The 57,671-nt window shown below is 46.9% G+C and carries 41 protein-coding genes (1 of these 41 running past the window's edge); 30 read left to right on the forward strand and 11 right to left on the reverse strand.

Translation table 11 applies throughout. From position 1 onward, the window contains the following. Positions 1–214: 214 nt before the first annotated feature. Positions 215–1,552, reverse strand: a complete 1,338-nt coding sequence (gdhA, locus tag H8S52_RS06500) for an NADP-specific glutamate dehydrogenase (RefSeq protein ID WP_117955618.1) — start codon at positions 1,550–1,552, stop codon at positions 215–217. A 291-nt stretch (positions 1,553–1,843) separates the two neighbouring features. Between gdhA and H8S52_RS06505 the strand changes: the two genes are divergently transcribed. The 9 genes from H8S52_RS06505 (at position 1,844) to H8S52_RS06545 (ending at position 16,704) form a co-directional block, all read left to right on the forward strand. Then, positions 1,844–4,813, forward strand: a complete 2,970-nt coding sequence (locus H8S52_RS06505; RefSeq protein ID WP_186909503.1) for a PEP/pyruvate-binding domain-containing protein — start codon at positions 1,844–1,846, stop codon at positions 4,811–4,813. A 198-nt stretch (positions 4,814–5,011) separates the two neighbouring features. Beyond that, positions 5,012–7,483, forward strand: coding sequence for a DUF4493 domain-containing protein (locus H8S52_RS06510; protein WP_186909504.1), 2,472 nt, complete (start codon positions 5,012–5,014; stop codon positions 7,481–7,483). A gap of 6 nt (positions 7,484–7,489) precedes the next feature. Then, a complete protein-coding gene (locus H8S52_RS06515) occupies positions 7,490–8,758 on the forward strand; it encodes a DUF4493 domain-containing protein (RefSeq protein WP_117955624.1) in 1,269 nt (422 codons plus the stop codon). 10 nt (positions 8,759–8,768) lie between these two features. After that, complete coding sequence (locus H8S52_RS06520) at positions 8,769–10,937, forward strand: DUF4493 domain-containing protein (protein WP_117955626.1); 2,169 nt, start codon at positions 8,769–8,771, stop codon at positions 10,935–10,937. 13 nt (positions 10,938–10,950) lie between these two features. Beyond that, entirely contained in the window at positions 10,951–11,685 is a 735-nt protein-coding gene (locus H8S52_RS06525) for a hypothetical protein (protein ID WP_117955640.1), read from the forward strand. Between the two features lie 6 nt (positions 11,686–11,691). Further along, a complete protein-coding gene (locus H8S52_RS06530; RefSeq protein WP_186909505.1) occupies positions 11,692–12,570 on the forward strand; it encodes a hypothetical protein in 879 nt (292 codons plus the stop codon). Positions 12,571–12,575: 5 nt separating this feature from the next. Continuing rightward, the gene (locus H8S52_RS06535; protein WP_117955630.1) at positions 12,576–14,165 is read left to right on the forward strand and encodes a PCMD domain-containing protein; all 1,590 of its coding nucleotides are present in this window, start codon (positions 12,576–12,578) and stop codon (positions 14,163–14,165) included. A gap of 15 nt (positions 14,166–14,180) precedes the next feature. After that, positions 14,181–15,896, forward strand: coding sequence for a DUF4493 domain-containing protein (locus H8S52_RS06540; RefSeq protein ID WP_186909506.1), 1,716 nt, complete (start codon positions 14,181–14,183; stop codon positions 15,894–15,896). Positions 15,897–15,915: 19 nt separating this feature from the next. Continuing rightward, entirely contained in the window at positions 15,916–16,704 is a 789-nt protein-coding gene (locus H8S52_RS06545; RefSeq protein ID WP_117902746.1) for a DUF4493 domain-containing protein, read from the forward strand. Between the two features lie 185 nt (positions 16,705–16,889). Here the strand turns inward: H8S52_RS06545 and H8S52_RS06550 are convergent, their stop codons facing one another. After that, positions 16,890–17,792 (reverse strand): metallophosphoesterase, encoded by a 903-nt coding sequence (locus H8S52_RS06550; RefSeq protein WP_117906858.1) that lies wholly within the window; start codon positions 17,790–17,792, stop codon positions 16,890–16,892. 107 nt (positions 17,793–17,899) lie between these two features. On the opposite strand from H8S52_RS06550, the gene menA reads away from it, so the two are divergent. Further along, positions 17,900–18,811 (forward strand): 1,4-dihydroxy-2-naphthoate octaprenyltransferase, encoded by a 912-nt coding sequence (menA, locus tag H8S52_RS06555; RefSeq protein ID WP_186909507.1) that lies wholly within the window; start codon positions 17,900–17,902, stop codon positions 18,809–18,811. A gap of 3 nt (positions 18,812–18,814) precedes the next feature. Here menA and rfbB read toward each other — a convergent pair whose 3' ends face one another. The 3 genes from rfbB to H8S52_RS06570 form a co-directional block, all read right to left on the reverse strand. Next, positions 18,815–19,954, reverse strand: coding sequence for a dTDP-glucose 4,6-dehydratase (rfbB, locus tag H8S52_RS06560; RefSeq protein ID WP_186909508.1), 1,140 nt, complete (start codon positions 19,952–19,954; stop codon positions 18,815–18,817). 54 nt (positions 19,955–20,008) lie between these two features. Further along, the gene (gene rfbA, locus H8S52_RS06565) at positions 20,009–20,881 is read right to left on the reverse strand and encodes a glucose-1-phosphate thymidylyltransferase RfbA (protein WP_005657113.1); all 873 of its coding nucleotides are present in this window, start codon (positions 20,879–20,881) and stop codon (positions 20,009–20,011) included. Positions 20,882–21,015: 134 nt separating this feature from the next. After that, a complete protein-coding gene (locus H8S52_RS06570; protein ID WP_186909509.1) occupies positions 21,016–21,507 on the reverse strand; it encodes a metallophosphoesterase in 492 nt (163 codons plus the stop codon). A 60-nt stretch (positions 21,508–21,567) separates the two neighbouring features. Here H8S52_RS06570 and H8S52_RS06575 point away from each other — a divergent pair, with 60 nt between their 5' ends. Both H8S52_RS06575 and H8S52_RS06580 read left to right on the forward strand, forming a co-directional pair. Then, positions 21,568–23,658 (forward strand): RNA degradosome polyphosphate kinase, encoded by a 2,091-nt coding sequence (locus H8S52_RS06575; protein ID WP_005657118.1) that lies wholly within the window; start codon positions 21,568–21,570, stop codon positions 23,656–23,658. 90 nt (positions 23,659–23,748) lie between these two features. Next, positions 23,749–25,992 carry an inorganic phosphate transporter gene (locus H8S52_RS06580; RefSeq protein WP_117906855.1) on the forward strand — a complete coding sequence of 748 codons (2,244 nt, stop codon included), beginning with the start codon at positions 23,749–23,751 and terminating at the stop codon, positions 25,990–25,992. 248 nt (positions 25,993–26,240) lie between these two features. Here the strand turns inward: H8S52_RS06580 and H8S52_RS06585 are convergent, their stop codons facing one another. Continuing rightward, positions 26,241–27,665 carry a CCA tRNA nucleotidyltransferase gene (locus H8S52_RS06585; RefSeq protein WP_005657121.1) on the reverse strand — a complete coding sequence of 475 codons (1,425 nt, stop codon included), beginning with the start codon at positions 27,663–27,665 and terminating at the stop codon, positions 26,241–26,243. 82 nt (positions 27,666–27,747) lie between these two features. Here H8S52_RS06585 and H8S52_RS06590 point away from each other — a divergent pair, with 82 nt between their 5' ends. Next, positions 27,748–28,578 (forward strand): hypothetical protein, encoded by an 831-nt coding sequence (locus H8S52_RS06590; protein WP_181989557.1) that lies wholly within the window; start codon positions 27,748–27,750, stop codon positions 28,576–28,578. 155 nt (positions 28,579–28,733) lie between these two features. Here the strand turns inward: H8S52_RS06590 and H8S52_RS06595 are convergent, their stop codons facing one another. From H8S52_RS06595 to H8S52_RS06605, 3 genes are all read right to left on the reverse strand, one after another. Beyond that, positions 28,734–30,224 (reverse strand): RagB/SusD family nutrient uptake outer membrane protein, encoded by a 1,491-nt coding sequence (locus H8S52_RS06595; protein WP_117917606.1) that lies wholly within the window; start codon positions 30,222–30,224, stop codon positions 28,734–28,736. A gap of 13 nt (positions 30,225–30,237) precedes the next feature. Then, positions 30,238–33,366 carry a TonB-dependent receptor gene (locus H8S52_RS06600; RefSeq protein ID WP_016661772.1) on the reverse strand — a complete coding sequence of 1,043 codons (3,129 nt, stop codon included), beginning with the start codon at positions 33,364–33,366 and terminating at the stop codon, positions 30,238–30,240. A gap of 151 nt (positions 33,367–33,517) precedes the next feature. Next, a complete protein-coding gene (locus tag H8S52_RS06605) occupies positions 33,518–33,919 on the reverse strand; it encodes a response regulator (protein ID WP_117906882.1) in 402 nt (133 codons plus the stop codon). A gap of 86 nt (positions 33,920–34,005) precedes the next feature. On the opposite strand from H8S52_RS06605, the gene H8S52_RS06610 reads away from it, so the two are divergent. From H8S52_RS06610 to H8S52_RS06635, 6 genes are all read left to right on the forward strand, one after another. Continuing rightward, a complete protein-coding gene (locus H8S52_RS06610; protein ID WP_060385443.1) occupies positions 34,006–35,640 on the forward strand; it encodes an ABC-F family ATP-binding cassette domain-containing protein in 1,635 nt (544 codons plus the stop codon). A gap of 78 nt (positions 35,641–35,718) precedes the next feature. Further along, on the forward strand, positions 35,719–37,098 hold the full coding sequence (locus H8S52_RS06615; RefSeq protein WP_186909510.1) for an FAD-dependent oxidoreductase: 1,380 nt from the start codon (positions 35,719–35,721) through the stop codon (positions 37,096–37,098). Between the two features lie 62 nt (positions 37,099–37,160). Beyond that, complete coding sequence (locus H8S52_RS06620; RefSeq protein ID WP_016661773.1) at positions 37,161–37,568, forward strand: DUF6769 family protein; 408 nt, start codon at positions 37,161–37,163, stop codon at positions 37,566–37,568. Positions 37,569–37,681: 113 nt separating this feature from the next. Then, entirely contained in the window at positions 37,682–38,908 is a 1,227-nt protein-coding gene (locus H8S52_RS06625) for an efflux RND transporter periplasmic adaptor subunit (RefSeq protein WP_186909511.1), read from the forward strand. Between the two features lie 11 nt (positions 38,909–38,919). After that, a complete protein-coding gene (locus H8S52_RS06630; protein WP_186909512.1) occupies positions 38,920–42,066 on the forward strand; it encodes an efflux RND transporter permease subunit in 3,147 nt (1,048 codons plus the stop codon). A gap of 55 nt (positions 42,067–42,121) precedes the next feature. Continuing rightward, positions 42,122–43,351: a TolC family protein gene (locus tag H8S52_RS06635; protein WP_186909513.1), complete on the forward strand. Its 1,230-nt coding sequence runs from the start codon at positions 42,122–42,124 to the stop codon at positions 43,349–43,351. 16 nt (positions 43,352–43,367) lie between these two features. Here the strand turns inward: H8S52_RS06635 and H8S52_RS06640 are convergent, their stop codons facing one another. Continuing rightward, the gene (locus H8S52_RS06640) at positions 43,368–44,846 is read right to left on the reverse strand and encodes an rRNA cytosine-C5-methyltransferase (RefSeq protein WP_186909514.1); all 1,479 of its coding nucleotides are present in this window, start codon (positions 44,844–44,846) and stop codon (positions 43,368–43,370) included. A 146-nt stretch (positions 44,847–44,992) separates the two neighbouring features. On the opposite strand from H8S52_RS06640, the gene H8S52_RS06645 reads away from it, so the two are divergent. The 6 genes from H8S52_RS06645 (at position 44,993) to H8S52_RS06670 (ending at position 49,354) form a co-directional block, all read left to right on the forward strand. Further along, on the forward strand, positions 44,993–45,676 hold the full coding sequence (locus H8S52_RS06645; protein WP_186909515.1) for a DUF6249 domain-containing protein: 684 nt from the start codon (positions 44,993–44,995) through the stop codon (positions 45,674–45,676). Beyond that, positions 45,673–46,221, forward strand: a complete 549-nt coding sequence (locus tag H8S52_RS06650) for an RNA polymerase sigma factor (RefSeq protein ID WP_186909516.1) — start codon at positions 45,673–45,675, stop codon at positions 46,219–46,221. The genes H8S52_RS06645 and H8S52_RS06650 overlap by 4 nt, the downstream gene beginning before the upstream one ends. Continuing rightward, positions 46,205–46,531 carry a DUF5056 domain-containing protein gene (locus H8S52_RS06655; RefSeq protein ID WP_060385434.1) on the forward strand — a complete coding sequence of 109 codons (327 nt, stop codon included), beginning with the start codon at positions 46,205–46,207 and terminating at the stop codon, positions 46,529–46,531. Before H8S52_RS06650 ends, H8S52_RS06655 begins: the two co-directional genes overlap by 17 nt. A gap of 223 nt (positions 46,532–46,754) precedes the next feature. Continuing rightward, a complete protein-coding gene (cls, locus tag H8S52_RS06660) occupies positions 46,755–47,945 on the forward strand; it encodes a cardiolipin synthase (RefSeq protein WP_259301204.1) in 1,191 nt (396 codons plus the stop codon). Between the two features lie 74 nt (positions 47,946–48,019). Then, a complete protein-coding gene (locus tag H8S52_RS06665; protein ID WP_186909517.1) occupies positions 48,020–48,814 on the forward strand; it encodes a thymidylate synthase in 795 nt (264 codons plus the stop codon). A gap of 51 nt (positions 48,815–48,865) precedes the next feature. Further along, positions 48,866–49,354: a dihydrofolate reductase gene (locus H8S52_RS06670; protein ID WP_186909518.1), complete on the forward strand. Its 489-nt coding sequence runs from the start codon at positions 48,866–48,868 to the stop codon at positions 49,352–49,354. Positions 49,355–49,363: 9 nt separating this feature from the next. On the opposite strand, the gene H8S52_RS06675 is transcribed toward H8S52_RS06670, so the two are convergent. After that, a complete protein-coding gene (locus H8S52_RS06675; protein ID WP_016661794.1) occupies positions 49,364–49,840 on the reverse strand; it encodes an Lrp/AsnC family transcriptional regulator in 477 nt (158 codons plus the stop codon). A 371-nt stretch (positions 49,841–50,211) separates the two neighbouring features. Here H8S52_RS06675 and H8S52_RS06680 point away from each other — a divergent pair, with 371 nt between their 5' ends. The 5 genes from H8S52_RS06680 to H8S52_RS06700 all read left to right on the forward strand — a co-directional run. Beyond that, the gene (locus H8S52_RS06680; RefSeq protein WP_255469999.1) at positions 50,212–51,558 is read left to right on the forward strand and encodes a glycoside hydrolase family 43 protein; all 1,347 of its coding nucleotides are present in this window, start codon (positions 50,212–50,214) and stop codon (positions 51,556–51,558) included. A gap of 50 nt (positions 51,559–51,608) precedes the next feature. Continuing rightward, positions 51,609–54,191 (forward strand): TIM-barrel domain-containing protein, encoded by a 2,583-nt coding sequence (locus H8S52_RS06685; RefSeq protein WP_255470000.1) that lies wholly within the window; start codon positions 51,609–51,611, stop codon positions 54,189–54,191. A 56-nt stretch (positions 54,192–54,247) separates the two neighbouring features. Then, positions 54,248–56,140, forward strand: a complete 1,893-nt coding sequence (locus tag H8S52_RS06690) for a glycoside hydrolase family 97 protein (protein WP_186909519.1) — start codon at positions 54,248–54,250, stop codon at positions 56,138–56,140. A 161-nt stretch (positions 56,141–56,301) separates the two neighbouring features. After that, positions 56,302–57,579, forward strand: coding sequence for an IgA Peptidase M64 (locus tag H8S52_RS06695; RefSeq protein WP_186909520.1), 1,278 nt, complete (start codon positions 56,302–56,304; stop codon positions 57,577–57,579). Between the two features lie 28 nt (positions 57,580–57,607). Then, on the forward strand, positions 57,608–57,671 hold the 5' portion of the coding sequence (locus tag H8S52_RS06700; protein ID WP_040316198.1) for a GNAT family N-acetyltransferase. Its footprint extends 470 nt past the window's final position; the window shows 64 of its 534 coding nt (coding positions 1–64); its start codon is at positions 57,608–57,610; its stop codon lies beyond the right edge, outside the window.

Raw genomic sequence — 57,671 nt, forward strand, 5'->3', positions numbered from 1 at the left:
TTGTGGAAAAAGAACGGTTTGGTTGGGAATGTAAGGACGAAAATGTAACTTTGCCATAACGAAAAACTTTATGCCTAAAGATACGAAAACTTTGGGTAATAACAAAGCCCGGGCTTGAGAAAGTCTGGGCTTTGCGCATAAAAAAAGGCTGTGTCAGCATTTTGACACAACCTCACAAACCACAAATACAAATACAACTAAACAAAGTTTTTCCTTAGATAATTCCCTGACCCATCATGGCGTGAGCTACCTTCATGAAGCCGGCGATATTAGCACCCTTCACGTAGTTGATGTAGCCGTCGGGTTCTGTTCCGTATTTCACGCACTGAGCATGGATACCGTGCATAATGGCATGAAGTTTCTCGTCTACCTCAGCCGCACTCCAACTGAGATGCATTGCATTCTGTGACATTTCCAATCCGCTGGTAGCCACACCGCCTGCATTCACAGCCTTACCCGGTGCATACATAATCTTGTTTTCAATAAAGAGGTCGATAGCTTCGGGGGTACATCCCATATTGGAGATTTCACCCACACAAGTCACCTTATTATCAATCAGATGCTGTGCATCTTCCCCATTCAACTCATTCTGCGTTGCACAAGGCAAAGCAATATCGGCTTTCACCTCCCACGGACGTTTGCCAGGAACGAAAGTAGAGCCGGGGAATTCATCGGCATACGGAGCTACGATATCATTGCCCGATGCACGGAGTTCCAACATATAATCTATCTTCTTGCCACTAATGCCGTTCGGGTCATAGATATAACCGTCGGGACCGGAAATCGTAATAACCTTAGCACCCAACTGGGTAGCCTTGGTAGCTGCACCCCAAGCCACATTTCCGAAACCGGAGATAGCAACCGTCTTACCCTTGATATCTATACCTTTGGTTTCCAGCATTTGGTTTACAAAATACAATCCACCGAAACCGGTTGCTTCGGGACGTATCAATGAACCGCCGAATTCCAGACCTTTACCTGTGAAAGTTCCTGTAAATTCGCGTGTCAGTTTCTTATACATACCGAACATATAGCCCACTTCACGACCACCTACACCAATATCACCGGCGGGTACGTCCATATCCGGACCGAGGTGACGCCACAATTCCAACATGAAAGCCTGACAGAAACGCATCACTTCCGCATCGCTCTTACCGCGCGGAGAGAAATCGGAACCGCCTTTACCGCCACCCATAGGCAGAGTGGTCAAAGCATTCTTGAAAGTCTGTTCAAACCCCAAGAACTTCAAGATAGAGAGGTTTACTGAAGCGTGGAAACGAATACCGCCTTTGTACGGACCGATAGCATTATTGAACTGTACGCGATAACCGAGATTAGTCCGCACCTCGCCTTTATCATCCACCCACGTAACACGGAAAGTAAAAATACGATCGGGTTCAACCAACCGTTCTATGATTTTTGCCTTCTCGAACTCAGGATGCTGATTGTAGATATCTTCGATAGAAAGAAGTACTTCCTTTACGGCTTGAAGATATTCAGACTCGCCGGGATGCTTTGCCTCCAAAGAGGACATGATACGTTCGATATTCATAATATTACGTTTTAAAGGTTATTACCTTGTTAACTATTTATTGCCTGAACAAAATGTCAACAAACAACACTGCAAATATAGGAAAACTTTTCAAAACACCTAAACACTGCAGTAATATTTTGATTAAATAATGATAAAACGTCAAATCACATAGAATATAAAAGAACAACAAACAAAAAAGCAGGGGACAACTGTATAAACTGCTTGCAAAGGTAATTCTTTATCCTTCATTCCTCATTCTTCATTTAAATTGCTACTTTTGTCCTCCGAACTAATAAACCATGAGAAAACATGCTCAGTAAGTTTAAATTAAACCAGCTCTATTTCAAAGATACGCAGTTTGCCAACCTCATGACGCGACGTATCTTCAATGTGCTTTTAATCGCCAATCCTTATGATGCTTTCATGCTGGAAGACGACGGCCGTATCGACGAAAAAATCTTTAATGAATATACTTCACTCTCCCTGCGCTATCCGCCGCGCTTTACACAGGTATCTACTTGCGAGGAAGCATTGTCCCAACTATCGTCCATGCCATACGACCTTATTATATGTATGCCGGGAACGGGAGATAATGAGGGATTTGACGTAGCGCGAACCATCAAGGGACAATACGAACACATCCCTATGGTAATTCTGACCCCGTTCAGCCACGGCATCACCAAACGCATTGCCAACGAGGATCTCAGTTCGTTCGATTATATCTTCTGCTGGCTGGGGAACACCGACTTGCTGGTTTCCATCATCAAGCTGATAGAGGACAAGATGAATCTGGAACACGACGTCAGTGAAGTGGGCGTACAGATTATTCTTCTGGTAGAAGACGGTATCCGTTTCTACTCCTCTATCCTGCCCAATCTTTATAAATTCGTATTGAAACAGAGCCAGGAGTTTTCCACTGAAGCATTGAATGCCCACCAACGTACGCTACGTATGAGAGGGCGCCCTAAAATCGTCCTTGCACGTACCTACAACGAAGCAATCGGCATATACGAAAAATACAAGAACAACATACTGGGAGTTATCACCGACGTCCGCTTCCCTCGCGTTGAACGCGGTGAGAAAGACGCACTCGCTGGTATCAAGCTGTGTGCCGCCATACGGAAAGAAGACCCGTTTGTTCCATTGATTATACAATCGTCCGAATCGGAGAACGTGTCGTACGCAGCCAAATACGATGCGGCTTTTATCGATAAGAATTCAAAGAAAATGGACGTAGACCTGCGCCGTATCGTATCGGACAATTTCGGTTTCGGCGACTTTATCTTCCGCAACCCCGACACACTGGAAGAGATTGCCCGCGTCAAGAATCTGAAAGAACTTCAGAATATCCTCTTTGCCGTACCGGCAGAATCGTTCCTCTATCATATCAGCCGCAACCATGTGAGCCGCTGGCTCTATTCACGCGCCATGTTTCCCATTGGCGAGTTCTTGAAACCTATTACGTGGAACAGTCTTCAGGATGTGGATGCCCACCGCAAAATCATCTTTGAAGCAATTGTAAAGTACCGCAAGATGAAAAACCAGGGTGTGGTAGCTGTTTTCAAACGCGACCGTTTCGACCGTTACTCGAACTTTGCCCGTATCGGCGACGGTTCACTGGGCGGCAAAGGCCGTGGTCTGGCATTCATTGACAACATGGTGAAACATCATCCGGAATTCGACGAATTTGAAAATGCCCGCGTTGCCATACCCAAAACGGTAGTACTATGTACGGATGTGTTCGATGAGTTCATGGACACCAACAATCTGTATCAGATAGCCCTGTCCGATGACGATGACGATGTGATTCTCCGCTACTTTCTGAAAGCCAAACTGCCCGACCGTCTGGTTGAGGACTTTTTCACTTTCTTCGATGTGGTAAAATCACCTATTGCCATCCGCTCTTCCTCACTATTGGAAGACTCCCATTACCAACCTTTCGCCGGTATATACAATACTTATATGATTCCTTATCTGGACGATAAGTATGAAATGCTCCGTATGCTCAGCGATGCAATCAAGGGAGTTTACGCTTCTGTATATTTCCGCGATTCAAAGGCTTATATGCAAGCCACAAGCAATGTCATCGACCAGGAGAAAATGGCCGTAATCCTGCAGGAAGTGGTCGGCAACCAGTATGGCGACCGTTATTACCCGTCCATGTCGGGCGTGGCGCGTTCGCTCAACTATTATCCTATCGGAGACGAAAAAGCTGAAGAGGGTATTGTCAATCTGGCACTCGGGCTGGGCAAATACATCGTGGACGGCGGTATGACTCTCCGGTTCTCTCCCTATCACCCCAACCAGGTTCTGCAAACCAGCGAAATGGAGATTGCGCTCAAAGAAACCCAAACACGTTTTTATGCACTCGACCTGCGTAACGCCGGACATGACTTCTCCATTGACGATGGTTTCAACCTATTGAAATTACACGTAAAAGAGGCCGAGAAAGACGGTGCTCTCAAATATATAGCTTCCACCTACGACCCTTACGACCAGATAATCCGTGACGGTTTATATCCGGGCGGGCGCAAGGTTATCACCTTCGCCAATATCTTGCAGCATGATGTATTTCCTCTGCCCCGCATTTTGCAATTGGCATTAAAATACGGACAGCAGGAAATGCGCCGTCCTGTAGAAATCGAATTTGCAGCTACCATGAACCGTGAAAAGGACAAGACCGGAACGTTCTATCTGTTGCAAATACGCCCGATTGTCGACAGCAAGGAAATGCTTGACGAGGACCTCACAGCCATCCCCGATGAAAAACTGCTGCTCCGTTCCAATAATTCGTTAGGGCATGGCATAATGAATGAATTACAGGATGTAATTTATGTAAAGACCGACAACTACAGCGCTTCCCACAATCAGGAAATAGCCTGGGAGATAGAAAAATTGAACCAGCAATTTTTGGACGAGGGCAAGAACTATGTACTGATAGGACCGGGACGTTGGGGCAGCAGTGATACCTGGCTCGGTATTCCCGTTAAATGGCCCCACATCAGTGCAGCGCGTATCATTGTAGAAGCAGGACTGACGAACTATCGTGTCGATCCTAGTCAGGGAACACACTTTTTTCAGAACCTGACTTCATTCGGAGTAGGCTATTTCACAATCAATGCTTTCATGAATGACGGCGTGTATAATCAAGACTTTCTGAATGCACAACCTGCTGTATATGAGTCCAAATACCTGCGTCACGTGCACTTTGAACATCCTATAACCGCCAAAATGGACGGAAAGAAGAAACAGGGAGTAGTATTGCTACCCTCACGATAAGATTTTATGTCTAAAACAAGATTAAAACCAGATTAATCAACTATTCTTTTTTTGAGAAAAATGGGACAAATGATGTCCCATTTTTCATTTATAACCGCAAAATAAGGCGATAAGCGCTAATTATCTCATCTAAAAAACATATTTTTGTACCCGACTTCAAGAATTAGCAGGTAAAAAGATAACCAAACACTGTTGTTAATGGGTAAAAAATATATAACTTTTCTAACCCTGTTTACAGTAATATGTATTACATTGACCGGATGTGAGCGGGAGAATGAACAAACTGCAAACCAGGGCAGACTTAATCTGAGATTAGCAGTTGATACAAATGTAGAAAACATGGTAACACGTGCTATCGCTGATGAAGAGACATTACCCGACATCAACGACTTCTCAATTACCGTTCTTCAAAATAATAATGTACAACTTAGCTGGAACAAGTATGCCGACTTTACAGACGGAACGGAAATTGCAGCCGGCAACTATACACTAAAGGCCACTTATGGAAACATAGAAACCCAAGGTTTTGGAGCCCCGTACTACGAAGGAGTAAAAGAGTTCTCCATAAAAAAGAACGAAAGTACAAGCATATCGGTCATATGCTATCTTGCCAATGTAAAAGTTACGACAGAATACACGGAACTTTTCAAAAAATATTTTACAGACTACACCGTAAACATACGCCCTGCCGGCAGTACGGACATTTCATTCGGCAAGAATGAAACAAGGGCTGCATACGTAAAGCCTGGCAAGATAAGCATTTACCTATCAGGAAGCAAACAACAAGGAAACAAAGTCACATTTGAAGCCGCTACCATAGAGAATGCAAAGGCACGCCAGCATTACCGTCTGAAATTTGATGTACAAGCAGGGGGTACGGAATTGGATGTATCATTCACGGACGAAACGGAAAGAGTGCCGATAACCATAGATATTTCGGACGATGCCTTGAACACACAGCCACCGTTCTTTACGCCAACGGGATTTGAATCGGGAGTTGCCCGGGAGTTAACGGAATGGACAGAACCCGAATCCCCTTTATCAGCCTTGCTGACGGCGCGTGGCGGAATATCCAAATGTGTCTTGACAACCCGCTCTCCTTCTCTGTTGAGCAAGGGATGGCCCGCCGAGATTGATCTGGTAAATCCGGAACCAGGCATGCTTACCACATTACAAGATCTGGGACTGGAGTTAAAAGGATTAAGTACCAATGTCGATAAAATGGCAATGTTGGACTTCACAAAAGTACTGGTCAATATATCTCATTCGGAAACAGACGAAGAAAATACATTTACCTTGACCGCAACAGACAAATTGAGTAAAGTAAACAAAGAGCCATTGGTACTCAAAATCAAATCTCTGCCTAATGGTTTTGACGTAGCCAAGCCTATGAATGCCGAACGTGGAAGCACTACCATACTGCTGACCGTCATTTTGAAAGGGGACATATCCAAAGTCAGCTATCAATATCAGGCATACGGCTATTGGCAACCTTTATTTCCTACGACCATAGAGAGTGACAAAGATACGCACCAAGTAACCATCACGTTCAAAGACGGGTTGCAGGAACCACAACAGATAAAAGTAATTGCGGGAGATAAAGAAAAGACCGTGACAGTAGGAATCGGTGAATCATCCTGTTCCCTGACTGCTCCCGAAGGGGATGTATGGGCTAAAAAAACCACTCTCTATTTGGTTGGAGACACGGAGGGAACAACCGAATATCTGAAGACGGTTAAGGATGTTACCGTAAAATGCAGAAAAGCGTCAGGAGACTGGTTTTCTCCATCACAAGAAAAAATAAAAAATGCGGTTGAGGTTAGCGGATTAGAGCCTGGCACCGATTACATATTTAAAGCCGTAATAGGTGGAACCAATACAATTACCGTCAAGAATGAAGTATCCGTAAAAACCGAGGAAGCACTACAGATACCCAATTCCGGTTTTGAAGACTGGCATACAGATTCCGATACACGGTGGTCTGCAGGGACTTTTGGAAATTTCACCCACTATTTTTATTACCCTTATACTAAAGGTGCTACTGATATATGGTGGGATACAAACAACAAATATTCCCAAGCATGGGTTGTGGCACCGGTACAGACAACAACCTGTCCGGCCGTTATTTATGTAAAAGACGCAAAAAGCGGTGCTAAAGCAGCAGAGATTCACACAGCCGGTTCCGGCGGAGGATATTCGAGTACCCCTGTCACGATGTACCCCGAGGGAGCAAAAGCAGGACGCTTATTCATAGGGACCTATAATTGGAGTGACAAGAAAGAAACCGTAACAACAGGACATTCTTTCGCTTCCCGACCCTACGGAATGAAATTCTGGTATAAATACACTCCCTATCAGACAGACAACTTTAAAGTTGACATTGAGATACGCAGCGGAAATAAAGTCATAGCAGGCGGCTCGTACATATCAGAAGCCGCAAGTTCTGCAGACAGCGAATATCAGGAAGCATATATCAACCTCGACTACCAAGAAAATATGGAAAAAGCAACTGACATATATGTCAATATCCTATCAACAACCAAAACCTCTTTCGGCAGTGACGATTTACAGAAAGCCGGAACAATTGATTTGACAGATTGTGCAACAGGCTGGACCACCCATTTAGGCAGCCGCCTCAAAATAGACGATTTAGAACTTATATACGAATAACAAAATATGAAGAAATCAACCACTCTGTTTACTCTGGCACTCTTTGCCATCCTGGCATTCTCTTCATGCGAACGCGAGCAATGGGGAAACGCCCAAAAAGGCTCTGACGACATAGACAATCGTGCCGAAGGTCAAATAGGACTGTCTGCATTAAAAGTCTCCGTAGACGAGAAAACAACTTCCACCGTTACCCGTACAGGAATCAATACCGACAATTTCATCATCCGCATTTACGATATGGATAAAGAAGGAAAAATGGTGCAAGAGTGGAAATACAGCGAGATGCCCGAAATATTCACGCTAAAGGTAAGCCATTACAGTATCACAGCCATGTCTCATGAAGTACAACCGGCAGAATTCGAAAAGCCCTATTACTTCTCCAAACTGGATTTTGAAATTACCGAAAATACGGTAACGGATCTTAAAGAACTGGTTTGTACTTTGAATAATATAAAAGTGAGAATAGCCTATGACGACGAGCTTCAAAAGCTGTTGGATGAAGACTCCAAAGTCAAGGTTTCCATCGGCGAAGGACGTTTGGAGTATGCAAAGGACGAAACACGTGCAGGATATTTCAAATCCATCGGTGAAACCAACATTCTGATTGCCGACCTCAACGCTACTGTTCAAGGAGAGAAAGTTACGATGTCCAAAGCCTTCATCGACGTCCTTCCCGGTGAAGAACGTATCATTAAATATTCGATGAAGCAAAACAGTGGTGGTGACGGCGACAATGGAGAGATTGGAAAGGTCGACATCCAGATAGATGCAACATGTGAGGTTGTAGAGAAAGACATAACCATAGCCCCGGGAGAAGAAGAACCGTTACCCGAACCCGAACCGAATCCCGAACCGGATCCCGAAACCAAACCGGCAATCACCGGCAAAGGTTTCGATATTACCCAAAGCATAACCATACCACCCGGTGTCTCAACGGACAATCCCTATCCCGTAATTGTAAAAATAGCGGTACCGGAAGGTATCCGGAATTTAGAAATAGGAATTACTTCCAGCAGTAGTGATTTTGCAGGTGCCATTTCCGACTTGGGACTCACCGACTTTGACCTGGCAAATCCGGGAGCGTTAATCGGAATACTTCAGAACTTAGGTCTACCCTATGGGGATAAAGTTGTCGGTAAAACCGATATTGACTTTGATATCAGTGGGTTTACAGGATTATTAATGGGCTTTCCCGGAACCCACAGATTCAATCTAAAGGTTACGGATGACAAAGGAAACACGGCATCCGCAATATTAGCCCTTATCGTAAATTAAGCAAAGCACAATGCCAAAGAAATACTTCAAATATTATCTGACAGCCATAACAGCGATTTTATTTATCGCCTGTTCGGAAAAGGACACCTTGAACGGAGAGGGAATGCTTCATTTGAAAGTAGATGTAACCGACCAGGTGAAAGTTACAACCCGTTCTATGACCGATGAATTGCAGGATTCTTTACAACGCCACTGTACAATCGGCATCCTTAATGAAAAGGGAACCGTCCGCCGATACAAAGGAGTAAACGAACTTCCGGAAGCGCTTTACCTCTCTGCCGGCAGCTACACAGCCCTCGTTACGGCAGGCGACTCAGTACCCGCTTCTTTCGAAACTGTATACTATAAAGAAGAACGCCCCTTCCACATTAACAGCGGCGAAGTTACCAACCTGGAGCTGACTTGCGGCATCGCCAATACGGTAGTTGCCGTAAAATATGATGAAGCATTAAGCTCCGTATTTCAAACCTATAAGGTTACGGTATCCACTGCAGACGGCACTTTAGATTATCTTCCCGAAACCAAAGACTCCATCGGCTACTACATGCTGCCGGCGGACAACACTAAGCTGCAATGGCATCTGGAAGCAACCATGCCCAACGGAAAAAGCTATACAAAAGAAGGAAACATTCCGGATGCGCAATCCGCCTATCGCTACGACTTGTCCTTCAACTTCATACCGACAGACTATGCAGACGGTGGCGGTACGGTAAAAGTCAGTATCAACGCCAATCCGATAAGAGAAATAACCGATGAAGTACAGATTTATCAACGACCTATCTTCCGCGGCGAAAACTTCGATATAACCTCTTCCGCATTCTATGAAGTAGGCATGGGAACGGAATTATCGTATACCGTAACAAGTACATCCGTACTCAATGAACTGTCCATGTACTGCGAACAATTCGCACAATGCGGACTTCCCGTCCGGATGAACCTCATGAGACTGACGGAAATGGAAAGGGGGCGTTTGGAAGCTTCCGGTCTGTCATACAAATCCAAATACAATACCGGTAGCGATGTCGGTACGATGCGTGTAACGTTTTCAGACGGTTTAATGAAACATATCACTGCAAAAGAAGGGACTTATAACATAATATTACATGCTACCGATGTCCGCAACCGCACCAATGAGGGGGTATTATCCATATCTGCTTCCGATGCAGTGGTGCTGACTAAAGAGGTTGCAGAAGGTGACATATGGACATCGAAAGCAGTCTTGCGGGGCGGTCTGATGAAAGAAACATCCGATCCCTTGATATTCCGTTACCGGATAACCGGCTCATCCGACTGGAAGGAAGTGGAAGCTGTGTTGAACGGTAAAGAAATGACAGCTGCCATTACCGGTCTGAAAGTGGCTACCACCTATGAATATGTAGCAGTTGCCGGAGAAAAGGCATCTTCCGTGATTTGCAGATTCACTACGGAGAAAGCCACCCAACTCCCCAATGCCGGGTTTGAAAACTGGCATGGTTCCAAGCCGACCTATGTATACGAATCCGGCGGAACGATGTTTTGGGATACCGGCAACCATGGTTCACAAAAGGCCGGAACGGATATAACCACCGCAGACGGTTCTGTGAAGCATGGCGGTAGCTACTCAGCCAAACTGGAGTCCAAATATGCCAGCATGTTAGGTATCGGGCAGTTTGCGGCCGGCAATGTATTTTCCGGCAAATACCTGGCTACCAATATGGATGGTGTCGTAGGTAATGGTGTACTGGGTTGGGGACGTCCGTTCGAATCCCGTCCTACAGCATTGCGCGGATATGTCCGCTACCAATCCAATACTGTGAATTACGACAACAGTTGCGAATTTATCGACAAGGGCGATCCGGATATAGGAAGCATCTTTATCGTATTGGGCAACTGGCCCGGCGAAACATATGGCGGAGAAACATGGCCTGTAATAGTCAGAACCAACTATAAGACTCCGGGCAGCGCACAACTGTTCGATGTCAACAGTGAGTATATCATAGGTTATGGTGAAAAGGACTTCACATCTTCAACAGAAGGAGAAGGAATGATTGAATTCAACATTCCGGTAGAGTACCGTTATACCAACCGGAAGCCGACAGCTATCATCATCGTAGCCTCATCCAGCAAGTACGGCGATTATTTCAGTGGCGGAACAGGAAGTACGATGTGGCTCGACGACTTCGAATTAGTTTATGAATAAAAACATCTGTGAAGTGAGACAAAAAGCAATCATCATAACATTAGCCCTGGCAGCTATCGCAGGAGGTAAAGTCCAAGCGCAAGAATTCAAACGCCAAATCGAACAAAGCACATTTGTTCCCAAAGGCCAGTGGATAGCAGGCAGTTCGATATCTTACTCCGAACATACCGAGGATAACTACCAGTTCCTGATTATCGACGGATTCAAATCCGACGGCTATACATTCAAAGTCAGCCCCCTGGTATGCTATGCGTTTAAAGACAATATAGCGGCCGGAGGCCGGTTCGCCTACAGCCGTTCATTGATAAAGATAGATGGCCTAACGCTGAATATCGATGATGACAACCAGTTTGACATCAACGACCTGTATCAGTTGAGACACACATATTCAGGTATGCTGATACTGCGCAACTACATCAGTTTGGGCAAAAGCAAGCGGTTTGCACTCTTTAACGAAACCCAGCTGGAATGGTCGGGCAGCCAATCCAGAGTAATAAACGGAAAGGACGAGTCGGTCACCGGAACTTTCGCCACAACCACCGGCATGAGCATCGGAGCAGCACCGGGCATTGTGGCATTCATCAACAACTATACTGCCGTAGAAGTCAGTATCGGTGTGCTTGGATTGAACTTCAGCAAAACCAAACAGACAACCAACCAGGTGTATCAAGGCGAACATTCGTCAAGTAGCGCCAATTTCAAGATAAACCTGTTTTCCATAGGTCTGGGACTGGCCTTTTATTTATAATCAAGGATGAAGAAGTTACTTATATATATGGTGTGCATCATGGTGGGTATGGGAACAGTCCGGGCACAAGAAACGCAGGAAGCGTTATCCCAAACGCACGACTCGTTACGGATACGGACAGTTTATGTACACGACACGATATACATTGAACGGCCGGCTGTTGAAGCGGCTCAACCGGACAGTTCGGAAATTATCTATACCAAACCGGTCGGACGCTTCGACCGGGGAATTATCAATTACCGTTTTATACCCAAAAAGAAATGGGTAGGCGGACTTACGTTCTCCTATATCAATTATGACGGCGAGGACAGCCGGATGCTGTTCTCATTGATAAAAGACTTTGATTGCAACTTCCGTACAATATCCGTCAGACCATTTGTAGGTTATGCATTCAAGGACAATGTCATAGTCGGACTCAAAGCCGGGTACAACCACACCGTAGCCGACCTGGGCAACATATCGCTAAACATTGACGACGATTTGAGTTTCGACCTCAAAGACATACGCTACTCGGAAGACTCGTATAGCATCGCGCTGTTCCACCGTTCGTATGTGGGACTGGACAGAGGCAAGCGCTTCGGATTCTTCAATGAGAGTTCGCTTTCCTACAACAATGGCAGCAGCACTTTCACCCGTGGCAAGGACGAAGCATTGAAACGCACGGAAACCACCATACACGAGATACATCTGGGATTGAATCCCGGTGTTGCCGTATTCATCATGGAGAATGTATGCGCCGAGATGTCATTCGGCGTTGTCGGCTTCAAGTACAGAATAGAAAAACAGAAGAACAATGAAGGTGAAACAGGCAAACGCACTGCCAGCGGCGCCGACTTCAAAATAAACTTGTTCAACATAAATATAGGAATTACACTTTGCCTGTAAGATACATGAAGAAAATAAAAACATATGCAACCGGACTGTTCCTGATATTGGCAGGGCTGCTGAGCTCCTGCATAGAGAACAATGTACCCTATCCTATTATAAAGCTCGACATTACCGCGCTCGAAGTAGAGGGGGAAACCACAGGAGCGGTTATCAGTACGGAGAACCGTACAGTGACAGTGACCCTTGCCGATACCGTAAATATGAAGAAAGTATATATCAGGAAAGTGGAAATGACGGAAGGTGCAAGAAGCATCTTACGCCCGGACACGACTTTCGACCTGACCAATCCTCAAACGGTTATCCTGTCCCTCTATCAGGATTACCCGTGGAAAATCATAGCCAAACAGCCGATTGACCGCCGTTTTGTTGTAGAAGGCCAAATCGGTGAGGCTGTTTTCTATGTAAACGAAAAAGAGAGAAGAGCCATTGCCTATGTAAGCAAAGAGCAGGATTTGTCCAAGATTAAAATCAAAGAACTAAAGTTAGGACCTACCGGCTCCACCATACACGGATACGACGGCAACTCCACGGTAATGAACTTTACAGGCGGACAACCGCAAATCGTAATCGTCACTTACCGGGATATACTGGAAGACTGGACACTCAATGTGTTCGAAACAGATGCTGTCAAGATAACATCGGCAGACGGTTGGGTCAATGTAGCCTGGCTATATGGAGAAGGGCTTGAAAGCGAAGACAACGGCTTCGAAATACGTGAGGCAACCTCTGAAGAGTGGCAGAAAGTGGATGCTTCCTATATGATAACGACCGGTGGCAGTTTCTCGGCCCGTATTCCTCACCTGAAAGCATCGACCGCCTATGTCTGTCGTGCATATTCGGGAACTTCCATAAGTACGGAAAAGACCTTCACCACTACAGCGGCAATAGAATTGCCCAATGCTTCTTTCGATTATTGGAGCATGGATGGCAAAGTGGCAAATCCCTGGGAAGAAAATAGTACGCCATTTTGGGATACCGGCAATATAGGCGTTACCACAGCCAGTCAGAGCAATTCCACCCCCACCGATGACACCGCTACCGGAAGCGGCAAAGCAGCCAGGCTGGAATCGAAGAACGTAATCGTGAAATTTGCCGCCGGCAACCTGTTTACGGGAAAATTCATCAAGGTGGACGGTACAAACGGTATTTTGAACTTCGGCCAGCCATTTACAGGCCGCCCGACAAAATTGAAAGGATACTACAAATATACCACCGCACCTATTACAGACTTGCCAGCCGAAGGCAGTCAGGACTATACGCGTTTCCAAAATTACAAGGGAAAGCCCGATACATGTGCCATATACATCGCTTTGGGCGATTGGACGGAACCGATAGAGATACGCACCCGCCCTACCAACAGAAAGCTGTTTGACAAAAACGACGAACATATCATCGCCTATGCCGAAATGTACAGCGGAACAACGGTAACGGAATACAAAAAGTTTGAATTGAATCTGGACTACCGTGCTACTAACCGTGTACCGACCTACATTGTCATCGTATGCTCGGCAAGTAAATATGGCGACTACTTCGTAGGGGGCAGAGGAAGCACACTTTACGTAGATGAGTTTAGTTTGGATTATGACTATTGAAAAGAATAAGAAGATATGAGAAACGCAATGCGATACATATTCATACTCTGCCTGTTTCTTGGGTTTGCAAGCTGCCAGGAAGACGTTTTGCAACCCTCGTACAAAGGCAAAGGACGGCTCGTGCTGAAAGATGTGGATATTTCGGCAGAAGCCTCAGCAGAGACAGTCACCCGTGCCACAAGCACTTTTACCGCACCGACAGCATCTGAACTGACATACAAAGTAACCGATACGCAAACCGGAGAAGTGGTGTACAACCAAACAGGAGAGTTCACGTCTTTAGTATTGGATGAAGGCTTTTACAGGTTAGAAGCATCTTATGGAACGGAAAACATGGGAACCGCCCCTTATTTATATGCCGCAACAGAGGAATTCCGTATTACAACAGCCACGGAAACAGCAAAGAGCCTTTCCGTAAAGCTATCCTGCGCAATCGTCCATCCTGCAATAGCCGATAATTTGCTTGAGCACTACGACACCTACAAAATCGAGATTTCCGATGGGACAAGCATACGAGAAATCCCTAATAATGCTGACTTTTTTGTACCGGCAGGCAAGGATTATACATTAACATTATCCGGTACGAATACTTTAAATGAAGCAAAATCGAACTCTTGGGAACTAAAAGACGTGCTTGTCGCTAATCGCTATACACTGAATTGCAATCCCGATTTGCCTTCTTTTACACTACCGGAGCAAATGGAAGGAGATGTATGGAGTACATTTATATATATTACTCCTATGACGGCAGCGAATATGAGCTCCAAACCGGAAATGACGGAAAAAGTATTGGCCAATATCGTGTACGAAGCTTCAGCGGACGGAATTAACTGGATACAAGCTATAAATGATAATGGAAAGACTGTTATAAAGGGGCTCGTTGCCAACAACCAATATACCATCCGTTCCCGCTTTGGAAGCATCATCTGTACTAATTCACAGCAAGTAACAATGGAAAGTGCAGAACAATTGGAGAATGGCAATTTTGAATCAGTCTGGAATAAAAAAGAGATAAATGGAGGTAACGGCAGTTGGAGCCGTCCATTATATTGTTATTACCTTCCAGGTTGGAACACGAGAAATGAAAGAACGACCAAAGGTGGGGAAAGTGCCACAGGCTGGGGAACAGGAGTCGGTTATGGAGTCTGGTGGCGCTGGTGTTCCGGTACTGTTCCAACAGCAGACAGCAGTAAAGACGCAAATGCTGTAGAAATTTCAACATTGGCATTCTACAACAAAAAAGTCAGTGGCATTTGGAGCAGAGATGAAGTATATACTTATACCCGGGATAACGGAACAGCATATGCAGGTTACCTTTTCACAGGCACATTCAATAAAAACACCGATACATACACATTAGGCATACAGCATGAAAGCCGTCCTACAAGCATATCGTTCGACTACAAATATTCCCCTGTCATCAATGACAAGTGCCTGGCTTATGCCAAAGTATATAATGCGGATAAAAAAGAAATTGCAAGTACCATTGAATTCAACTCATCCGAACAAGAGGAGTATACCGCACAGACTCTCAAATTTGAATATAATAAAGAGCATATGCAAAGCAAGGCCAAATATATTACTGTCTTTTTTCAATCCGGTTACGATACCACTATCTCCAATATGCATAGAGAAAACGGTGATTACGGTAGTTCTCCCTTTGGAGAAGACCGTGTCGTGGGCAGTGTTCTCAAAATAGACAATGTTGTCTTAAACTATGATTACGAATAATTAAACCCCAATTATAACAATGAAGAAACTTTTAGCTTTAGCAGGAATTGCGCTGATTGCGGCAGCCTGCACCAATAATGATGAACCGGTACAAGAATGCGGCCAGATTAATCTCACTCTGGAAAACTCCACTGCTCCTGAAATCGAAGTAAGCACCCGCACGGTAACAGACCTTACGGAAACGGATGCGAAGGACTACAACATACAAGTCCTCCAAAACGGCAATGTAAAATTAGAGTCAACCAACTTTCTGACCTTTAAGAATACCACCTTCATCTTCCCCATAGGAAGCGGCTACACAGTTACGGCTGAAAGCTGCACGGAAGAGGTTGGACAATCCGCTAATGACGGAGTGGGACAAATACGTTACTTCGGAACAAGCGCCCCTTTTGAAGTCAAGACCAATGAGATAAGCAACGTCAAAGTAACCTGCACTATGGCCAATGCCAAAGTAAGTATTGCCTATGACGAAGTCTTTGCACAGGTCTTCAATGGTTATACCGTTGAGGTTTCTACAGAAGCGGAACCTTCACGGATCATCACTTTCGACAGTAACGGCAAATGCAACAGTACATACGATGCAGCGTTTTTTAACATCGACAGTAAAAATCCTAATCTGAAATGCACCGTTTCCGGTACATATAAAGGCAATGTACGTACAGCAACGCAAACCATTCAGCTTGAAGCGGCAAAATGGTATAAACTGAATATAAAAACCAGCGCCAGCGGTAGAATTGACATGGGAATTTCGGTTGACGACACCGTAGAAGAAAAGCCTCAAGATGTAGAAGTAAATCCCTACTTATAAAACGCGGGATATATCCATTTTGCGTTTTCAGCAACACCATCATCTGTTTGAAATATCAGAGTGATGACGTAAAAGACATCCTCCAACTATTCCACCCTGACAGCATAATGTGTTCTTAGGGTGGCACAGTTGTGCCGTCCAATAGGCACAGTTGTGCCACAGGCATGGCACAAATATAAATACGCTTATAACTTTCTCAGCGTCAAGACTACCACCTCACTTGGTGCAAACAACCGCAGATTCTTACTGGAAGTTCCGATACCATTTGTTATGATGACAGGTTGCTTCTCGGAATTGGTCTTTATCCCTTTCAGAAAACGTTGCCCGTAACGAGAAGGAACTACAGGAGCATACAGCCCAAACAGCGTTACCTGTCCGCCATGCGTATGTCCTGCAAGCACAAGATCGGCATTGGTTATGGGAACATCTTCGGCATAATCGGGAGTATGCGTCAGCAATATGACGAAGTCATCGGGAGAGAGGGAAAGCGTAGGCGACTGCCCGTTCCGTTCAAGATTGAAAGGATTGCGCACCCCGGCTATCACAATCCGCTCACCATTCCGTTTCAAAGTATCCGCTTTATGCTCCAGCAAACGGATACCCTGACGCTCCATTTCCTTTAGAATATCATCGTAACAAGCCTCATAATCATTGTTTCCAAGAACGGCATAAGTGCCCAAAGGCGCTTTCACAGCTCCCAATGCCGCAATCACAGCCGGAACATACTCGCAGCCCTCATGCAGGTCGCCACCTATCAGCAAGGCATCGACCTGCAAATCATTCAACAGTCGGGTGATGTCCTTCAGCCCTTTCTCTTTCAGCAAACTACGGTAGTGCAAATCCGAAACAAAAGCCAGCCGGCAACCGTCGAATGCGGCAGGAACATCACGGTGTGCAAACTCATACTGCCTGACGCGCTTCACATTCTTATATCCGGATGCCGGAAATCCGGATATCCGGACAGAATACTCACCGGGAAGAGGAGAGGTAAAATTACGCGCAGACCGGCATGATGAAAAGAACAGCAATACCGGAAAAGAAAAAAACAGCAGTCTCCCGAACCCTCTATAAAACAGCGCTTGAGCCATAGATTTATCTTTATTGTTTGGTACAACGAATAATTTTACCCGAATAGCAGTGCAAAGATAACAAATCCTTTAACTATCTTTGTAGTATAACTTTCTAAAAGTACGACATGAAAGCAATAGCTACCAACTCGTTCCACGCATGGATACTTGCCGCCCGTCCCAAGACACTGACGGGAGCCGTTATTCCCGTATTGACAGGTTCCGCCCTGGCATTTGCCGATGAAACATTCAACATCATACCGGCGCTGCTATGTGCGCTGTTTGCCTGCGGCATGCAGATTGCCGCCAATTTCATCAACGACCTTTACGATTACCTGAAAGGTAGTGACCGTGCAGACCGCCTCGGCCCCGAACGCGCCTGCGCACAAGGCTGGATTACTCCCACAGCCATGAAACGAGGGATAGCAGGCATGCTCATATTCTCCTGCCTCATAGGTTGCACACTCTTGCAGCAGTGCTGGGGACAATTGCCTCACGGCGGTTGGGAACTGATACTGCTGGGGTTGCTCTGCGTAATATTCGCTTTCCTATACACCACCCTACTCTCCTACAAAGGCTGGGGTGACTTGCTCGTACTGGTTTTCTTCGGCTTTATCCCCGTAGGCGGAACTTATTACGTACAAGCCCACGTCATTACGGCCGACGTATGGGTAGCCTCGTTCATCTGTGGCCTGGTAATAGACACCTTGCTGGTCGTAAACAACTACCGCGACCGGGAACAGGACGCCCTCAGCGGCAAACGTACGCTGATTGTCCGTTTCGGCGAACCTTTCGGCCGTTACCTGTATCTGGGATTAGGTGTGGCAGCTGCCTTGCTCAGCCTATGGTTTGTTTATACCGGCAAAATAGAGCCGCTTGCCTTTATCTGGGCTCCCTGCGTCTACCTCTGTCTGCATGTACTGACCTGGCGCAGAATGGTAGCCATACGAAGCGGTAAAAAACTAAACAGCATATTAGGTGAAACTTCACGTAATATGCTGTTCTTCGGCTTGTTGCTAAGCCTTGCCTTTATTCTGTAACGGTTATTTCTTTCCGTACATTCTTTCGTAGTACTTCTGATAATCGCCGCTGGTAACTTCTTCCACCCAGTCCTGATTATTCAGATACCATTCGATGGTCTTAACGATACCCACTTCAAATTTTGTTTCGGGATACCAGCCTAAGGCATCCGTTATCTTGGTGGGGTCGATGGCATAACGCTGGTCATGACCGAGGCGGTCCTTCACGAACGTTATCAAATCCTCGTTTATCCAACTGATGTCAATCTGTCCGCCGGCATCTTTCACTTGCTTTTTCAGGACTGCACGGTATTTCGGTTCCTCTTCCATGAGACGGCGGATAGTAGCGATAGTCAGTTTTACAATTTCCAGATTGGTCTTTTCGTTATGGCCGCCTACGTTATAAACCTCACCTTCCACGCCTTTGCGCACCACAAGGTCGATGGCCTTGCAGTGGTCTTCCACGTACAGCCAGTCGCGTACATTGCTGCCGTCACCGTACACCGGCAGGTTCTTGCCTTCAAGGATATTCTTTATAATCAGCGGAATCAGTTTTTCCGGGAAGTGATACGGGCCGTAGTTATTGGAACAGCGGGTAATGGTGACAGGCATTTTGTAGGTATCGTGATAGGCCATCACCACCATATCGGCACTAGTCTTAGAGGCGCTGTACGGGCTATGCGGACACAGCGGGGTCTTCTCCGTGAAAAAGCCTTCCGCTCCCAGCGAACCGTAAACCTCGTCCGTAGATACCTGATGATAGCGCACTCCGTTACGCCAGGTAGGATAGCCTGACTCGTCCTTACCCGTCACCCATGCACGACGGGCGGCATCCAGCAGATTCTGAGTACCCAGAATGTTGGTCATAAGGAACAGTTGCGGGTTCTCGATACTGCGGTCTACATGGCTTTCGGCTGCGAAGTTCACCACATAATCGAATTTATATTTGGCAAACAGTTCATCGGCAAGGATACGGTCGCAGATGTCGCCTTTCACGAAGAAGCAACGTTCATCATCAATGTCCTTGGCAATAGTACCTAAATTGCCCGCATAGGTCAGGGCATCCAATATTACAACTTTTATATCGTCGTGCTTTGCCAGAATATACTTTATATAATTAGCTCCGATAAAACCGGCAGCACCGGTTACAAGATAAGTCTTCATAAATTAAAAATTGAGAATTAAAAATTAAGAAATAGAGAAGTCACATGTTTCTTGTCAGCGGTACGAGTCTGCAAGTTCCATCAGATATTTGCCGTACTCGGTTTTTCCGAGCTGTTCGCCGAGACGATGGAGCTGGTCTACATCTATCCAGCCTTTGCGCCATGCTATCTCCTCGATACAGCTCACACGGAACCCCTGACGGTTCTGTATGGTGGCAACGAAATTGCTTGCTTCGAGCAGGCTGTCGCAATTACCCGTATCCAACCAGGCGAATCCACGTCCGAAGAGTTCCACTTTCAGCGTTCCTTCTTCCAGATAAAGACGGTTGAGGTCGGTTATTTCATATTCACCGCGGGCAGAAGGCTTCAAGGCGGCGGCCTTTTCCGTCACAGTAGAATCGTAGAAGTACAAACCGGGAACCGCATAATTGCTCTTGGGCTGTGCCGGTTTCTCTTCCAGAGAGATGGCCTTGCCGTCGGCATCGAACTCTACCACGCCGTATGCACGCGGGTCTTTTACATAATAGCCGAAGATACATGCACCCTTCTCGATAGAAGCGGCACGCTTCAACATGGCGGAAAAGCCCTGACCATAGAACATATTATCGCCCAAGATAAGGCATCCCGGCTCACCGTTCAGAAATTCCGCTCCAAGCACGAAAGCCTGTGCCAGTCCGTTGGGCTTTTCCTGTATCTTATAAGAAAAAGACATACCAAGCTCCTCGCCTGTTCCTAACAAATCGCGAAACATGGGTAAGTCGCGTGGAGTGGAGATAATCAGCACTTCACGTATTCCCGCCAGCATCAATGTGGAAAGGGGATAGTAAATCATGGGTTTGTCGTAGACCGGCATAATCTGCTTGGAGATAGCCTTTGACAATGGATAGAGACGAGTGGCGCTGCCACCTGCAAGAATAATTCCTTTCATATTTCAGTTCTTTATTGGATTGACTTCAAATGTAGAATAAAATAAGAAGGAGGACAATGCCCCACGGCTCTCGTTGCTATTCAGGGCACAAAGTTCTGAAAAAGTTCTGACATGACAAAATAATAAAGTCAAAATCAGCCTGCAAGCTCTATGACTTCAAGGTCTTTGAACACGCCGTTGTCCACAACGAAACGCACCATGGTACGCACTTTATGAAAGCCGTAAATGCCCGCTGCGCCAGGGTTTATATGAAGCATGCTCAGTGTCTTGTCGAACTTCACCTTCAATATATGCGAATGACCGCTGATGAACAGTTTGGGCGGATGCACCAGAATGCTTCCCTGTATGGACGGATCGTATTTGCCGGGATAGCCGCCGATATGTTTCATCATCACCTCGGCGCCATCTACCGTAAAACGGAGCACCTGCGGATAGAGCCGGCGCAGATCCTGCCCGTCTATGTTGCCGTACACCGCACGGAACGGACGGAAAGCCGCCAGCTTCTGTGCCACTTCCAATGTACCGATGTCACCTGCATGCCATATTTCATCGCACGGCTCGAAGTACTGCAAATACTTCTCATCCCAATACCCGTGCGTATCCGACAGTAAACCAACTTTTGTCATTTTTCATTTGTTTATGTGTGCAAAGGTAGCTATATTTGGAAAATAAACCTAATCTTATTTATGGAGAGCAGATATTTCAAGCGCGACATCAGTTGGCTGTCATTCAACTACCGGGTATTGCTGGAAGCGGAAGACGATACACTGCCGCTGTACGAGCGCATCAACTTTATATCCATATACTCGTCCAACCTGGAAGAGTTCTACAAAATACGTGTGGCCGACCATAAGGCCATTGCCACCGGCGCCGCACACAGCGATGAAGAGAGTGTGCAGTCCGCCATGCAACTGGTGTCCGAAATCAACGAAGAGGTGAACCGCCAACTGGAAGAGCGTATCCGCATCTACGAACAGAAAATACTGCCCGCCCTACGGCAACAGCACATCATCTTCTACCAGAGCCGCAACGTAGAGCCTTTTCATAAAGAATTCCTGCGGAGCTTCTTCCGGGAAGAAATCTTTCCGTATCTCTCTCCCGTACCCGTCAGCAAGGACAAGGTAATATCGTTCCTGCGCGACAACCGCCTGTACCTTGCCATACGACTGTATCCGAAAGGAGACAAGGGCACAGAGGGACAAGCAAACAAAGGAAGAACTCCCCAATACTTCGTGATGAAGCTGCCCTACAGCAAAGTGCCCCGCTTCATCGAGCTGCCCAAGCACGGGAAGAACTACTACCTGATGTTCATCGAGGACATCATCAAAGCCAATATCGACACGATATTCCCCGGCTACGATGTGGACAGCAGCTACTGCATCAAGATTTCGCGGGATGCGGACATACTGATAGACGAGTCCGCCAACACATCCGAAATTATAGAGCAGGTGAAAAGCAAAGTGAAAAAACGCAAGATAGGAGCCGTCTGCCGTTTTGTATACGACCGCGCCATGCCCGACGATTTTCTGGACTTCCTTGTAGATGCCTTCCGCATCAACCGCCAGGAACTGGTTCCGGGCGACAAACACCTCAATATGGAAGACCTGCGGCATCTGCCCAATCCGAACAATGCCGTGCGCCCCATCCGCAAGCCTCAGCCCATGAAGCTGACCTGCCTGGACGAGCGGGAGTCCATCTTCCGGTATGTGGAGAAAAAAGACCTGCTGTTGCACTACCCGTACCACTCTTTCGAGCACTTCATCCATTTCCTGTACGAAGCCGTACACGAACCCACCGTGCGCGAAATCATGGTAACCCAATACCGCGTTGCGGAAAACTCCGCAGTTATCAACACCCTGATAGCCGCCGCGCAGAACGGTAAGAAAGTAACCGTTTTCGTAGAGCTGAAAGCCCGTTTCGACGAGGAGAACAACCTTGCCACCGCCGAGATGATGAAAGCCGCCGGTATCAATATCCTGTTCAGCCTGCCCGGACTGAAGGTACATGCCAAAGTAGCCCTTGTGCTGCGCCGCGACAGACAAGGCCACAAACTGCCCAGCTATGCCTACATCAGCACCGGAAACTTCAACGAAAAGACCGCCACGCTCTATGCCGACTCCGGTCTGTTCACCTGCAACCCCATACTCGTAAACGACCTGCACAACCTGTTCCGCACTTTTCAGGGCAAGGAAAATCCCGTGTTCCACCGCCTGCTGGTGGCACGCTTCAACCTGATTCCCGAACTGAACCGCCTCATCGACCATGAAATAGAACTGGCGAAAAGCGGAAAACAAGGAAGGATTATACTCAAAATGAACGCCCTGCAAGACCCCGCCATGATAGACCGCCTGTACGAAGCCTCGCAGGCCGGAGTCAGGATAGACCTTATCGTACGGGGTATCTGCTGCCTCATTCCCGGACGGAAGTACAGCCGTAACATCCGTGTAACACGTATTGTGGATACATTTCTGGAACATGCCCGCGTGTGGTACTTCGGCAACGGCGGGAAGCCGAAACTTTTCCTCGGTTCGCCGGACTGGATGCGCCGGAACCTGTATCGCCGCATAGAGGCTGTAACCCCAATTCTGGACCCGGATTTGAAACGGGAACTGTCGGACATGCTTTCCATCCAGCTCTCGGACAAGCGCAAAGCCTGCTTTGTGGACGACCACCTGCGTAACCGCTGGAAATCAGCCCGTCCGCAAAAGGAGAAAGTACGGGCGCAATATACTTTCTACGAATACCTGAAAAGCGGAGAACTGAGAGTGGAAAGCTGAGAGAGAAGTTTGTAACATTTCTGTAACATATATGACATTTCCCTGCAACACGAAACACGTTCCTTTGCAACCGGAAATAAAATACATGTTATGGAAACTATCTACTTATGCATTGTCATCTTTCTGTTCGTCCTCGCGGTCTTCGACCTCGTCGTGGGTGTCAGTAATGATGCGGTTAACTTTCTACAATCTGCTGTCGGAGCCAAAGCAGCATCTTTCAAGACGATACTGTTTATAGCAGGTATCGGTGTATTCATCGGCGCTGCCCTCTCCAACGGCATGATGGACATCGCCCGTCACGGTATCTACCAGCCGGAGCATTTTTATTTTGCGGAAATCATGTGTATCCTGTTGGCAGTGATGCTGACAGACGTGGTACTGCTGGATGTATTCAACACCATGGGAATGCCGACATCCACCACCGTATCCATGGTCTTTGAGCTGCTGGGCGGAACCTTTGCCCTCGCCCTCATCAAAGTGTACGGCAGCGATACGCTCGGGTTGGGCGATCTTATCAACACAGACAAGGCATTGTCCGTTATCATGGCGATATTCGTATCCGTAGCCATCGCCTTCTTCTTCGGTATGCTGGTGCAATGGCTGGCACGTATCGTCTTCACCTTCAACTACACCAAAAAGATGAAGTACAGCATCGGTATCTTCGGCGGTATCGCAGCTACTTCCATCATCTACTTCATGCTGATAAAAGGTTTGAAGGACAGCTCTTTCATGACTCCCGAAAACAAGCACTGGATACAGGAGAACACTGCTATGCTCATCGGCTGCTTCTTCGTGTTCTTCACCATATTGATGCAGGTGCTGCACTGGTGCAAGGTAAACGTATTCAAGATAGTGGTGCTTCTGGGTACCTTCGCCCTCGCCCTCGCCTTTGCCGGCAACGACTTGGTGAACTTCATAGGTGTGCCCCTTGCCGGTTACTCCTCTTTCATCGACTATACGACCAACGGCACTGCCGCAGGTCCCGACGGCTTCCTGATGACCTCACTGCTCGGCCCTGCCAAAACGCCGTGGTACTTCCTTATCGGTGCGGGCGCCATCATGGTATATGCACTGTGCACATCCAAGAAAGCACACAATGTAATCAAGACTTCCGTCGACCTCTCCCGCCAGGACGAAGGTGAAGAGAGCTTCGGCAGCACTCCCATAGCACGTACACTGGTACGTTTCAGTATGACGATAGCCAACGGACTTTCCAAAGTGATGCCCGAAAGCGGCAAACGCTGGATTGAGACCCGTTTCCAAAAGGACGAAGCCATCATTGCCGACGGTGCGGCGTTCGACTTGGTACGTGCTTCTATCAATCTGGTACTTGCCGGCCTGCTGATTGCCCTGGGTACCTCACTGAAACTCCCGCTCTCCACCACTTACGTTACTTTCATGGTGGCTATGGGTACTTCCCTTGCCGACCGCGCCTGGGGACGTGACTCCGCCGTATTCCGTATCACCGGCGTACTGAGCGTTATCGGTGGCTGGTTCATCACTGCCGGAGCGGCGTTTACCATCTGTTTCTTCGTTACCTTCGTAATTCATTTCGGCGGTACAATCGCTATCATCGCCCTTATCGGTCTGGCAGTATTCATGCTGATACGCAGCCAAATAATGTACAAGAAGCGCAAAGAGAAGGAAAAAGGAAACGCTACCATCAAGCAACTGATGCAGAGCACAGACAACATGGAAATTCTGGAATTGCTGCGCAAGCACACCCGTGAGGAATTAGGTAAAATACTGGAATTTACGGAAGATAACTTCGAACGCACCGTCACCGCTTTCCTGCACGAAAACCTGCGCGGACTGCGCCGGGCAATGGGTTCCGTGAAGTTCGAGAAACAACTGATTAAACAAATGAAACGTACCGGTACGCTTGCCATGTGCCGCCTGGACAACAATACGGTGCTCGAAAAAGGACTTTACTACTACCAGGGCAATGACTTTGCCAGCGAACTGGTATATAGTGTGGGACGTCTTTGCGAACCGTGTCTGGAGCATATCGACAATAACTTCAAACCGCTCGACACCATCCAGAAAGGTGAGTTTGCCGATGTAACGGAAGACATCGTTTACCTGTTGCAGGTGTGCCGCCACAAGCTGGAGAACAACAACTACAATAACTTCGAGGAAGATATACACAAAGCCAACGACCTGAACGGCCAGCTCGCTCACCTGAAACGCGAAGAGTTACAGCGCATTCAAAGCCAGTCCGGCAGCATTAAGGTAAGCATGGTGTATCTGACGATGATACAGGAAGCACAGAATATTGTGACCTACTCCATCAACCTGATGAAGGTGAGCCGAAAATTCCAGGCGGAAGAGTAAGGACATTCCTTTATCAACCGAAAGTCAAGCGATATACATTTTGCTAAGAGGTTGTCAAAACTAAAATGAGCCTCTGAAAAGTTACAGATTGTAATTATAACCTTTAAAAGGGTCGTATCAAACTCCACTTTGAGAGTTATGATACGACCCTTTCCTCGATTCTTTCAGAATGTGCAAATTTCAAGTTAAAAGTTTATCTCCTCAAAATTGAATTTTGACACACTCCCTGTTTTCTTCCATAGAGTGGCCTATTTCAGCCCCATTTTTTCCGCCCGTTGCAGCATAAACGCACGGGCAGCTTCATACTCATTGGGAATGACGCCGTCCAATATGGCATCCTTAATAGCACTCTTCAATGCACCCACTTGCTGACAGGGGGGAAGATTGAATGTTTTCATAATCTCTTCACCGCTGACAGGAGGCTGGAAGTTACGGATACGGTCGCGCTCTTCCAAGTCCTTCAGTTTCTGACGCACCAGTTGGAAGTTGTTCAGAAAGCGCTGCTTGCGCTCCATGTTCTTGGAAGTGATATCGGCCTCGCACAAGGTCATGAGGTCGTCTATATCATCGCCAGCCTCAAACAGCAGACGGCGTACGGCCGAGTCGGTCACCACATCATCCGCTATCACTATGGGACGCATGTGCAACCCTACCAGCTTCTGCACGTATTTCATCTTCTCATTCATGGGAAGCTTCATTCTCCGGAAGATATCGGGTATCATCTTCTCGCCGATGAAGTTATGGTTGTGGAATGTCCATCCGGCACGAGGTTCCCAGCGTTTGGTCGCCGGTTTGGCTATATCGTGCAGAAGGGCTGCCCAGCGCAGCCAGAGGTTATCGGTCTTTTTGCTAATATTATCGAGCACTTCGAGCGTATGGTAGAAGTTGTCCTTATGCGCCCTGCCATTACGGGTTTCAACGCCTTGCAAGGCAACCAGTTCCGGGAAGATGAGCTGCAACAGGCCCGAACGGTCCAAGTCTATAAATCCTTTGGACGGAACGGGAGAAAGCAGAATCTTGTTCAGCTCGTCTGCAATGCGCTCTTTGGATATGATGGAGATGCGCTCTTTGTTGCGGCATAAGGATTCGAAAGTATCATCGTCGATATAGAAATTCAGTTGGGTGGCAAAGCGGATACAACGCATCATGCGCAGAGGGTCGTCGCTGAAGGTGATGTCCGGGTCGAGCGGCGTGCGGATGGTCTTCTCCTTCATGTCCGCCATGCCGCCGAAGGGGTCTACCAACTCGCCGTAACGCTGACTGTTCAGGCAGACCGCCAAGGCATTGATAGTAAAATCCCGGCGGTTCTGGTCGTCTTCCAGCGAGCCGTCCTCTACAATCGGTTTGCGCGAGTCGTGCGTGTAGGACTCTTTACGTGCACCCACAAACTCCACTTCCGTACCGTGATACTTCAACTGCGCCGTCCCGAAATTCTTGAAAACAGAAAGATGAGCGCCGCGTCCCAAACGCCTGGCAAGCGCCTCGGCCATTGCAATGCCGCTGCCCACTACTACCACATCGATGTCTTTGGAAGGACGCTGCAGGAATATGTCGCGCACGTAGCCGCCGACTACGTAGCACTCCAGTCCCAATTCATCCGCTGTTTCGGAAATCCGCTTAAATATGCTGTCACTGAAACGCTGCTTCAGTTCTTCTGTCGTCAATTCAATCATTTGTCAATAAATCATTTTGAGGGTGCAAAGATACGGATATTATTTTTTATTTTTGCCCCCACTAACATCAAGAATGAAAATTATGAAGAAAGCAGCATTCCTTGCGTGCCTCTGCTGCACGCTCTTCTCTTGCAGCAATGTAGAGAAAAAAGCAGGAGAGAAACTCCAGGCAGCCCGCGAAGCGTTTGAACGCGGAGATTACAGCGAAGCGAAGATTCAGATTGACAGCATCAAGATACTCTATCCGAAGGCCTTTGAAACACGCCGCGAGGGTATCGGACTGATGCAGCAGGTGGAACTGAAAGAACAGGAGAAAACGCTGGTCTACCTCGACAGTATGCTCCAGGAAAAACAAAAAGAGGTGGATGCCATCAAGAAGAATTATACTTTCGAGAAAGATGCCGAATATCAAAAAATCGGCAATTACCTGCATCCCTCACAAGTGATAGAAAAGAACCTGCACCGCTCTTACCTGCGTTTTCAGGTAGATGAGACCGGAGTGATGAGCATGACTTCCATCTATTGCGGCCCGCATAACATCCATCACCTCGCAGTGAAAGTCACTGCACCCGACGGCAGTTTTGCCGAAACCCCGGCTTCCAAGGACAGCTATGAAACGACCGATTTGGGCGAGAAGATAGAGAAAGCGGACTATAAGCTGGGCGAAGACGGTAATGTAATCGCTTTCCTCAATCTGAATAAAGACAAGAATATCCGCGTACACTATCTTGGCGAACGTTCCTATGCCACTGTCATGACACCGAACGACCGCAAGGCGGTGGCAGCTGTCTATGAACTGGCGCAACTGCTGTCTTCCATCACGGAAATCAAGAAGAATATGGAAGAGGCCAACTTGAAGATTGAGTTCGTGAAACGCAAAATGCAGGAAAGAGAAAGTAAGAAGACGGAGTAACAAATCTGAAGATATGCCGGTTACGCACTATTCAGGGTACTATTTTTAGGTACGGGATTACACGGAATTACGCGGAAAAAGAATAAAATAAATCCGTGTAATTCTGCGTAATCCCGTGCCTAAAAAAACATCAATCACTTCCCAACACTCCTCTCCTATAGATTAGGATTCGCATTCGTCTCCTTTTCCGGAATGGCATACAGATAATACACACTGTTCGGCACAAACTTCGTTCCGTCGGGAAAGGAAGTAAACCAATGACCTTCGGGGTTATATTCCCTATAAGTATCTCCCTGCTGCCAGCAATCGTACGTTTTCTCCGCTTCCTCTTTCGTCAACGGCATGCGTTCTACCGAACGTTGCGTACGGAGAATATCGGTAATGCCGAATCCCTCACCCCACAATTCGCGGCGGCGTTCCAGCAGAATATCATCGACAAGCCGTTCCTGCGTCTTGCCTGCCAGGTCATAATCGGCAAGTCCGCGGGCATTACGCAATGTGTTCAACGGCTTCACAGCTTCCTCCAACCGTCCTTCACGAGCCAGTGCTTCCGCAGCTATCAGATACATCTCGGCGGAACGCATCACAACGATATCACCGGTCTGGTCGGCACGGATGCGGAACTTGCGATAACCCAAATAGCCTTCGCGCATCCACTGGAACAGCTCCAGACGGATATCCCCCGTTTCGAAAATGTCCTTAAAATGCGGATCGGCCATAAAACTGTTATACGCATCGGGAGTCACCACATCAATATAATAGAAATTATAACTGGCGTCGGACTGACTCACAGATTGGGGATGCCCCCACATCCACTCGGTATTGGATATATCGTTAAAGCCCATATACGTTTTGGCATCCGTCATCAAAGTATATCCTTCAGCCGCCTCAAGTGCAGCCCCGGCGGCTTCATTCCATTGTCCGGTAAGCAAACAGGCACGTGCCAGCAATCCGTTGACAACACTTACATCCGGCTTGAACTTGGATTTGTCGTCCGGACGGACATACCCTTCAAGAAGCTCCTTAGCCTTATTCAGGTCTTTGAATATCTGCGTATATATCTCTTCCAGGGTAGCCTTCCCTTTGGGCTCTGTCGTAGAGGCGGTAGGTTCCGTATAAAGAGGAACAGCCGGTGCGGAAGGATCTTTCAGGTAAGTAAACTGGTAGTGCTGAGCCAGATGCAGATAACAGAAAGCCCGCAAAGCGTAGGCTTGCCCCTGGGAATGGCGGAAATCGGCCGTATTATCATCACCGGTCGCGGTAATGGAAATGGCGGTATTGCAATTGTCGATAGTCTTGTACATCAGATACCAGGCAAATGCGGTGCGGTTGTTGGCCGGCATCCCCACATCGTTAAACTGGTAGGATGAGTTGAAACCATACATCGGACGCGACACCACATCGTCCGCCATCATGTCGTCCTGCAACATCAGGGCACGATAGCCGATATTGGCATACGTACTGCTGTACTCAAACAAGTTATACCATGCACCGTTGAAGATACGTCCGGCATTGGAAGGTACGGGGACGATACCCGAATCTACGGCGTCCGTAGGTTTGTTGTCGAGAAAGTCTCCGCTGCACGAGGACAAGACGGATAATAATCCCACTGCGAGGATTGCTGTATTTTTAAGGAAAGTATTCATTGTTAACAGTGATTTAGAATGAAACATTAAGCCCGCCCGAAATGGAACGCATGGCAGGATAACGGTAATAGGTCAGTCCTGTGATGCCCTGCTCCGGGTCCAGTCCCTGATTCTTGGAGAAAGTCAGCAGGTTGTCCGCCTGTACAAAAAGTTGCAGGCTGTTCAGGCTGATTTTCTTTATCAACGGCTGCGGGAAGTTGTAGGACAGCGTGATGTTCTTCATCCGCAGATACGAATTGTTGAACAGATTGCGGGTGGAGTTGGAGTTCCAGTTATTGGACACTGTTTTCAGGGCCGGCACGTCCGTGTAGCGGTTTTCCGGCGTCCAGCGTTTCAGTATCTCGGTAGACCAGGCACGTCCCGGATTGCTTCCGTTGCTCCACAGCATCGTAACGTCACGGTCTACGATATAACCGCCTATGCTGTAGGCAAAGATGGCGGATAACTCAAAACCCTTGTATGAGAAAGCGGTGTTGAACCCGCCATACACCTTAGGGAGCGAGGATTTGTCCACATAGTAATAATCAGCCTGAGCATAGTCATTGGTGGTGGTGCGTCCGGTGATATTGCCCTGCTCATCCTTCACGTTCTTATACCACAGCGGGTCGCCGTTGTCCGGGTCTACCCCTGCCCATTCGCGCAGGTAGAAGTCATAGACCGAACGCCCTTCCTTCAGGCGGGTAACTCCGGTAACGGGCATGTCTTTCAGCGGAAGGTCGGTCACCACGTTCTTGTAGTGCGTAAGGTTGACACCCATACGCCACATAAAATCACGGGTGTGTATGAGCGTTCCTTTGAGGTCTATTTCAAAGCCCGTATTCTTCAATGCACCTATATTCTCGTCCATAGAAGTATAACCCAGGGAAGTTGCCAACGGACGGGAATACAGCAGGTCTTTGGAACGACGCTGGAAGAAATCGAACGAACCGGAGAAACGGTTATCGAACAATGAAAAGTCGATACCTACATTGAGGTTGAGGTTAGTCTCCCATTTCAAATCGGGCGTTGCAAGACGGTCGGACACCAAAGCATTCTCACCTGCCTGTGAAACGATAGAATACAGTCCGCTGCTGGCATAATACGTACCTAAGTTGTCATTGCCCTGCGCGCCATAACTGGCCTTTAAGGTCAGGGCGGAAAGCCAGTCGGCGGTATTCTGCATGAACGCTTCGCGGTCTATGCGCCACGAAGCTCCCAACGACCAGAAATTGCCCCAGCGTGTACCCGGTGCGAAACGCGAGGAACCGTCGCGACGGTAGGAAGCGGAGAAGAAATACTTGCTCCGGTAGTCATATTGGGCATTGATAAGATAGCCTAACAGTGAATAATCGATGCGATAGCCCGTGCCTGCGGTTACAAGCGAACCGACAGCCAGTTCCGGCATATCGGGCACAGCCATGTTGCTTCGTGCCGCCTGCAACACATCGTAACGGTAAGAGTAAGCCTCTTGTCCGGCAAGGATATTGAAGTGATGCTCGCCGAAAGTCTTATCGTAGGTCACGATGTTATTCCATGTCCAGGAGAAGGTACGGGTATATTCGCGGCTTGCTCCACCGCCCGTATTGACGGCAGGACCAATTTTGGGATTGGTATAATCCAGCGTATTGTAGTCTATCAGGTCGAAGTTGAAGCTGGTCTTGAATTTCAACCCTTCAAGGAAAGTGACCTCAAGGAAAGTACGTCCGGAGAACTCGTCCCGCATACGCTCGGATTTATCATTGGGTAAGGTTGCAGGCAGGTTCCAGTTGGCTGTAGCGCCCGACGGCCGGTAGGAACCAAAGTCGTAAATCCGCTTTCCTTCCGAGTCGAGTTTATATGTACCGTCGGCATTCATCTCATACACAGGATAAAAATCGGGCATTAGACGTCCGGCGTTAATGACATTGCTCGTCTTGGCATCGGACGAAACCGGATAGTTCTGTATGGAGTGGGCATAGCTCATATTCACACCGCCACGCAACCAACGGGTTATCTCGCTCGAAATGTTGGAACGCAAGTTGAAGCGTTGGTAACCGGACTCAAGGGCAATACCCTTGTCGTTCAGATAGCCGGCCGAGAAATAGTACTGGTTGGTCTTTCCGCCACCGGAAACATTCAATCCGACTTCCGTACGCAATGCCTGTTGTTCCATTTCCTTCTGCCAATCCACATTCCAAAGCGGAGTAGCGCCGGCAAGCAGTTTGCCGTCCGTACCTACAGGTTGCGGATAGTTGGGTCCGTAGGGATTAGGGCCGCCGCCCATCAGCTTGCCTACCAGGTCTTTCGAGGCTTGGGCGGCTGCGGTCTGCGGAGTATATTTATCCGAATTCAGAGCATATTGGTTGCGCAAAGCTTCCCAATAGAGTTCGAAGTACTGATTGGTTCCGACACGGTCGTAATCGCGGATAGCCCGGTTGGAACCGCCGAAGCTGGCATTGATGCTGACCGTGGTTTTCGAGTCGGTATGTCCCTGCTTGGTGGTTATGATAATGACACCGTTAGCTCCCCGCGAACCGTAGAGAGCAGCCGAAGCGGCATCTTTCAGTACCGTCAGCGAAGCTATATCTTCCGGATTAATGGAGTTGATACTACCGTCGAAAGGGACGCCGTCCACCACATAAAGCGGGGCGCTTGACGCATTGATAGAGCCGATACCGCGAATACGTATTTCGGCATCCGTACCCGGCTGGCCGCTGGGCGCACTTGCCTGAAGTCCGGAAACCGTACCTTCGAGCGCACGCGATACATTGGACACCTGCATCTTGGCAATCTCGCTCCCCTTTACCGTGGAAGCCGCTCCCGTAAAGCTATACTTCTTGGCAGTGGCATAAGCCACCACCATTACCTCATCCAGTTGTTCGCTGTCCGGAAGCAATTCCGCATTGACAACTGTGCGTCCATTGACTTTCTGTTCTGTGGTTTTCAGTCCGATAAAGCTAAAGACCAGCGTACCGTCCGCCGGTACGGTAAGGGTATATTTCCCGTCAACGTCAGTTACCGTTCCGTTGTGAGTACCTTTCACCAATACCGATGCTCCCGGCAAAGGTTCTCCTTCCGACATCACAACGCCCGATACACGGATATCACCGTCTGCAGAAGCCTGTAATGCTGCCACGAAGAATATAAACAGTGATATTAATAAAAAGCGCAGTTTACTATTCATTCCGTTAAATTTTGGTTAGACTTCATTAACAGAAGAATAGAAATTTTGTTCAGAACCTGCTTAATTTTTGTTCAGCATTCTTTTGAGAATTCTTTGTGAGGATGTTTTTCCACAAGCCCTAAGATACAGTTATCTTTTCATTGCGGAAAACCTACCATTCCAGTCGGGGAAGGTAACTGCTCAAGCAGTTGCGCAAGGCGCTCAATGTAATGGGCTTTACCAATACTTCCGAAGCGCCGCTCTTTATGGCATTTTCACGGTCGGCAGAGAAAGCATAGGCCGTTTGCATGATAACAGGCAATGTTCCGCCCTCCCGGCGTATAATTTGCGTAGCTTCCAAACCATTCATTACAGGCATCTTAATATCCATCAGTATTGCATCCGCCTTGTCACGGTATTCACGAAACAAAGAGACAATCTCCTCACCGTTCTTCGCCCACATTATCTCACACTTTCTCCCTATAATAGCCTTTATCAACTTAAAGTTACTATCATCGTCTTCCGCAACAAGGATGAGCGGACGGTAATCTACCGATTGATTATCGATTTCCATAACCTGTATTATTGTTTGTCCGAGACAAAGGTATAAAAAATAATATATTTGCATTATCTTTGCACCTTATTTTTAAAAACGACATAATGATTTCTATTGACGGACTCGCCGTAGAATTCGGCGGCACAACCTTATTCAGTGACATATCCTTCGTAATCAACGAAAAAGACCGTATCGCCCTCATGGGAAAGAACGGAGCCGGAAAAAGTACATTACTCAAAATACTCGCCGGAGTGCGGCAGCCCACCCGCGGCAAAATCTCCGCACCGAAAGATTGTGTCATCGCCTATCTGCCCCAGCATCTGATGACGGAAGACGGACGTACCGTCTTTCAGGAAACGGCACAGGCCTTTGCCCACCTGCACGAGATGGAAGCAGAGATAGACCGCATGAACAAGGAACTGGAGACCCGTACCGACTACGAAAGCGACAGTTACATGGAGCTTATCGAACAGGTGTCTGCCCTAAGCGAGAAGTTTTATGCCATCGATGCCACCAATTACGAAGAGGACGTTGAAAAGGCATTGCTCGGCCTCGGATTCACCAGAGAGGACTTCAACCGCCAGACAAGCGATTTCAGCGGTGGCTGGCGCATGCGCATCGAGCTTGCCAAACTGTTGCTGCAAAAACCTGACGTACTGCTGCTGGACGAGCCTACCAACCACCTCGACATCGAGTCCATCCAATGGCTGGAAGAGTTCCTTATCAACAATGGGAAAGCCGTCATCGTCATCAGCCACGACCGCAAGTTTGTGGATAACATCACGACCCGTACCATTGAAGTGACCATGGGACGAATCTACGACTATAAAGTAAACTACTCCAAATACCTGGAACTCCGCAAAGAGCGGCGCGAACAACAACAAAAGGCATACGACGACCAACAGAAGTTCATCGCCGAAACCAAAGAATTCATCGAACGCTTCAAGGGAACCTATTCCAAAACCCTGCAAGTGCAGAGCCGCGTCAAGATGCTGGAGAAGCTGGTGCTTCTGGAAGTGGACGAAGAAGATACTTCGGCATTGCGGCTGAAATTCCCGCCCTCGCCGCGCTCCGGCAATTATCCGGTGATTATGGAGAACGTAGGAAAGACATACGGCGACCATGTTGTGTTCAAGAATGCCAACCTCACTATAGAGAGAGGCGACAAAGTGGCTTTCGTAGGCAAGAACGGCGAAGGTAAGTCCACATTGGTAAAGTGCATCATGGGAGAAATAGAACACGAAGGAACGCTTACCATCGGACACAATGTACAAATAGGCTATTTCGCCCAAAACCAGGCATCCTTGCTGGATGAGAACCTGACCGTATTCCAAACCATCGACGACGTAGCCAAAGGAGAAATCCGCAACAAGATTCGCGACCTGCTGGGAGCTTTCATGTTCGGCGGACCGGAAGAGTCCATGAAGAAAGTGAAAGTGCTGTCCGGTGGCGAGCGCACACGCCTTGCCATGATTAAGCTGCTGCTGGAACCCGTAAACCTGCTAATTCTGGACGAGCCTACCAACCACCTGGACATGAAGACCAAAGATATTCTGAAACAGGCACTCATGGACTTCGACGGTACACTGATACTTGTGAGCCACGACCGTGACTTCCTGGACGGACTGGTGAGCAAAGTGTACGAGTTCGGCAACAAGCGGGTGACCGAGCACCTGAGCGGCATCTATGAATTCCTTGAAAAGAAGAAAATGGATTCGCTTCGCGAACTGGAACGGTAAACTTTCATTAACTTACTTCCCGCAACAAACAAACAGTTCCTATTGTTTCATTGCCACAAATTCCTAATTACGAATGAAATGAAACAATATGACGCTATCATCATAGGGTTCGGCAAAGGCGGAAAACTGCTGGCTGCCGAACTTGCCAACCGCAACTGGAAAGTGGCAATCATCGAACGTTCTCCGCAGATGTACGGAGGAACATGTGTGAATGTAGGGTGTATACCCACCAAAGCGCTGATTTACGAATCGGAACAGGCCGAACGGCTCTACCGGGACGACTACGGCAATCAGGCCAAATATTATGCACTCGCCATAAGGCGGAAAAACAAGCTCGTATCATTCTTGCGGGACAAGAATCACGAGCGTATCAAGGAGCACCCCAATATTACGTTGTATGACGGTACGGCATCTTTTGTATCCGACGATACGGTAAAGGTCGTCTCGCACGATAAAAAGGAAATTCTCCTTAAAGGAAAGGAAGTTTTTATCAATACGGGAGCTACCCCTATCCTGCCTGCCGTGAAAGGAATCGATGCAAGCAAGCATGTATTCACCAGCGAAACGCTACTCCAACAGAGCAAACTTCCCGGACGCCTGCTCATTCTTGGCGCCGGCGCTATCGGAATGGAGTTTGCCACCATGTATGCGGGGTTTGGAAGCAAAGTCACGTTATTGGAAACGGGCAGCCGCTTTATGCCCAAAGCCGACCGGGACATTGCGGAATCCATGCTGGAATCTCTGAAAAGGAAAGGCATCGAGATACGTTTGAACGCCTACGCCCTGTCCGTATACGACACTGCCGATGGCATAACATTGACCTATACGGACAATTCCGACGATACCCCCTATTTTTGGGAAGGAGACGCACTGTTGCTTGCCACCGGACGCAGACCGATGACCGACGGCCTCAACCTGCACGTAGCCGGCATACGAACCGACACCCGGGGAGCTGTCATCGTCAATGAACATCTTCAGACCACCGCCCCGCATATATGGGCTATGGGAGACGTAAGAGGCGGAGCCTTGTATGATTATTTATCCCTGGATGATTTCCGCATTATCACCAACCGGTTGTTCGGCAATAAAAAGCGAAAGACCGATGACAGGATTCCGGTTCCATACGTCATTTTTACAGATCCGCCGTTGGCGCATATCGGCATGACCGAAGAGGAAGCCGTAAAACGCGGTTATTCGCTTCAAGTGTCCCGGTTGCCGGCTGCCGCCATACCGCGTGCCCGTACCTTGCAGCAGATAGACGGTATGATGAAAGCCATTGTCAATGCACATACGGGACGCATAATAGGCTGCACCCTGTTTTGTATCGATGCGCCCGAAGTCATCAATTTAGTATCGCTTGCCATGAAGAATGATTTGCATTACAGCATTCTGCGGGATTTCATCTTTACGCATCCCAGTATGAGCGAAGGATTAAATGATTTATTCAAGGCTTTTTAGCATCTTGGGTTTGGCAGTTAAGTGATTAACTTCTATCTTTGCGACCAATCAAAGAGAGAGGGATGAAAACGAAAAGGTACATTGCATACTTTCTGTTCTTCATCAGCATGATTATGCTGATAGTACCTGTCATTCCCCATCATCACCACGAAGACGGCATAATCTGCATGAAAAACGACCTGCCGTCCGACGGGTGCTGCCAGCATCAGGGCCCTTGCAGCGAACATTGCTGCTGCGACACCGGATGTATGACCACCCATTTCTTCCAACAGACACCCAACTCGGACAACAGTAACCTACATCCGTGTTTCGTGTGGGTGAACACATTATTTACCGAACCGCTTCTCAAGCTCCTGGCTCTGCCCGAGGAAACGGGTATCAGGCAAGAGTTTGTCTACCTGGAATCTCTTCACGGCACGTTCATCACACGTGCCACAGGGCTTCGTGCGCCCCCTTCCGTCCTTGCTTGACCGATAGTTGCCGGAAACGGTTCTCCTGCCGGCACAGGAATGTATGCAACCCGGTTACACCGACCATTCCCTAATTTTGCATTTCTAAACAAGTAAGGACAAAAACAATTATCATGAAGAAAATTCTATTCATGGGAGTCATAGGATTATTCCTGTTAGGCTCCTGCAACAGCAAGTCCGGTGAAGGACACAATCACGAAACGGAAGAACACGCCCATGCGGGACATGACCACGAAGGGCACAACCATGAAAACGAAGGCCCCGGCCACCACCATGACGACGGACACCACCACGGTGGGGAAGCCGCTGCCGCACATAGCGACGAAATCATATTGCCCCCGGCCAAGGCGCAGGCTGCCGGAGTAGCCGTAAGCACCATCGAACCGGGCGTTTTCAATCAGGTGATTAAAACCAGCGGGCAGGTTATGGCCGCACAAGGCGACGAAAGCGTTGCCGTAGCTACCGTAGCAGGTGTCGTTTCTTTTCACGGAAAAGTCATAGAGGGCATGAGTGTTGGCAAAGGTACTCCCCTCGTGGTGCTGTCGTCCAAGAATATGGCGGACGGCGACCCCGTACAAAGAGCGCGCATCGCTTACGAAACAGCCCGAAAAGAGTATGAACGGATGAAAGAACTTCTCCCCAATAAAATCGTTTCGGAGAAAGACTTTGCTCAAGCCCGACAGACGTATGAGAATGCCCGTATCAGCTATGAAGCCGTTGCCAAGAACCATTCGGCCCAAGGGCAGGCGGTAACCTCTCCCATCAGCGGATACGTGAAAAACCTGTTGGTAAAGGAAGGCGATTATGTAACCGTGGGACAGCCGCTCGTAAGCATCACTCAAAACCGCAGACTGTTCCTGCGCGCCGATGTTTCGGAAAAATATTATCCGTATCTCCGCACCATCGGTTCCGCCAACTTCTGCACTCCCTACAACAATAAGGTATATACACTGAAAGACCTGAACGGTCGCCTGCTCTCTTACGGAAAGGCATCGGGCGACAACGGTTATTATGTGCCCATCACTTTTGAATTCGACAACAAAGGGGATATCATTCCCGGCTCATTTGTCGAGATATTCCTGCTCTCCTCGCCTATGGAGAATGTTATTTCGCTCCCCCATACGGCTCTGACCGAGGAACAAGGCAGCTTCTTCGTATACCTGCAAGTGGATGAGGAAGGATACAAGAAACAACTGGTCACTCTTGGAGCCGATAACGGCGAACGGGTACAAATCCTTTCCGGAGTCAAGGCAGGCGACAAAGTGGTGACTCAAGGCGCTTATCAGGTGAAACTTGCAGGCGCTACCAATGCAATTCCGGCACATAGCCACGAACACTAAACAGTACAGTCATGTTAAACAAGATAATACATTTCTCTCTTCAGAACCGCATACTGGTGCTGGTGGCATCGGTACTGCTGCTGATAGGCGGTACGTATACCGCAATGCACACGGAAGTGGATGTGTTTCCCGACCTGAATGCGCCAACCGTGGTTATCATGACCGAAGCCAACGGTATGGCAGCCGAGGAAGTGGAACAGTTGGTTACTTTTCCTGTTGAAACGGCTGTAAACGGTGCTACGGGAGTACGCCGGGTACGTTCTTCTTCCACCAACGGGTTTTCCGTTGTATGGGTTGAGTTCGACTGGGAAACGGATGTCTACCTGGCACGCCAGATTGTAAGCGAGAAACTGGCCGTTGTCAGCGAGTCCCTTCCCTCCAATGTAGGCAAGCCTACGCTTGGCCCGCAATCGTCTATCTTAGGCGAGATGCTGATTGTAGGACTTACCGCCGACTCGACTTCCATGCTCGACCTGCGCACCATAGCCGACTGGACTATCCGTCCGCGCCTTCTTTCTACCGGCGGCGTGGCGCAAGTTGCCGTACTGGGCGGCGACATCAAAGAGTATCAGATTCAACTCGACCCGGAACGGATGCGGCATTATGGCGTAACCCTTACCGAAGTGATGAACGTTACGCGTGAAATGAATCTGAACGCCAACGGCGGAGTGCTTTATGAATACGGAAACGAATACATCGTGCGCGGTGTCATCTCCACCGACCGGGTGGAGCAACTGGCAAAGGCTGTTGTCAAATTGCAGGACGGCAGTGCCCAGCCAGCAACTTCCAATGCTCCGTATTCCGCTTCCCCCATTTTGCTGGAAGACATTGCCGATGTACGTATCGGAGCCAAACTGCCGAAGCTGGGTACGGCTTCCGAACGCGGCAAACCCGCCGTGCTGCTGACCGTAACCAAGCAACCCGCCACAAGCACGCTTGAACTGACCGACAAACTGGAAACATCCCTCAAGGACTTACAGAAGAACCTACCACCCGATGTAAAAGTCAGCACCGATATTTTCAGGCAAAGCCGCTTTATAGAAAGTTCCATCAGCAACGTACAGAAATCACTGTTTGAAGGCGGTATATTCGTTGTTATCGTACTGTTCCTGTTCCTTGCCAACGTACGAACTACCGTAATCTCATTGGTGACGCTTCCCTTATCGCTGATAGCTTCGCTGCTGGCGTTGCACTATATGGGATTCACCATCAACACAATGAGCCTCGGCGGTATGGCTATCGCCATCGGTTCGCTGGTGGACGATGCCATTGTCGATGTGGAGAACGTGTACAAACGCTTGCAGGAGAACCGGATGAAACCGGAAGCGGAACGCCTGCCGATACTGGAAGTTGTATTCAACGCTTCCAAAGAAGTGCGTATGCCTATCCTGAACTCCACGCTCATTATCGTGGTAAGCTTCGTTCCTCTGTTTTTCCTGAGCGGCATGGAAGGCCGTATGCTTGTACCTTTGGGCATTGCCTTCATCGTGGCATTGGCAGCTTCTACGGTTGTGGCACTGACGGTGACACCTGTATTGTGCTCCTACCTGCTGGGCAAAGAAAAGATAAAAGACGAAAAGCGTTCCACCGGCGATTCGCCCGTAGCACGCAAGATGAAAGAGTGGTACGGTGCAGCGCTTGCTTTTGTGCTGGGTCATAAGAAGAGCGTATTGGGCGGAACCATCGGTCTGTTTGCAGTGGCGCTTGCCTGCTTCTTCACATTGGGACGCTCGTTCCTGCCGCCGTTCAACGAAGGTTCGTTCACAATCAACATATCATCCTTGCCGGGCATTTCACTGGAAGAGAGCGACAAGATGGGACATCGTGCCGAAGAACTACTGCTTTCCATCCCCGAAATACAAACCGTAGCCCGCAAGACGGGACGTGCCGAACTGGATGAACATGCCTTAGGCGTGAACGTATCGGAAATCGAAGCTCCGTTCGAGCTGAAAGACCGTTCGCGCAGCGAGCTGGTGGCCGATGTACGTGAAAAGCTGGGTACAATTGTAGGCGCCAATGTGGAAATCGGCCAGCCTATCAGCCACCGTATCGATGCCATGTTGTCGGGTACGAAAGCCAATATAGCCATTAAACTGTTCGGCGACGATTTGAACCGCATGTTCGCTTTGGGCAATGAGATAAAGAATACCATTCAGGACATTCCCGGCATTGCCGACCTGAACGTGGAGCAACAGATTGAACGTCCGCAGCTTATCATCGCTCCCAAACGGGAAGTGCTTGCCAAATACGGCATCTCCTTGCCGGAGTTTTCGGAGTTTGTCAACGTATGCCTTGCCGGCGAAACCGTATCCCAGGTATATGAAAAAGGAAAAAGTTTCGACCTCACCGTACGCGTAAAGGATGATTTGCGAGATGAGATGGAAAAGATACGTAACCTGATGCTCGATACCGGCAACGGACAAAAGATACCGCTGAACTATGTAGCGGAAGTACGCTCGGCAATGGGACCTAACACTATCAGCCGCGAGAACGTGAAACGGAAAATCGTAATCTCCGCCAACGTTGCCGACCGCGACCTGCGCAGCGTGGTAAACGACATACAAGAGCGTGTGGACGCCTCGGTAAAACTGCCGGAAGGCTATCACATCGAATACGGTGGCCAGTTTGAAAGCGAACAGGCTGCAAGCCGCACGCTGGCTTTGACTTCATTCATGTCTATCGTAGTGATATTCCTGCTGCTATACCATGAGTTCCGTAGCGTAAAGGAAAGTGCGATTATCCTTATCAACCTGCCTTTGGCACTGATTGGCGGTGTATTCGCCCTGCTCGTCACAACGGGCGAAGTCAGTATTCCGGCTATCATCGGCTTTATCTCGCTCTTCGGTATCGCCACCCGAAACGGCATGCTGCTCATCAGTCATTACAACCACTTGCAGCAGGAAGAGGGATACGGTGTGTACGACAGCGTGATACGCGGTTCGCTGGACCGTTTGAATCCTATCCTGATGACGGCACTGTCCAGTGCGCTTGCATTGATTCCGTTGGCACTCAGCGGCGACCTGCCCGGTAATGAAATACAAAGTCCCATGGCAAAAGTTATTCTGGGCGGATTGCTGACTTCCACTTTCCTGAACGGTTTCATCATTCCGATTGTTTACCTGATGATGCACGGAAAGAAAGAAGAGATGTACCCGTAATGACCGGACAGCCATCCCGTTATAACGATCAATAAAAAACTTAATAACAGAAGATATGAAGCAACTATTTATATTCACCGCCACCATCCTCGCCTGCATGGGGATGAGGGCGCAGGAAACCGGCATTGACTCCGTGCTTCGCCAGATAGAAGCCAACAACAAGGAGTTGCAAGCCAATGCACAACTTATCTCATCACAGAAGCTGGAGAGCAGGACCGAAAACAACCTGCCTGATCCCACCCTCTCATACGCCCATCTCTGGGACTCTAAAAACAGCAATGAAACCGTAGGGGAAATGGTGGTTTCCCAAAGCTTCGACTTTCCCACCTTATACATAACAAGAGGAAAGATGAACCGTCTCAAAACCGGAGCACTGGATGCACAGGCTGCAACCATGCGCCAGCAGATATTGCTGCAAGCCAAAGAAGTGTGCCTGGACATCATCATGCTGCAACACCAGCAGGAGTTGCTCGATGCACGGCTGAAGAATGCAGAGGAGCTGGCTGCCATGTATGCCAAACGGCTGGCTACGGGAGATGCCAATGCCCTGGAAACAAATAAAATCAATCTGGAACTGTTGAATGTACGTACCGAATCGCGCATGAACAGTACTGCCCTGAACAATAAAATCAAGGAACTGCTGGTACTGAACGGCAACCAGCCGCTTACTCCCGGACGTCCTTTCCCCGACGGCCCCGCCGTACCTACCGCCAAAGCCCTCGGACTGACGGACTATCCCCTGGTTCCGTTGCCAACCGATTTCCATCGGGTATGCAGCGAACAGCTTGCCGCCGCTCCCTCTCTGCAATCATTCGACAGCGAAAGCGCTGCAGCCCGCAAGTCCATTTCAGCAAGCAAGCAAGGGTGGCTGCCGAAACTGGAGTTGGGCTATCGTCGCAATACCGAATCGGGACATCCGCTGAACGGTGTTGTCGTAGGCTTCTCTTTCCCGCTGTTTTCAAATAAAGGAAAAGTGAAGATAGCCAAAGCCCAAGCCATGAACATCGACTTCCAGAAAGATAATGCAAGAGTAAAAGCAAGCTCCGAATTATGGCAGCTCTACGAAGAAGCCCGTAACCTGGACGCTTCCATGCAGGAATACAAACGGACCTTTCAGGAACAGCAGGACCTGACTTTACTGAAACAGGCTCTTGTAGGCGGACAAATCAGTATGATAGAGTATTTCGTCGAAGTTTCGGTCGTTTACCAAAGCAAAACAAATCTCCTGCAACTGGAAAACCAATACCAGAAAGCAATGGCGCGGATATATAAGAACGAACTGTGATGAAGGTGGAAGCAAGTCAAGAATGCACTTTCACCACCGTCTCCGGCAAATAGCCGCTACGGATACGCCACTCCTGCGGATAAAGATTATTGGCACGGTTACCTATATTCTTGACAAATCCGAGAGGCACATGCTTATATGTCAGCAAAACAACTCCGCGAGGGGCTGCATCCGAAAGGGTGACAGCCTCTTTGCGTAAATAGGCAATGGCCTGTTCATACGATATTTCTTCACAAGGGAAAGCATCCGATACCAATATCCCGCTCACAGCCAAGGCATGACTGGGAATCCAATCCTTACCTTTCTGTCCGGCAATCTCCAATCCAGCCTGTACAATACGTAAAGACGACTGCAATGCAGACAGTTCCGGAAGATAACATTTTGGGAAAGCGCTGACATTGCCGCCTTTCTGGATAAACTCATACTTATCCGCAGTAAAAATCCACTTCTGTAATATCGCAAGCTGCTCTTTGGAAAGTCCCGGAGTTTGCTTCCCTTTTCCCTGGACTTTACGTCCCTTTTCCCTAGACTTTTCTACTCTAAGCCCTGGAGTTTCAGGAGCAATTGCCAGGGAAATGAGTTGCTTATCCCCGGAGTTTCGGACGCTCATGCCCGGCTTCCGGAGAACTGCCAGAAAGAAGCCCTCTCCCTGTGTCTTATGAGGCAGGAAACGATAAACGGAAAAGGATTCTCCCTGCAACAAGTTACCCGTTATATTCCACTCTTCCGCAACATCGAGCGGAAGCACCTCTGCACCGAATTCATCCCTTATCCAACGGATGTTTTCTTCATTTTCCTTTGTGTTATAAGTACAAGTGCTATATATCAGTATGCCGCCCGTTTTCAGACAAGGCCAGATATCCGCAATAATCCTCCGCTGCCGCTGCCGACAGATTTCCACATTCTCCGGGCTCCACTCGCTTATGGCAACAGGGTCTTTGCGGAACATACCCTCACCGGAGCAGGGCACGTCCGTCAATATCACGTCGAAGAAATCTTCCAAAGGTGTAAAGTCCGACGGGTCGCTATTGGTAACCACCACATCGGGATGCCCCCACTTGGTCAGATTCTCGGCAAGTATCTGAGAACGGTTGCGGATAACCTCATTGGCTATCAGCAAACTATTGTCGGGAAGGAGGCTTCGGATATGCGTCGACTTACCGCCCGGAGCGGCGCAAAGGTCGAGCATCACTACCGGTTCCTCACCCATATACTGCTTCAGAGCCTGCTCAACAAACATGGACGAAGCTTCCTGTACATAATAACAGCCCGCATGGAACAAAGGATCGAAAGTAAATGTCGGGCGTTCTTCCAGGTAAAAACCGGAAGTGCACCAGGGAACGGCATGTTCTCCGGAGCGGAAAGCAAAAGGTTTCAGCGGATTCAACCGGATGCTGACGGATTGCTCCGACTCCAAAGAAGTCACTAATTCCTTATAATCCTCATCTCCCAAAAGAGTGCGGGTATAGTCTGCAAAAGAAACGGGTAGTTCCATAGGTTTTACTTTTTAAATACGCAAAGGTAGTATAAATATTTTGCGGTCGATAATAGCTTTTCTAAAAAAAATGTCGTCTCTTTGCAACTTTCCAAGCAAATGGGTACGTCTAACACACAAAGAAACCTATAAAAACAAAAAACAGCATGATTATGAAACGCATTATCTTTGCACTGACAACCGCCTTAATGCTTTGCACATTGGCACAAGGAAAGAACCGGACCGTTACGGAGAATGACAGTCTGGGAAACAAACAAAGAGTCATAGAATTGAAGGATACCGTGATTGACGGAAAAGCCGTTACGGACACCCTTAGCATCATGACTTACGAAAACAGTTCAAACAGTAACTCAGAAAGTGACAATGATTACAAGCATCATAGCAGTGCTTACGATTTCGGCTGGAATATCGGACATGCCACGAGAGACGCAGTCATTGCGATTACAGCCATTGTGTTCGTTTTCGGCTTTCCTTTAATCATCGTATTCATCATCTTTTTCTTCCGCTATAAAAACCGGAAAGCCAAATATCGCCTGGTGGAACAAGCATTAGCCAGCGGACAACCGCTGCCGGAAAATCTGTTTAAAGAAGCCGATTCGACAGATATCCGCAGTAAAGGAATCAAGAATGTGTTCGTCGGTATCGGGCTGTTCATATTCCTCTGGGCCATTACCGAAGAATTCGGACTTGGCTGCATAGGCCTGCTTGTCATGTTCACAGGCTTCGGACAGCTCGTCATCTACTATACGCAGCAAGACAGAGTTCCTAAAAGCAATGATAAATCCGATAATGCAAGAACCGTCTTTCCGGAAAAGAATGCAGAAAAATGAGTCAGCTCAATGATATATCGTTAGTCGCACAGGTCGTGGTGTTTCGCAACACCAGGGCCTTCGACCGGTTAGTAGGAAAGTATCAGTCGTCCGTACGGCGTTTTTTTCTGCACCTGACTTGTGGCGACAGCGAATTGAGCGATGACCTGGCGCAAGATACATTCATTAAAGCATACACAAATCTCTCCTCATTCAAAAACCTGTCCAGTTTCTCCACCTGGCTATACCGTATTGCTTATAATGTATTTTATGATTATCTTCGCACCCGTAAGGAGACCGACAGTCTGGAAACACGCCGGGTAGACGCTCAATACAGTACGCAGCAGAACGACATAGGGCGGCACATGGACATTTACCGTGCGCTGAATATGCTGAAAGAAACGGAACGGACCTGTATCACTCTTTTTTATATGGAAGACCAAAGTATAGAAAAGATTGCAGACATTACCGGCTACCCGACAGGAACAGTAAAAAGCCACCTGTCGCGGGCCAAAGAAAAAATGGCTACCTACTTAAAACAAAATGGTTATGACGGAAAACAATGATAAACTCCTGATTGATTTCTTTGCCGAAAACCGGCAAGAAATACCCGACAATGGCTTCACCCGCCGTGTGATGCGCCATTTGCCCGACCGTACCCGACGGATTTCACAAGTATGGGTTACGTTCTGTTTCACGCTGGCATTAGTGCTGTTCTTTGTTTTCGACGGATTGCAACAGGTATTGGGTACACTTCGTGAAACACTCACCGCCGCTGCCCAAAGCGGAGTCACCGAACTTGATCCCAAATCTTTATTGGTTGCGGGCATAGTATTACTCTTCCTGCTCTATCGCAAAATATGTTCATTGGCTTAAACGCTTTGGAAATCGCAAACGGTAATTTCCTCATAGAATAAATAAACTTCCTTACAGAACAATACAATCAACCCCTACCTTGTTAATAAAAGGTAAGGGTTGATTTTTTTATAAACAAATGAACATATCTCAATGATATATTGTATATTTGCGAACTCATAAAACTAAATAAACTTATAAAGTTTTGAGACAGATTTCATTCATCATATTATTTACATTTTTTATTGGAAGCGTCCGAGCGCAAAGTACCAGCGATTCTCTTGTAATGAACTACATGCAAGATATGGAAATACCGCTGACTTACAACAATAAAGTCGAACTATTGATGACCGGTCGTGAAAAGTTTATTGATTTATTCGAAACTATCCGCCATGCCCGGCACCACATTCATCTGGAATATTTCAATTTCCGTAACGACTCCATCGCCAATGCCCTTTTCGATTTACTGGCAGAAAAGGTAAAAGAAGGTGTAGAGGTACGTGCCATGTTCGATGCGTTCGGCAACTGGTCCAATAACCAGCCGTTGAAAAAACATCATTTGCAGGCGATAAAGGCACGCGGCATCGAACTCGTCAAGTTCGACCCCATCACCTTTCCCTATATCAACCATGCCATGCACCGCGACCACCGGAAGATAGTGGTTATCGACGGAAAAATCGGCTATACGGGCGGGATGAATATTGCCGACTATTACATCAACGGCTTGCCTAAAATCGGTAAATGGCACGACATACACATGCACATAGAAGGGGATGCCGTACGTTACCTGCAAGGTATCTTCCTGACTATGTGGAACAGGGAAACCGGACAACACATCGGCGGTCCGGCATACTTCCCCAACCTGCCCCAATTTCCGGACAGTATAGCCGAGGAGATTGCAATAGTAGACCGCACCCCGCGGGAAACACCCCGGTCTATCAGCCATGCCTATGCCGTTTCGATAGAAGCTGCTCAAAAAAATATCCAGATAGTAAACCCCTACTTCGTTCCGACGAAATCCATCCGTAAGGCTATCAAGAAAGCGTTAAAGAAAGGTACGGAAGTGGAGATTATGATACCGGCTGTATCGGATATTCCCTTTACGCCCGAAGCCTCTTTTTATATCGCACATAAATTGATGAAACGGGGAGCCAAAATTTACTTGTTCAAGGACGGATTTCACCATTCCAAAGTAATGATGGTAGACAGCACTTTCTGTACGGTAGGCACTGCAAACCTCAACAGCCGCAGCTTGCGCTACGATTATGAGACCAATGCTTTCATCTTCGACCCTTCAACAACGAACCAGTTGAACAGCATGTTCGAGAGGGACAAAAAGAACAGTACCTTGCTCACGCCCGAGATGTGGAAAAAGCGCTCCGGCTGGAAAAAGTTTCTCGGCTGGGTAGGAAATCTGCTGACTCCTTTCCTGTAAATCTTTTATAGTGCAAATTTTCAATATACCGAGAACTTTGCCTACCTTTGGCAAGGCTTTTAATAAGTAACTCCATGAAACAATATTTAGACTTACTCAACCGTGTACTGACTGAAGGCATAGAAAAAAGCGACCGCACCGGAACCGGTACAATCAGCGTATTCGGACACCAGATGCGTTTCAATATGGACGAGGGCTTCCCTTGTCTGACTACCAAGAAACTTCATTTGAAATCCATTATCCACGAACTGCTCTGGTTCCTGAAAGGCGATACAAACGTAAAATACCTGCAAGAGAACGGGGTACGCATCTGGAATGAATGGGCCGATGAGAATGGAGATTTGGGGCATATCTACGGTTACCAATGGCGTTCGTGGCCGGATTACAAAGGCGGAACCATCGACCAAATCAGTGAAGCGGTGGAAACAATCAAGCACAACCCCGATTCACGCCGTATCATAGTGAGTGCTTGGAACGTCGGCGATTTGGACAACATGAATCTGCCGCCTTGCCATGCATTCTTTCAGTTTTATGTAGCCAACGGACGACTCAGTCTGCAACTTTACCAACGCAGCGCGGATATTTTTCTGGGAGTACCTTTCAATATCGCATCGTACGCATTGCTCTTACAAATGGTAGCCCAAGTTACGGGATTGAAAGCCGGAGATTTTGTACATACCCTGGGAGATGCACATATCTATCTGAACCACTTGGAACAAGTGAAACTCCAACTGAGCCGTGAGCCGCGGACACTTCCGCAAATGAAAATAAATCCGGATGTAAAGAACATATTCGATTTCAAGTATGAAGACTTTGAATTGATCAATTACAATCCTCACCCGCATATTGCCGGAAAAGTAGCGGTATAGGAAAGAGAGCATTTTCTATCATTAAAAGACCACTTGATTACATCAGACAATATGATTAGCATTATCGCCGCAGTAGACCGACACATGGCTATCGGTTATGAAAACAAACTGTTATTCTGGCTTCCCAATGACTTGAAACGTTTCAAAGCACTTACTACCGGGAACACCATCATCATGGGACGGAAAACATTCGAATCACTCCCTAAAGGAGCTTTGCCAAACCGGCGCAATATCGTATTGTCTACCCGTCCCGACACCCTATGTCCGGGTGCGGAAATCTTCCCTTCTCTTGAAGAAGCTTTGAAGCACTGTAAACAGGATGAACAAATCTATATTATAGGTGGAGCCAGCGTATACCGCCAGGCCTTGCCATTGGCAGACGCACTCTGCCTGACAGAGATAGATGCCGAAGCTCCTCAAGCAGATGCCTACTTTCCGGAAGTAGCCCCTGAAATATGGCAAGAAAAAAGCAGGGAATCCCATCCTATAGATGAAAAACATCCCTGCCCTTATGCTTTTGTCAATTATATCCGTCGATAACCGGTAGGATTATTCATCCTCATCGTCTATCACTATCGGCATCTGACGTTTAATTGCCTCGTGGAATGAAATCAACGTTTCCGTACGAGACAACCCCAACGGTTGCAATTTATCATGAATAATGCTCAGCAAATGATGATTGTTCCGTGCATACAGCTTAATAAACATATCGTATTTACCGGTAGTAAAGTGACATTCCACGATTTCAGGAATGGCTTCCAGCGCTTTTGTCACGGCATCAAAAGTTGCGGGATCTTTTAAATAGATTCCGATATACGCACAAGTCTCATATCCTATCTTTTCCGGATCTATGACATATTCCGACCCTTTCAATATACCCAGATTTGTCAGTTTCTGAATACGTTGGTGAATAGCTGCTCCGGATACATTACAAGCTCTGGCAACTTCGAGGAAAGGAATACGCGCATTATCGGCAATCAGCTGCAATATCTGCTCGTCTAAAGTATCCAATTGATGATGTCCCATTTCTAATCTCAATAATTAATTTAATAAATTATTTTACCGTATTCCGCTACGGCAATGTGCAAAGTTAGCGATTTTTTCATGAATAAAAATACGAATTATAACTTTTCTTGCTAAAATGAGAATAATCATATATTCAGAGGATGCCAGGATTATTATATAACACACAGACAAAAAGATGTAACATACCTTTGAAGCAGATTAATACAAAATGTATTCCTTTGCAACAGAAAACATAAATCATGAAAAACATAATTATATGTAACGCAGACAAAAAAAGATGTAACATACTTTTGAAGCAGATTAATACAAAATGTATTCCTTTGTAACAGAAAACACAAATCATGAAAAACATAATTAAATTATTTACAAATATGAAAGCTACTTTAATTTCTTTAGCATTTTGCTCGTTACTCTCGACAACTTCCTTATCACAAGAATTATCATTGAACATGCCTATCATCCAAACTAAGTACACTGCCGACCCGGCTCCTATTGTATACAATGACACTGTCTATCTTTTTACCAGCCACGATGAGGATGATGGAGAGAATTTTCACATGAAGGATTGGCTCCTCTATACCTCTACCGATATGGTGAACTGGCAAGATCGTGGCGCCGTAGCCTCTCTCAAAGATTTCAAATGGTACAAAGGCGATAACGGTGCCTGGGCACAGCAAGTAGTTCGCCGCAACGGCAAATGGTATATGTATTGCCCCATTCATGGCAACGGCATTGGTGTACTAGTGTCCGACTCCCCTTACGGTCCTTTTAAAGATCCCATAAACAAGCCGCTGGTATGGCAAAAGGAACACTGGTATGATATTGACCCCACAGTATATATTGATGATGACGGCCAGGCCTATATGTATTGGGGTAACCCGAATCTCTATTGTGTGAAACTGAATGAAGATATGATTTCCTACTCAGGCGAAATCATGGAGTTACCCCATATTGAGGATTATCAGGAAGGTCCTTGGTTCTATAAGCGCAACGGACATTACTATTTAGCTTTTGCCTCTACATGCTGTCCTGAGGGTATCGGCTATGCCATGAGTAAAAACCCGCTTGGACCATGGGAGTATAAAGGGCATATTATGGACCATACTCCACGGACTCGTGGCAATCACCCCGGTATCATCGATTACAAGGGCAAATCTTACTGTTTTGGGCAAAACTATGATATCTTCCGTTTGGAAACAAGCCGTCACGCAGAACGTCGCTCGGTGTCGGTTGCTGAAATGGAGTATAACCCTAACGGTACCATCCGCATGCTGCCTTATTTTCACGAATGTAAATTGGAACAGATTGAGAAATTCAATCCCTATCGTAAAGTAGAAGCAGAAACGATGGCTTGGGGCTTCGGACTGAAGACCACTCCCAAGAATATCTGGAGTCACGAACGCTGGAACCAACTGGTAACAAGTATAGATGACGGCGAATATCTAATGGTGAAAGGGGTTGATTTTGGAAAAGGAGCCAAGACGTTTAAAGTCTCCGCTTCTGCTCACCTATATGGCGGCATATTGGAAATTCACATTGACCAAAAAGATGGTCCATGTGTCGGCACAGTGAATATATCACATACGAAGAGTGAACTTCGCGAGTTTACGACGTCTGTTGTGAACTTGAACGGCGTACACGATCTCTATTTTGTTTTTAAAGGTGGGAAAGAACTGAAAAAGAACTTATTCATGTTGGACTGGTGGACATTCGAGTAAAGAATACACTGTAATTCAAGTCACTCATTGACAGAAATAAAATATAAAACATGACACAAAAAACACTGTTTTTATTTGTTTTGCTGATCGGTTGTCTTACGGTCTTTGCTCAAAATGATTCTCCTAAAAGTAATTGTGTGAATATCGAATTGCCTACAGGAAAACTTTCTTTACAACCACTTAATCAGAATACGGTGCGCGTAAGGTTCACCAAAGGACAGGCTGTTCCGAAAGAAGAATTAATCTATACAGAAGATGTAGCGTCTCCTGCATATAAAGTGAAAGAGAATAATACCTCACTGAGACTTTCACTTGAAAAAATGATTGTAGTTTATGACAAACAGCGTCATACACTGACTTTCACCGATGCTAAAGGGCAAATTATCTTGCAGGAAAAAGAAGGAGGGCGTTTATTGAAAAGTTCCACTGTTCAAGGCGAACCAGCCTTTTGGGCCGAACAACATTTCTTATCACCGGCTGATGAATACTTGTTTGGCACAGGACAATTTCAAGATGGTTATTTAAATGTGCGGGGACTAAGCAGACGCCTTACACAAGTTAATACACAGATCGCAATTCCTTTTATTCTTTCCAGCAAAGGATATGGCATTCTATGGAATAACTATGGTTTGACTGACTTTAATCCTGCTGATGAGTCTGTAAAGTTATTACCGGCAAAGACAGAGGGACAAGCCGTTACAGTGGACGCGACAAGTACAAAAGGCAATAAACGTGAGACACGTCTCTTCAAGTCATTCACAGCAACATTCAGTGTTCCGGCCGACGGACAGTACGGATTGCTGTTGGATGTAGGGCAGCGTATGGCACGCAAACATTACATCGCTATTGATGGAAATAAAATTGTCGATGTGAATAATTTGTGGCTCCCTCCTACAACTTCCGTTATAGTAGAATTATCGAAAGGAGAACATACTGTTGAAGTACAGGGCGTAAAAGAAGATTCCCCCGTATTATATTGGAGACAAGTAACTGATGAGACTGTCTTCCGTTCTCCGGTAGCACATTCTTTGGACTATACCGTATTCTCCGGAAATGCCGATGAAATAATAGCCGGTTACCGTCAGTTGACAGGCAAAGCGCCTATGCTGCCGCTTTGGGCATTAGGCTATATTCATTGCCGGGAACGTTATAATACACAAGCGGAGCTGTTGGAAAATGCACATGAATTTAGGAAACGGAAGCTCCCTGTGGATGTGATCGTACAAGATTGGCAATGGTGGGGAAAGTACGGGTGGAATGCCATGCAATTCGATGAAAGCAAATATCCGGATCCCGGCAAAATGGTATGTGAGCTTCATAACATGAACATACACCTGATGTTGTCCGTTTGGTCTAAAATAGATAAGCAATCGGCACTTGGAAAGCAAATGGAGTCTAAAGGTTTTTACATTCCCGGCACAGATTGGATTGATTTTTTCAATCCTGATGCAGCAGCTTTTTATTGGCATAATTTTAGCAGTAAACTATTGAAGCCCTACAAAATTGATGCGTGGTGGCAGGACGCTACCGAACCGGAAAATGATGATTTACTGAACCGGCGAATAAACAATGGGGAAACCCCAGGTGAATTCTACCGCAATGTTTATCCGCTTTTTGTGAATAAAACCGTCTATGAAGGCTTACGTAAGGATGATCCGGATCGGCGTGCTATGATATTAACCCGAAGCGGGTTCTCCGGTATACAACGATATGGTGCAGTAACATGGTCGGGAGACGTAGGCAATGACTGGGAAACACTTCGTCGGCAAATAGCTGGCGGATTAGGGCAAATGGCTACCGGTCTGCCTTGGTGGACCTATGATGCAGGCGGCTTTTTCCGCCCTTCCGACCAGTATACGAATAAAGATTACCAAGAACGAATGTTGCGTTGGATACAGACCGGAACCTTCCTGCCATTGATGCGTATTCATGGTTATATGAGTCAGACAGAGCCTTGGCGGTACGGAGAACAAGTGGAACACATTGTTTCCGACTTCTTAGACCTACGTTATCGCCTATTACCCTATATATATTCACATACTGCATTAGTTTCACACCAAGGAGGTACTTTTATGCGTCCGCTGATATTTGATTTTTCACAAGATAAGGAGGCTTTGAAACAGCAGAATGAGTATATATTTGGAAAATCCTTACTGATTAATCCCATAACCCAGGGCAATATACAAAGCTGGAAAACCTACCTTCCCGAACATGCGGCAGGATGGATTGATTTTTGGAATGGAGAGACCTATGAGGGAGGGCAATACGTGGATATTCCGGCATCAATAGAGAAAATCCCGGTATTTGTAAAAGCCGGTACTATATTACCGTTAGGCATGAAAAAGCAATATGCTTCGGAAAATCTTAACGCCCCCTTAGAGATACACATTTATCCGGGTGAAGACGCTTCATTCATTTTATACGAGGATGAGGGAGATAATTACAATTATGAAAAAGGGGCATATAGCAACATCCGTTTTAACTGGAATGACCGTAAACGAGTATTGACGATAGAAGAACGACAAGGAGAATATCCCGGCATGCAGGCCAACAGGACTTTCCGTATCATAAGTCCGTCTGCGGAAAAAACAGTCGTATACCAAGGTAAAAGGATGAAAATCCAATTGCCATAACCTATTGCAAAAATAAAAAAGTGTTTGTTTAACGATACAAGAAAATTAAAAATGATATGTATTTATCAAGAAATATATGGCTTGTACTAATTGTCATCATGATCAGCTCATGCAGTACAGAAACATTTAACGTAACCTCTCCTACCGGCAAACTAGAAGTTACAGTGGAGCCTATGAGGGGAAATGCTTATGACAAGATAACTTTTTCTGTGAACTATAACGGAAAAACGATCCTTTCTGAAACAGAATTGGGTTTAGAAACAGATGTTCAGAAGTTTTATGGAAATTTGAAGCTGAAATCTGTTTCCAAGGCAAAACGAATCATCGATGATTACACAATGATAACAGGAAAGCGCAGTCATTGCATCAACGAAGCCTTTGAAAGGACATATTCTTTTGAAAACCAAAAAGGTAACACTTTGAATATTATATTCAGAGCCTATGACAATGGGGTCGTTTTCAGATATGAAATTAATACGATTGCAGACAAGGAATATGTCGTTGATGAATATACGGCATATAATATTCCGCAAGGAGCCAAAAGATGGATGCAACAATACGATCCCGGATACGAAAAGTTTTTTCCGGTATCAACAGATGGAAAACTCCCCGGCCGTCCCAAAGTTAACTCTTGGGGATATCCCGGACTCGTAGAGTTACAGGATTCTGTATTTGTACTGATAACAGAAGCAAATATCAGACGTGGACATTGCGGTTCTCTCTTATTTAACGGTGATAACAATGACAGATACCAAGTGAAACTTGCTGATAAAAAACAGGTCGCTGAAAGAACATGGATTTCTCCTTGGAGGGTACTCATTATAGGAGGTTTGTCTGATATTGTGGAGTCAACATTGGTAACTGACGTCTCTGACCCTTCTAAAGTAGAGTATACAGAATGGATAAATCCCGGTATGGTATCTTGGATATACTGGGCATACAACCATGGCTCTAAGGATTATCAAAAAGTCAAAGAGTATATTGATTTGGCAGCTGAAATGCATTGGCCTTACAATTTGATTGATTGGGAATGGAATGAAATGAGCAATGGAGGCAATCTTCAAGATGCTGTGAAGTATACTTTGAACAAGGGTATTAAGCCCCTGCTATGGTATAACTCAAGTACAAACTGGATTGGTCCCGGTCCCTTGTTCCGTCTAAATAAAAAGCAAGACCGGGAAAAAGAATATGCATGGCTGAGCGAAATGGGAATTGCCGGTATTAAAGTAGACTTCTTCTCGGGTGACAGTGTTTCTACCATGAATTACTATATAGATTTGCTCGAAGATGCCATAAAATATAAACTAATGCTTAATTTTCATGGGGCTACTATTCCGCGAGGGTGGCAACGTACATATCCCCACATGATGTCGGTTGAGGGGGTATATGGCGCCGAATGGTATAATAACGCTCCAATATTAACCAATCGGGCTGCCGAACATAACGCGACTTTGCCTTTTACAAGAAATGTTGTAGGGCCGATGGATTATACTCCGGGAACTTTTTCCAATTCTCAACATCCTCACATTACTTCATATGCCCATGAACTGGCATTGCCGGTCATTTTTGAATCAGCGCTGCAGCATATGCCGGACAGACCCTCTGTTTATTATGGCTTACCGGAACCAGTGAAGAGACTTTTGTCAGAATTGCCTGTTGCCTGGGATGATACAAAGTTATTAGCCGGTTATCCGGGAGAAGAAGTGATTATGGCACGTTGTAAAGGCGATACATGGTATATTGGAGGTATCAATGGCACTAATGAAACAAAAACACTTCATATATCATTGGATAAAATAGCTGTTAACGGTAAGATAATCTCTATATTCAAAGATGGTATAGATGACAAACATTTTGCCATTGAAGAAAATATCCCTTTGGCAAATGTTAAATCAGGCCTGACAATAGAGTGTTTGCCACGTGGTGGTTTTGTAGCCGTCATAAAATAATCTAAATCTCACAGTAGGCATTTATTATATTTCGGCATTATCACATTTAATATAAATGATAGATATGGAATTCAAAATAGAGTTTCGTGTCTATCATTTATATTAAATGTGATAATGCCGAAATAATCGTATATTTGTGAAATGATTAAATTATTATGGACATGAAAAAGCATATCTTATTCTTACTCTGTTTAATAGCTGTATCATCTACCCGCGCACAAGTCTTTGCCGACCATTTTGCAGATAAAACCCTTCGCGTCGATTATATCTTTAACGGCAATGCATCCAGGCAAGCTATCTGTCTGGACGGGTTATCCGCTCTCCCCACCTGGGCAGGAAGAAAGCATCATCTGGCGGAACTCCCGTTGCAAGGCAACGGGCAGATTGTTATGCGCAATGCAGCCAGCGGAAAGACTATTTATACTACCTCTTTCTCCTCACTCTTCCAGGAATGGCTGGAAACGGACGAAGCCCGGAATGTAACTAAAGGATTTGAAAATACATTTCTCCTTCCCTACCCGCTTCAGCCGGTTGAAATAGAAATAACCCTGCTCGACCCACGCCGCAATGTCCGCGCATCCATGAAACACATCGTGCATCCAAACGATGTATTGATAGAGCAAAAAGGAAATTCACACATCACACCGCATAAATACCTCCTGCACAACGATAGTCCGGAAAAGTGCATCGATGTAGCCATTCTTGCAGAAGGATATACACTCCAAGAAATGCAGACATTCTATGAAGATGCCGATATCGCTTGCAAAAGCATTTTCGACCACGAACCTTTCAAATCCATGAAGAAACGGTTCAATGTAGTAGCCGTAGCCAGTCCTTCCACAGATAGCGGAGTCAGCGTGCCAAGATTGAACGAGTGGAAACATACTGCCTTCGGTTCACATTTCAGCACGTTCTATTCCGACCGTTATTTAACAACATCACGCGTAAAAGCAATTCATGATGCTTTAGCCGGAATACCCTATGAACACATTATCATATTGGCTAATACGGAAGAATATGGCGGTGGCGGTATCTATAACTCATACACCCTCACAACAGCCCATCACCCGATGTTCCGACCGGTAGTAGTACATGAATTCGGACACAGTTTCGGCGGACTTGCCGATGAATACTTCTATGATAATGATGTCATGACCGATACCTATCCCTTGGATATAGAACCGTGGGAGCAGAACATCAGTACACAAGTGGACTTTGCAGCCAAGTGGAAAGACATGCTTAGTGAAAATACTCCCGTTCCCACTCCGGCAGAGGTAAGCGAAAACTATCCGACAGGCGTGTATGAAGGCGGCGGTTATTCAGCGAAAGGAATCTTCCGACCGGCAGAGAATTGCCGCATGCGCACCAATGAATATCCGGCTTTCTGCCCTGTGTGCCAACGCGCTCTTCGCAGAATTATTGAGTTTTATACCGAATAATAAAAAACAAATTTTAAAGAACCTGCTTATGATTAAATTTCAACGCATCACCACCACAGATGCAGCCTTGTACAAGTACATGGAGCAGTTGA

The organism is Bacteroides sp. NSJ-48 (genome assembly GCF_014287405.1).
Classification (GTDB): Bacteria; Bacteroidota; Bacteroidia; order Bacteroidales; family Bacteroidaceae; genus Bacteroides; species Bacteroides stercoris.

Coding starts and splice junctions, on each gene's coding strand:
- H8S52_RS06625 (WP_186909511.1), top strand. CDS start 37,682: ATGAAGAAAATTCTATTCATGGGAGTCATAGGATTATTCCTGTTAGGC.
- H8S52_RS06535 (WP_117955630.1), top strand. CDS start 12,576: ATGAAGAAAATAAAAACATATGCAACCGGACTGTTCCTGATATTGGCA.
- H8S52_RS06615 (WP_186909510.1), top strand. CDS start 35,719: ATGAAACAATATGACGCTATCATCATAGGGTTCGGCAAAGGCGGAAAA.
- H8S52_RS06590 (WP_181989557.1), top strand. CDS start 27,748: ATGAAGAAAGCAGCATTCCTTGCGTGCCTCTGCTGCACGCTCTTCTCT.
- H8S52_RS06550 (WP_117906858.1), bottom strand. CDS start 17,792: ATGGCTCAAGCGCTGTTTTATAGAGGGTTCGGGAGACTGCTGTTTTTT.
- H8S52_RS06545 (WP_117902746.1), top strand. CDS start 15,916: ATGAAGAAACTTTTAGCTTTAGCAGGAATTGCGCTGATTGCGGCAGCC.
- H8S52_RS06530 (WP_186909505.1), top strand. CDS start 11,692: ATGAAGAAGTTACTTATATATATGGTGTGCATCATGGTGGGTATGGGA.
- H8S52_RS06635 (WP_186909513.1), top strand. CDS start 42,122: ATGAAGCAACTATTTATATTCACCGCCACCATCCTCGCCTGCATGGGG.
- H8S52_RS06645 (WP_186909515.1), top strand. CDS start 44,993: ATGATTATGAAACGCATTATCTTTGCACTGACAACCGCCTTAATGCTT.
- H8S52_RS06650 (WP_186909516.1), top strand. CDS start 45,673: ATGAGTCAGCTCAATGATATATCGTTAGTCGCACAGGTCGTGGTGTTT.
- H8S52_RS06655 (WP_060385434.1), top strand. CDS start 46,205: ATGACGGAAAACAATGATAAACTCCTGATTGATTTCTTTGCCGAAAAC.
- gdhA (WP_117955618.1), bottom strand. CDS start 1,552: ATGAATATCGAACGTATCATGTCCTCTTTGGAGGCAAAGCATCCCGGC.
- H8S52_RS06575 (WP_005657118.1), top strand. CDS start 21,568: ATGGAGAGCAGATATTTCAAGCGCGACATCAGTTGGCTGTCATTCAAC.
- H8S52_RS06515 (WP_117955624.1), top strand. CDS start 7,490: ATGAAGAAATCAACCACTCTGTTTACTCTGGCACTCTTTGCCATCCTG.
- H8S52_RS06690 (WP_186909519.1), top strand. CDS start 54,248: ATGTATTTATCAAGAAATATATGGCTTGTACTAATTGTCATCATGATC.
- H8S52_RS06610 (WP_060385443.1), top strand. CDS start 34,006: ATGATTTCTATTGACGGACTCGCCGTAGAATTCGGCGGCACAACCTTA.
- H8S52_RS06665 (WP_186909517.1), top strand. CDS start 48,020: ATGAAACAATATTTAGACTTACTCAACCGTGTACTGACTGAAGGCATA.
- H8S52_RS06675 (WP_016661794.1), bottom strand. CDS start 49,840: ATGGGACATCATCAATTGGATACTTTAGACGAGCAGATATTGCAGCTG.
- H8S52_RS06695 (WP_186909520.1), top strand. CDS start 56,302: ATGAAAAAGCATATCTTATTCTTACTCTGTTTAATAGCTGTATCATCT.
- H8S52_RS06580 (WP_117906855.1), top strand. CDS start 23,749: ATGGAAACTATCTACTTATGCATTGTCATCTTTCTGTTCGTCCTCGCG.
- rfbB (WP_186909508.1), bottom strand. CDS start 19,954: ATGAAGACTTATCTTGTAACCGGTGCTGCCGGTTTTATCGGAGCTAAT.
- H8S52_RS06520 (WP_117955626.1), top strand. CDS start 8,769: ATGCCAAAGAAATACTTCAAATATTATCTGACAGCCATAACAGCGATT.
- H8S52_RS06630 (WP_186909512.1), top strand. CDS start 38,920: ATGTTAAACAAGATAATACATTTCTCTCTTCAGAACCGCATACTGGTG.
- rfbA (WP_005657113.1), bottom strand. CDS start 20,881: ATGAAAGGAATTATTCTTGCAGGTGGCAGCGCCACTCGTCTCTATCCA.
- menA (WP_186909507.1), top strand. CDS start 17,900: ATGAAAGCAATAGCTACCAACTCGTTCCACGCATGGATACTTGCCGCC.
- H8S52_RS06605 (WP_117906882.1), bottom strand. CDS start 33,919: ATGGAAATCGATAATCAATCGGTAGATTACCGTCCGCTCATCCTTGTT.
- H8S52_RS06585 (WP_005657121.1), bottom strand. CDS start 27,665: ATGATTGAATTGACGACAGAAGAACTGAAGCAGCGTTTCAGTGACAGC.
- H8S52_RS06680 (WP_255469999.1), top strand. CDS start 50,212: ATGAAAGCTACTTTAATTTCTTTAGCATTTTGCTCGTTACTCTCGACA.
- H8S52_RS06620 (WP_016661773.1), top strand. CDS start 37,161: ATGAAAACGAAAAGGTACATTGCATACTTTCTGTTCTTCATCAGCATG.
- H8S52_RS06640 (WP_186909514.1), bottom strand. CDS start 44,846: ATGGAACTACCCGTTTCTTTTGCAGACTATACCCGCACTCTTTTGGGA.
- H8S52_RS06570 (WP_186909509.1), bottom strand. CDS start 21,507: ATGACAAAAGTTGGTTTACTGTCGGATACGCACGGGTATTGGGATGAG.
- H8S52_RS06685 (WP_255470000.1), top strand. CDS start 51,609: ATGACACAAAAAACACTGTTTTTATTTGTTTTGCTGATCGGTTGTCTT.
- H8S52_RS06595 (WP_117917606.1), bottom strand. CDS start 30,224: ATGAATACTTTCCTTAAAAATACAGCAATCCTCGCAGTGGGATTATTA.
- H8S52_RS06510 (WP_186909504.1), top strand. CDS start 5,012: ATGGGTAAAAAATATATAACTTTTCTAACCCTGTTTACAGTAATATGT.
- H8S52_RS06670 (WP_186909518.1), top strand. CDS start 48,866: ATGATTAGCATTATCGCCGCAGTAGACCGACACATGGCTATCGGTTAT.
- H8S52_RS06540 (WP_186909506.1), top strand. CDS start 14,181: ATGAGAAACGCAATGCGATACATATTCATACTCTGCCTGTTTCTTGGG.
- H8S52_RS06600 (WP_016661772.1), bottom strand. CDS start 33,366: ATGAATAGTAAACTGCGCTTTTTATTAATATCACTGTTTATATTCTTC.
- H8S52_RS06505 (WP_186909503.1), top strand. CDS start 1,844: ATGCTCAGTAAGTTTAAATTAAACCAGCTCTATTTCAAAGATACGCAG.